The organism is Wolbachia endosymbiont (group B) of Hofmannophila pseudospretella, from assembly GCF_964028515.1.
GTDB lineage: Bacteria > Pseudomonadota > Alphaproteobacteria > Rickettsiales > Anaplasmataceae > Wolbachia.
Window position 1 is genome coordinate 1499461 of record NZ_OZ034788.1, and the last position, 57671, is coordinate 1557131.

Annotated in this window: 49 protein-coding genes and 11 pseudogenes (2 of these 60 only partly in view); 36 read left to right on the plus strand and 24 right to left on the minus strand. The window is 33.8% G+C overall.

Going from position 1 to position 57671, the window contains the following annotated elements:
* Both ABWU24_RS07250 and ABWU24_RS07255 read left to right on the plus strand, forming a co-directional pair.
* Positions 1-897 carry the 3' portion of an alanine:cation symporter family protein gene (locus tag ABWU24_RS07250; RefSeq protein WP_063630464.1) on the plus strand. The gene continues 441 nt to the left of window position 1, outside the view, so only the last 897 of its 1338 coding nucleotides appear in the window; its start codon lies off the left edge, out of view; it ends in the stop codon at positions 895-897.
* Between the two features lie 402 nt (positions 898-1299).
* A complete protein-coding gene (locus tag ABWU24_RS07255) occupies positions 1300-3519 on the plus strand; it encodes a hypothetical protein (protein WP_353274721.1) in 2220 nt (739 codons plus the stop codon).
* On the opposite strand, the gene ABWU24_RS07260 is transcribed toward ABWU24_RS07255, so the two are convergent.
* The 4 genes from ABWU24_RS07260 to ABWU24_RS07275 form a co-directional block, all read right to left on the minus strand.
* Positions 3511-4101, minus strand: a complete 591-nt coding sequence (locus ABWU24_RS07260) for a Maf family nucleotide pyrophosphatase (RefSeq protein WP_015587704.1) — start codon at positions 4099-4101, stop codon at positions 3511-3513. The genes ABWU24_RS07255 and ABWU24_RS07260 overlap by 9 nt on opposite strands.
* Positions 4098-4334: a translation initiation factor IF-1 gene (gene infA, locus ABWU24_RS07265; RefSeq protein ID WP_007302820.1), complete on the minus strand. Its 237-nt coding sequence runs from the start codon at positions 4332-4334 to the stop codon at positions 4098-4100. Before infA ends, ABWU24_RS07260 begins: the two co-directional genes overlap by 4 nt.
* Positions 4335-4405: 71 nt before the next feature.
* Positions 4406-6577, minus strand: a complete 2172-nt coding sequence (locus ABWU24_RS07270; protein ID WP_353274723.1) for a hypothetical protein — start codon at positions 6575-6577, stop codon at positions 4406-4408.
* A gap of 158 nt (positions 6578-6735) precedes the next feature.
* The gene (locus tag ABWU24_RS07275; protein WP_015587702.1) at positions 6736-8013 is read right to left on the minus strand and encodes an adenylosuccinate synthase; all 1278 of its coding nucleotides are present in this window, start codon (positions 8011-8013) and stop codon (positions 6736-6738) included.
* 182 nt (positions 8014-8195) lie between these two features.
* Here ABWU24_RS07275 and ABWU24_RS07280 point away from each other — a divergent pair, with 182 nt between their 5' ends.
* Both ABWU24_RS07280 and ABWU24_RS07285 read left to right on the plus strand, forming a co-directional pair.
* Positions 8196-9737 (plus strand): hypothetical protein, encoded by a 1542-nt coding sequence (locus ABWU24_RS07280; protein ID WP_015587701.1) that lies wholly within the window; start codon positions 8196-8198, stop codon positions 9735-9737.
* Positions 9738-9863: 126 nt separating this feature from the next.
* Positions 9864-10314, plus strand: a pseudogene (locus ABWU24_RS07285) (DDE-type integrase/transposase/recombinase).
* A gap of 74 nt (positions 10315-10388) precedes the next feature.
* On the opposite strand, the gene ubiH reads toward ABWU24_RS07285, so the two are convergent.
* Positions 10389-11546, minus strand: a complete 1158-nt coding sequence (gene ubiH, locus ABWU24_RS07290) for a 2-octaprenyl-6-methoxyphenyl hydroxylase (RefSeq protein WP_015587700.1) — start codon at positions 11544-11546, stop codon at positions 10389-10391.
* Between the two features lie 105 nt (positions 11547-11651).
* Between ubiH and ABWU24_RS07295 the strand changes: the two genes are divergently transcribed.
* Positions 11652-12761, plus strand: coding sequence for a multidrug effflux MFS transporter (locus ABWU24_RS07295; RefSeq protein WP_353274725.1), 1110 nt, complete (start codon positions 11652-11654; stop codon positions 12759-12761).
* A 491-nt stretch (positions 12762-13252) separates the two neighbouring features.
* On the opposite strand, the pseudogene ABWU24_RS07300 reads toward ABWU24_RS07295, so the two are convergent.
* A pseudogene (locus tag ABWU24_RS07300) lies at positions 13253-14081 on the minus strand (Mur ligase domain-containing protein); the annotation flags it as partial.
* A gap of 26 nt (positions 14082-14107) precedes the next feature.
* Between ABWU24_RS07300 and ABWU24_RS07305 the strand changes: the two are divergent.
* Positions 14108-14776, plus strand: a complete 669-nt coding sequence (locus ABWU24_RS07305; RefSeq protein WP_015587697.1) for a septal ring lytic transglycosylase RlpA family protein — start codon at positions 14108-14110, stop codon at positions 14774-14776.
* Between the two features lie 274 nt (positions 14777-15050).
* Positions 15051-15304, plus strand: a pseudogene (locus tag ABWU24_RS07310) (IS256 family transposase); the annotation flags it as partial.
* Positions 15305-15316: 12 nt separating this feature from the next.
* Here ABWU24_RS07310 and ABWU24_RS07315 read toward each other — a convergent pair.
* Positions 15317-16322, minus strand: a protein-coding gene (locus tag ABWU24_RS07315) for an IS630 family transposase (protein ID WP_353274215.1) whose coding sequence is annotated in 2 segments (ribosomal slippage) — positions 15317-15811 and positions 15813-16322 — 1005 coding nt in all. Because the reading frame shifts where the segments join, the coding sequence is not laid out codon by codon here.
* Positions 16323-16401: 79 nt separating this feature from the next.
* Here ABWU24_RS07315 and ABWU24_RS07320 point away from each other — a divergent pair.
* Positions 16402-16902, plus strand: a pseudogene (locus ABWU24_RS07320) (transposase); the annotation flags it as partial.
* 163 nt (positions 16903-17065) lie between these two features.
* Here ABWU24_RS07320 and ABWU24_RS07325 read toward each other — a convergent pair.
* Both ABWU24_RS07325 and ABWU24_RS07330 read right to left on the minus strand, forming a co-directional pair.
* Positions 17066-17500 carry an NUDIX hydrolase gene (locus tag ABWU24_RS07325; protein ID WP_135352946.1) on the minus strand — a complete coding sequence of 145 codons (435 nt, stop codon included), beginning with the start codon at positions 17498-17500 and terminating at the stop codon, positions 17066-17068.
* Between the two features lie 310 nt (positions 17501-17810).
* Entirely contained in the window at positions 17811-17969 is a 159-nt protein-coding gene (locus ABWU24_RS07330; RefSeq protein WP_341816019.1) for a hypothetical protein, read from the minus strand.
* A 722-nt stretch (positions 17970-18691) separates the two neighbouring features.
* Between ABWU24_RS07330 and ABWU24_RS07335 the strand changes: the two genes are divergently transcribed.
* The 3 genes from ABWU24_RS07335 (at position 18692) to ABWU24_RS07345 (ending at position 23728) form a co-directional block, all read left to right on the plus strand.
* Positions 18692-19276: a hypothetical protein gene (locus ABWU24_RS07335; protein ID WP_136132834.1), complete on the plus strand. Its 585-nt coding sequence runs from the start codon at positions 18692-18694 to the stop codon at positions 19274-19276.
* A gap of 903 nt (positions 19277-20179) precedes the next feature.
* Positions 20180-21508, plus strand: coding sequence for a hypothetical protein (locus tag ABWU24_RS07340; RefSeq protein WP_353274727.1), 1329 nt, complete (start codon positions 20180-20182; stop codon positions 21506-21508).
* Between the two features lie 9 nt (positions 21509-21517).
* Positions 21518-23728: a hypothetical protein gene (locus tag ABWU24_RS07345; RefSeq protein WP_353274729.1), complete on the plus strand. Its 2211-nt coding sequence runs from the start codon at positions 21518-21520 to the stop codon at positions 23726-23728.
* A gap of 128 nt (positions 23729-23856) precedes the next feature.
* Here ABWU24_RS07345 and ABWU24_RS07350 read toward each other — a convergent pair.
* Positions 23857-23964 (minus strand): annotated as a pseudogene (locus tag ABWU24_RS07350) (IS630 family transposase); the annotation flags it as partial.
* A 300-nt stretch (positions 23965-24264) separates the two neighbouring features.
* Between ABWU24_RS07350 and ABWU24_RS07355 the strand changes: the two are divergent.
* The 3 genes from ABWU24_RS07355 to ABWU24_RS07365 all read left to right on the plus strand — a co-directional run bounded on the left by ABWU24_RS07355 (position 24265) and on the right by ABWU24_RS07365 (position 28554).
* On the plus strand, positions 24265-25098 hold the full coding sequence (locus tag ABWU24_RS07355) for a transposase family protein (RefSeq protein WP_353274730.1): 834 nt from the start codon (positions 24265-24267) through the stop codon (positions 25096-25098).
* A gap of 455 nt (positions 25099-25553) precedes the next feature.
* A complete protein-coding gene (locus ABWU24_RS07360) occupies positions 25554-27731 on the plus strand; it encodes an ankyrin repeat domain-containing protein (protein ID WP_353274732.1) in 2178 nt (725 codons plus the stop codon).
* 30 nt (positions 27732-27761) lie between these two features.
* A protein-coding gene (locus tag ABWU24_RS07365; protein ID WP_353274792.1) for an IS5 family transposase occupies positions 27762-28554 on the plus strand; the annotation gives its coding sequence in 2 pieces (ribosomal slippage) (positions 27762-28025 and positions 28027-28554; 792 coding nt in all).
* On the opposite strand, the pseudogene ABWU24_RS07370 reads toward ABWU24_RS07365, so the two are convergent.
* A pseudogene (locus ABWU24_RS07370) lies at positions 28499-28714 on the minus strand (Holliday junction resolvase); the annotation flags it as partial. The gene ABWU24_RS07365 and the pseudogene ABWU24_RS07370 sit on opposite strands and share 56 nt — an antisense overlap.
* 11 nt (positions 28715-28725) lie before the next feature.
* A protein-coding gene (locus ABWU24_RS07375; protein WP_353274215.1) for an IS630 family transposase occupies positions 28726-29731 on the minus strand; the annotation gives its coding sequence in 2 pieces (ribosomal slippage) (positions 28726-29220 and positions 29222-29731; 1005 coding nt in all).
* Between ABWU24_RS07375 and ABWU24_RS07380 the strand changes: the two genes are divergently transcribed.
* Positions 29725-29880, plus strand: coding sequence for a hypothetical protein (locus ABWU24_RS07380; protein ID WP_353274734.1), 156 nt, complete (start codon positions 29725-29727; stop codon positions 29878-29880). The two genes, ABWU24_RS07375 and ABWU24_RS07380, sit on opposite strands and share 7 nt — an antisense overlap.
* Here the strand turns inward: ABWU24_RS07380 and ABWU24_RS07385 are convergent.
* Positions 29815-29997, minus strand: a pseudogene (locus tag ABWU24_RS07385) (Holliday junction resolvase); the annotation flags it as partial. The gene ABWU24_RS07380 and the pseudogene ABWU24_RS07385 sit on opposite strands and share 66 nt — an antisense overlap.
* 591 nt (positions 29998-30588) lie before the next feature.
* Here ABWU24_RS07385 and ABWU24_RS07390 point away from each other — a divergent pair.
* The 18 genes and pseudogenes from ABWU24_RS07390 (at position 30589) to ABWU24_RS07475 (ending at position 45931) form a co-directional block, all read left to right on the plus strand.
* Positions 30589-31083: a sigma-70 family RNA polymerase sigma factor gene (locus ABWU24_RS07390; RefSeq protein WP_190321275.1), complete on the plus strand. Its 495-nt coding sequence runs from the start codon at positions 30589-30591 to the stop codon at positions 31081-31083.
* Between the two features lie 94 nt (positions 31084-31177).
* On the plus strand, positions 31178-31999 hold the full coding sequence (locus ABWU24_RS07395) for an ATP-binding protein (protein ID WP_010082113.1): 822 nt from the start codon (positions 31178-31180) through the stop codon (positions 31997-31999).
* Positions 32000-32010: 11 nt separating this feature from the next.
* Positions 32011-32798: pseudogene (locus tag ABWU24_RS07400) on the plus strand (AAA family ATPase).
* 37 nt (positions 32799-32835) lie between these two features.
* Positions 32836-33336 carry a hypothetical protein gene (locus ABWU24_RS07405; protein ID WP_353274309.1) on the plus strand — a complete coding sequence of 167 codons (501 nt, stop codon included), beginning with the start codon at positions 32836-32838 and terminating at the stop codon, positions 33334-33336.
* Positions 33321-34571, plus strand: coding sequence for an AAA family ATPase (locus tag ABWU24_RS07410; RefSeq protein WP_353274736.1), 1251 nt, complete (start codon positions 33321-33323; stop codon positions 34569-34571). Before ABWU24_RS07405 ends, ABWU24_RS07410 begins: the two co-directional genes overlap by 16 nt.
* 17 nt (positions 34572-34588) lie before the next feature.
* On the plus strand, positions 34589-36637 hold the full coding sequence (locus ABWU24_RS07415) for an AAA family ATPase (protein ID WP_353274315.1): 2049 nt from the start codon (positions 34589-34591) through the stop codon (positions 36635-36637).
* Positions 36638-36727: 90 nt separating this feature from the next.
* Positions 36728-37411 carry a hypothetical protein gene (locus ABWU24_RS07420; RefSeq protein WP_208571553.1) on the plus strand — a complete coding sequence of 228 codons (684 nt, stop codon included), beginning with the start codon at positions 36728-36730 and terminating at the stop codon, positions 37409-37411.
* A 16-nt stretch (positions 37412-37427) separates the two neighbouring features.
* Positions 37428-39356, plus strand: coding sequence for a DUF4815 domain-containing protein (locus ABWU24_RS07425; RefSeq protein ID WP_353274738.1), 1929 nt, complete (start codon positions 37428-37430; stop codon positions 39354-39356).
* Positions 39357-39376: 20 nt separating this feature from the next.
* A complete protein-coding gene (locus ABWU24_RS07430) occupies positions 39377-40573 on the plus strand; it encodes a hypothetical protein (protein ID WP_353274740.1) in 1197 nt (398 codons plus the stop codon).
* Positions 40574-40578: 5 nt separating this feature from the next.
* Complete coding sequence (locus tag ABWU24_RS07435; RefSeq protein ID WP_353274742.1) at positions 40579-40764, plus strand: hypothetical protein; 186 nt, start codon at positions 40579-40581, stop codon at positions 40762-40764.
* Positions 40761-42191 carry a hypothetical protein gene (locus tag ABWU24_RS07440; protein WP_353274743.1) on the plus strand — a complete coding sequence of 477 codons (1431 nt, stop codon included), beginning with the start codon at positions 40761-40763 and terminating at the stop codon, positions 42189-42191. Before ABWU24_RS07435 ends, ABWU24_RS07440 begins: the two co-directional genes overlap by 4 nt.
* Positions 42192-42201: 10 nt before the next feature.
* Entirely contained in the window at positions 42202-42759 is a 558-nt protein-coding gene (locus ABWU24_RS07445; RefSeq protein WP_353274745.1) for a hypothetical protein, read from the plus strand.
* Positions 42756-43943 carry a phage tail sheath subtilisin-like domain-containing protein gene (locus ABWU24_RS07450; RefSeq protein WP_353274747.1) on the plus strand — a complete coding sequence of 396 codons (1188 nt, stop codon included), beginning with the start codon at positions 42756-42758 and terminating at the stop codon, positions 43941-43943. Before ABWU24_RS07445 ends, ABWU24_RS07450 begins: the two co-directional genes overlap by 4 nt.
* Positions 43944-43954: 11 nt before the next feature.
* Complete coding sequence (locus ABWU24_RS07455) at positions 43955-44461, plus strand: phage major tail tube protein (RefSeq protein WP_353274748.1); 507 nt, start codon at positions 43955-43957, stop codon at positions 44459-44461.
* A 34-nt stretch (positions 44462-44495) separates the two neighbouring features.
* Positions 44496-44723 (plus strand): hypothetical protein, encoded by a 228-nt coding sequence (locus ABWU24_RS07460; protein ID WP_353274750.1) that lies wholly within the window; start codon positions 44496-44498, stop codon positions 44721-44723.
* Positions 44707-44988 carry a type II toxin-antitoxin system RelE family toxin gene (locus ABWU24_RS07465; protein WP_010082215.1) on the plus strand — a complete coding sequence of 94 codons (282 nt, stop codon included), beginning with the start codon at positions 44707-44709 and terminating at the stop codon, positions 44986-44988. The genes ABWU24_RS07460 and ABWU24_RS07465 overlap by 17 nt, the downstream gene beginning before the upstream one ends.
* 90 nt (positions 44989-45078) lie before the next feature.
* Positions 45079-45336 (plus strand): phage tail assembly protein, encoded by a 258-nt coding sequence (locus tag ABWU24_RS07470; RefSeq protein WP_353274752.1) that lies wholly within the window; start codon positions 45079-45081, stop codon positions 45334-45336.
* Between the two features lie 109 nt (positions 45337-45445).
* Positions 45446-45931, plus strand: a complete 486-nt coding sequence (locus tag ABWU24_RS07475; protein WP_353274754.1) for a hypothetical protein — start codon at positions 45446-45448, stop codon at positions 45929-45931.
* On the opposite strand, the gene ABWU24_RS07480 is transcribed toward ABWU24_RS07475, so the two are convergent.
* Positions 45839-46844 (minus strand): IS630 family transposase gene (locus ABWU24_RS07480; RefSeq protein ID WP_353274215.1). Its coding sequence is split into 2 segments (ribosomal slippage): positions 45839-46333 and positions 46335-46844, totalling 1005 coding nucleotides; the frame shifts between segments, so codons are not numbered across the junction. The genes ABWU24_RS07475 and ABWU24_RS07480 overlap by 93 nt on opposite strands.
* Positions 46845-46988: 144 nt before the next feature.
* On the opposite strand from ABWU24_RS07480, the gene ABWU24_RS07485 reads away from it, so the two are divergent.
* On the plus strand, positions 46989-47198 hold the full coding sequence (locus ABWU24_RS07485; RefSeq protein WP_139686867.1) for a hypothetical protein: 210 nt from the start codon (positions 46989-46991) through the stop codon (positions 47196-47198).
* Here ABWU24_RS07485 and ABWU24_RS07490 read toward each other — a convergent pair whose 3' ends face one another.
* On the minus strand, positions 47199-47720 hold the full coding sequence (locus ABWU24_RS07490) for a phospholipase D family protein (RefSeq protein ID WP_353274794.1): 522 nt from the start codon (positions 47718-47720) through the stop codon (positions 47199-47201).
* Here ABWU24_RS07490 and ABWU24_RS07495 point away from each other — a divergent pair.
* Positions 47719-48642 carry a patatin-like phospholipase family protein gene (locus tag ABWU24_RS07495; protein ID WP_353274756.1) on the plus strand — a complete coding sequence of 308 codons (924 nt, stop codon included), beginning with the start codon at positions 47719-47721 and terminating at the stop codon, positions 48640-48642. The two genes, ABWU24_RS07490 and ABWU24_RS07495, sit on opposite strands and share 2 nt — an antisense overlap.
* Before the next feature lie 95 nt (positions 48643-48737).
* On the opposite strand, the gene ABWU24_RS07500 is transcribed toward ABWU24_RS07495, so the two are convergent.
* The 7 genes and pseudogenes from ABWU24_RS07500 to ABWU24_RS07530 all read right to left on the minus strand — a co-directional run.
* Positions 48738-49649 (minus strand): helix-turn-helix domain-containing protein, encoded by a 912-nt coding sequence (locus tag ABWU24_RS07500; protein WP_353274758.1) that lies wholly within the window; start codon positions 49647-49649, stop codon positions 48738-48740.
* Between the two features lie 25 nt (positions 49650-49674).
* A complete protein-coding gene (locus ABWU24_RS07505; RefSeq protein WP_353274760.1) occupies positions 49675-50571 on the minus strand; it encodes a helix-turn-helix domain-containing protein in 897 nt (298 codons plus the stop codon).
* 77 nt (positions 50572-50648) lie between these two features.
* Positions 50649-51836, minus strand: a complete 1188-nt coding sequence (locus ABWU24_RS07510) for a hypothetical protein (RefSeq protein ID WP_353274762.1) — start codon at positions 51834-51836, stop codon at positions 50649-50651.
* 103 nt (positions 51837-51939) lie between these two features.
* Entirely contained in the window at positions 51940-52596 is a 657-nt protein-coding gene (locus ABWU24_RS07515) for a RadC family protein (RefSeq protein WP_353274764.1), read from the minus strand.
* Positions 52597-52761: 165 nt separating this feature from the next.
* Positions 52762-53103, minus strand: a pseudogene (locus ABWU24_RS07520) (transcriptional regulator); the annotation flags it as partial.
* A gap of 19 nt (positions 53104-53122) precedes the next feature.
* Positions 53123-53975, minus strand: a pseudogene (locus ABWU24_RS07525) (IS630 family transposase).
* Positions 53976-54036: 61 nt separating this feature from the next.
* Positions 54037-54607, minus strand: a pseudogene (locus ABWU24_RS07530) (helix-turn-helix domain-containing protein); the annotation flags it as partial.
* A gap of 113 nt (positions 54608-54720) precedes the next feature.
* On the opposite strand from ABWU24_RS07530, the gene ABWU24_RS07535 reads away from it, so the two are divergent.
* Positions 54721-55563 (plus strand): Rpn family recombination-promoting nuclease/putative transposase, encoded by an 843-nt coding sequence (locus ABWU24_RS07535; RefSeq protein WP_353274221.1) that lies wholly within the window; start codon positions 54721-54723, stop codon positions 55561-55563.
* 181 nt (positions 55564-55744) lie between these two features.
* Here ABWU24_RS07535 and ABWU24_RS07540 read toward each other — a convergent pair whose 3' ends face one another.
* Positions 55745-55900, minus strand: a complete 156-nt coding sequence (locus ABWU24_RS07540; RefSeq protein WP_167495309.1) for a hypothetical protein — start codon at positions 55898-55900, stop codon at positions 55745-55747.
* 22 nt (positions 55901-55922) lie between these two features.
* Positions 55923-57671, minus strand: the final stretch of a protein-coding gene (locus ABWU24_RS07545) for a latrotoxin-related protein (protein ID WP_353274223.1). The gene runs 5097 nt beyond the window's last position; only the last 1749 of its 6846 coding nucleotides appear in the window; its start codon lies off the right edge, out of view; the stop codon is at positions 55923-55925.

Sequence of the window (57671 nt, forward strand, 5' to 3'; positions counted from 1 at the left end):
ACAGTTGGTAACCTTGTTCAGGTAAACTCTCTATCAATACCACTCAGCATGGTAGATATACCTGTAGTCATCGGCGGCATTGTAATGGCCATAATATTTTTTGTTGTTGCAGCTCTTAGCTTAAAAAAAATTAAAATTTTTATATCGGCTATGATACCGATAATGACGGTAAGTTACCTTACACTTTGTGGTATCATATTATTTAAGTTTAGCGAAAATATTCTTCCTTCTCTAAAACTAATAACAAGCAGTTTTTTTACAACTAGTAGCTTTACATCTGGTTTATCTTTAGGTTTTATTTTAGAAATGTTGACTATTATTCAAGTAGGAACTTTGCGAGGTATTTTTGCAACAGATATAGGGCTTGGTCTTGAAGGGATTGTGCACTCTTCAATTGTTCCTAAGAAAAACAACAATAAATTTATCATTGAACAGAGCCTCATTACAATAATATCTCCTTTTATAGTTGCACTTATAGTGTTCATTACAACAATGGTACTGCTTGTCACGGATTCTTGGATTACTGATTTAGAGAGCACTAACATGTGCATTTTTGCTTTTAGAAAAGCTATGAATTGGCCCTATACTGACTATTTAATTATGGCTATAATGTTTTGTTTTGCCTTTACTACTATCTTTACTTGGTTTTTTTGTTCAAAACAAACAATACGCTATGTATCTATGGATAATAAATACACTAAAATCTGGACTGTAGTTTTTACCTTAATCATTCCACTTGGTGCAATCGGTGGAGTTAAGTTACTCTGGGATATCGCTGATATTTCAATTGCTGCTTTGCTGCTCATAAACATACTTGCTATACTCAAGCTCACTTCTCAAGACCCAGAAGTATTTACTATGAGTAGCAAATACTTGAAGTTGCAAAAACAGAGCTAAAGCAATATTTTAAGTTGTCATCCCAGTCTGTAATCCAGCCTTTCATGAACTTCATCAAAAATGTTATGTTTTAACATAATACTTTTATGCTCACTAACTGAGTGCCACTGGATCCCAGTGTCAGCTACTCAAATGACATACTTTTTGGTGAAAATTACTCTTATATTACAACGTTTGTAGTTATGAATTTGACTATAGGATCAAGTCTAGAAAAATCTAGATTCCAGACTGGAAAAATCTAGATTCCAGACTGGGATGACAACTTAAATTGCTTGATGTGAACATAAAATAGCTCATGTCATCACGTTATCAATACAACTTCTTTAATAAAAACTAAATCAATTCCCGTAATAATTGTACTAGCTAAGGCTAAAAGGCAGAGGGTTATTAGTGAGGGAAAATATGAATACTCAAAGCACACAACAATATCATGAATTCATTCGAGGATTTTTTACTTTATTCGATGAAATAAAAAAGGAAGACGACCCAATTTATAATTCCAGAGTCGGTTTTAATGCAGTAAAGTTTCTAATAAAGCACCCCATCTGGAATTTGGAGACAGATGAAGACAAAAATAAAGCTTATGAAGTTATTCTTCCAGAGCAGAACAAGATAAAGAAAGCTGAACAAAAGCTTGAAAGTGAAGTTAAAGCAAGGTTAAAAGAGTATGTTGATGATATCGTAGGAGTTTCAATATATGGCGATCACGCAAGTATTACACTGGTAGATGACAAAAAAGAGTTTAAAATCAGCGAGTTTTTAAATAGTGACTTTTGTCAGAAGAAAGGAATTTCGGGATTTTCAACGCTGCATAGTGATGGAAAGAGCGGAATGCACGGTTTTGTTGCCGAAGAAGGAGAAAAAAGAATAAGGCATTATGTTGTAACCGATGGTTCATATGAAATGACTTTGAATTGGTATGACAAAAATGGAAAAAAATGTACTATCAAAATCAAGATTGATAAAGATGGTGTAGATCTCACTGAACGTAATGGTGTTACTGAGGAACAATTAAAAGCAAATACAGATGTAAAAATAGGTGGCTTATTCCTATATCAAATACAATTCAAGGAGAAAGGACAAGAACAAGAGAATCAACAATCATCTGAAACTTTCATAGAAAGTGATATTAGTAAAGGTATTGGCGTTCAAGCTACTCAAGATCAAGAAGTTGAGTTTAAGCATGCAACGACTAGCACTACAAATTCTAATAACGCATCTGCTAAAAAGATTCCACCATCACTGCCACCTAGAGCTAGTTCATTACCTAATAATCAGAAAAAAGATGAGTATCAGCCAATACGGATTAATAGTAGAAATAACTACAATTCTCCATATTCTGATGCTTCTTCAAGCAGTACTATTTTCACCAAGTCTGTAATCTACAATCAAGATAATACACAAGAGGATGAACGGTATGACAATCCTACATTTGCTACATTTGGACATGCTGTACCTGGAAGCCGAAAATCAGATGAAAGTGAGCAAATATCTAATAATCGACAAAAAGGTACAATTTTTGATCCTACAGCTACTGAAAGCGCTGCAACAGCACAAGACGTTGCATTCAAAAAAGTTAAAGAATCACGCAATACTGGAAATAAGCAACCACTAAATGATGTAGCTTCGATTCTTGCATGGAAAGCAAAAAATGAGTTATTACGTAGTGAAAGTGAGTATGATGAAGAATTTTCTGACTTCGAAGATGGTTGGATCGATAACGAAGATGAGTATATAACGCTTTCAAATCCTCAATCAGATTATAAACAAGAAAAAGATTATCTTAGCACTAAGGAAAACGAAGAAAGAGGAAACGATAAACAAAAAGAAACCGAACAAGAAAATGAATCTCTAGAATACAACTCAACAGACATAAAAACAAACGATTCGGGCTATTCATCTCCAACTCACTCTAATCATGAAAAATCTCGAGTAAATTCTGGACAGTTAAAAGCGAGCCTAATGAATGTTGAACAAAGAGATGATACCCTACTTACGGAATTTACCAGTAAGTTGGGTAAAGAAACTCAGAAATTCCTGCTAAAACCAGTAAATCAAAAGAAAATGAGTGGGCAAACAAAAGAACATTTATTAGCAGCTGGATTGCTAAAAGACAATGCAGCGGAGAAAGAAATAAACGACTCAGGTTACTCATCTCCAACTTACACTAGCCACGATAATTTTCAGATAAATCCTGAACAATTAGAGAGGAAATTAGAAACCATTGAACCAAAAGATACATTGGAAAAATTGAATAAAGGATTGAGAGAACCTTCACACCAGGCTACTAAAGATTTATTCTCAGAAAGTATGTTGAAAGAAATAAAAGAAGGTAAAAAATATGACCCTGTACGTAAGTTATTAGAAAGAAAAGTGGCAGAACAAGAAAATGATAATACTAATCTGACTATAGACAAAAATAGTGAACTATATAAATTGCTAGAAAAAGATGCAGTACAACTGAAAGCTGGAATAGTAGAAGAGGAAAGAAAAGATACTTTAACAGAACGCAATGATAATCCTGATCGCAATAGAATTGCATTAGCAAACAAGAATAAAAAATTACTTTGGATTAAACGTATTGCTGAGCAACAGGAAAAAGATGATGGTATTTCAATATAGGCAAAAATAATTACTTAGCAAGCAATGGGTTTCATGTAATGGTAACCCTATTACAGAAGAGTATGAGCCACGTAAAAATAATACAAACATTCCTGCAAGACCTTGTATGTTGCACCCCCCTGCCCTGTTTTTCCACTCTTCTGATGCTAAATAATATTTAATTTCTTGTTCGCTGAGACGCTTAAATTTCACTATTGTAACTACAGTCCTAATATGCTGTTTAGATTGATCAGGAGTTAATAAACACACACTGGTGTATACTCTATGCCTTCTTCCTGATAACAAGCGAACGCATTTTTCTGCTTGCTCAACGTTTTCAGCTTTGAGCAGTATCCTTCTACCACAAGCAACAACTGTATCAACACCAAGCACAAAGTAATTTGGATTTGCACTTTGTATTTTCTCGGCTTTACTTTTTGCCATACGGATTGAGTAATCTTTTGGCAGCTCTTTCTTCAAAGGTGATTCATCTGTATCTGCTGGCAAAACCAAACCTGGCTTAATATTTATTTGTTTTAGTAAGGCTACTCGCCTTTCTGATGATGAAGCAAGAATAAGATTATCTAGAGATTGTTCTATCACTTGAGCCTTTTTATTATCCTACCCTTTCTTGCATTCCTATCATAAATACTCATCTCAACTAACACTCTATCGCCTATAATGATACGTATTTTACTTCTTCTCACTCTTCCTGATACATGACAGATAATCTCATGTTCATTGTCCAGCTTCACTCTAAATTCTGCTGCAGGTAGTAAAGCAGTTACTGCCCCTTCCACTTCAAAAATTGTTTTTGATTTGTCTTCTTTTATCATTGTCGTATTATAATTTAATAATCTTTTTCAGTCTACTATAGATTTTAAATTATTATCAATACAAGAGATTTTTATACTCTACTTGAGTATTGCTCTTGCAACTTAACTCCAATCATCTCCTTAACAATGCAAGAGGAAAGCGAGCTACCTACGCTTCTACTCTCTGCTACCTTCTCAATAGAACTTATGTTAGAAGATGAATCATTATCACAATTTTCCTCATCGCTATCAAGTCCACTATCAAAACTTGAAGATCTGGATAACTCTGTCTTCTTTTGTGAGGCACTATCAGGCTCACTAAAAACGTTTCCTGCTAGAGTATAAAATTGATGATTGAAGCTTCTTTGTTCAATAGAACTCATGTTAGAAGATAAACCATTATCACTACCATATCCGCCATCAGAGCTTGAAGATCTGAGTAACGTCATCTTTTCTTCCAGTGGAACACAAGACTCATTATTAGTCTCATTAAAAATATTTCTTGTTGGAGTATAAAATTGATTATTTAGGCTTCTTTGTTCATCAGCATGAATTTTTTCTTCCAGTCCATCAGCTATTTCTACAACTTTATCATCCCATTCATTCTCACACTCTAGCTTGCTTCTTAACTCTTCAACTTCCCATGCTAGTTTGCATATCCCTTGTTCATAAGATTCCAGTTGTGCTTTATGCTCATCTTTCAACTCTTGCACTTGAAGTTTTAAATTGCTTATATAATGCTCCTTTTCCTTCATTATGTGTGCTGCTTCTTTTAATTTGTCTTCTAACTCCTTCTTTTCTGTATTAACATCTTTTAGCTTACCCTCTAGCTTTCCTTTTGCTTCACATACATTTTTAAGTTCTTGTGCTTTCTCTTGTAACTCTGCTAACACACTTGCTAACTTTTCATCTTTTTGTGCCAGTTCAGTTTGCAATTCTGTGTTTTTTCGCTCTTCTTTTCCAAAACTGTTTTGTAAATCAGTTATTTGTTGTGAAGCAACTTCTGGTTTTTCAGTGTGCTGTAAATTGACTTCCAATGCATTGCTATTAATAGAAGGAGAAGAAGGAAGGCTATTATCAGCATCAACTTTATGATCTAACTTCCCCTCTGGTTCCTTACCTTGATAAGCCACCATAGATTCATTGTAAAAATTAATAGGAGTAGCCCTATCCTCTTCTAGTGATTCCATTACAGCATCATATAAGGAGAGACCTTGAATATATAATTCATCGTTTTGCTTTATTAATTCTAGAATCTCCTTCGATGACACAAAATCTTCACCATCAAATTTTAGTACTTCAGTTATGCCATCACTACTCACATTCATAATCATGGTACACATTCCGGATCCATGCTTTACAGGCCAAGTGCTTGTCATTTCATAACATGCACCTTCTTTAAATTCATAATATCTTTTCTTATCTTTTTGATGAGCGTGTATTTCATGTTTTTTATTGCAATAGATATTCAGTTCTTTAATATCTTTCTCTTGCTGTAAAACTTCACTAATCTTTGTTGGCTCACTCTTATCGTAATTAATAAGGTTAATATTCAAAACTCTATGATCGTTACCAGTTTCTGTGTAATAAGCTTGAAGCTCTACGTCTTTCTTCTCAAAATATTTACTTGCAGCTTTTTTTCCCTGCTCTGCCAATTCTATGCATTTATTTATATCTTTCTCAAAGCTCTTATTAGCAGACTCTGTTACTGCTTTATCTATGTACGTTTGTTTGAAATCTCTATCGTTTATTAGGTTATAAAAACTCCACTCATCCCCAAAAGCCCTCTGCACATAAGTGAAATTCTTTTTTTCCTTTAGTTTTCTTAAGAACCATACCTTTTCTTTAAGATTTTTCAGTTGAAAGCTTATCCTTGCCTTTACACTAGAGTTTTCTGCGGGAATACTAATTTCTTCTAATTCTTTAAATAATTTATTATCTTTTATAATTGAGTAGCAAAACTTCACAATAGCAGAATTTGCAAACGAAGGATCTTTTTTTATACCTTCATCAAGAATTTCTTTAAAATGTGCAAATTGAGGTAGAACATAAAAATTTATTATTTCTTTTTCTGATCTCGTTTTATTAGCATGAGAGATATTATCTAATTGTGAATATAACTCTTTGAATGTATGGTAGATAAGTGTAGAGTAATAAACTTCCCTATTCAGTGAAGTTGGTCCTATACAAAAATGCTTTTCAAATTGATCACCTATTTTTCCTGCATCTACTGCTTTATCTCCCTTAGTCAAACCTGCAATCATAATACGCCTCCTTTAACTATGTTTATATTATAACAATCAACATGTATTTAAGAAAAATCACACTGCTCACTGTGCGTTTACACTGCTACTTTGCATAATAGATTGCTTGAAGTCACACAAGTATCGTTTTTTATTAGATAAAAGTTAACAAGGCGTTTTCATAGATTTTTAAGCTTAATAACATCCTCTCTATTGGGACTAGTTGAAATTAGATGAATTGATACGCCTATTAATTCTTCTATTTTTCTCACATATTTCATCAAATTTGCAGGTAATTCCTTAACTGACCTTTTGCCTTGAGTTTTCTCTTTCCAACCAGGAAATTCTTCATATATTGGCTCTAATTCTTTTTGTATTGAATGTGATGCGGGTAAATAATCATACATTTTTCCGCCATACTTATAACCAGTGCCTATTTTAATAGTATCAAAAGAATCAAGAATATCTAATTTGGTTAATACAATGCTTGAAACTCCAGAGAGTTGTACGGCCTGGCGCACTAAAACTGCGTCAAACCATCCGCAGCGCCTTCTTCTATTGCTTACTGTTCCAAGTTCCTTACCTATAGAAAATAAGCTGTCTCCAATCTCGTTATTTTGTTCAGTAGGAAATGGACCATTACCCACTCTTGTGGTATACGCTTTTGCTACACCAGTAATGTGCGCATTGTAGGATAATCCTGAGCCTGTTATCGCTTGAGATGCTACGGTATTACTTGAAGTAACAAAAGGGTAAGTTCCGTGGTCGATATCTAAAAATGCGCCTTGAGCGCCTTCAAATATTATTTTCTTACCTTCTTTCATAAAATCATTTAGTATCTTCCACACAGGTTTTTTGTATAAAAGAATTTTTTCTGAAATCTCTTGAATTTCCTTTAATATTTCTTCTTTTTTAACTACCTGGTAGTTAAGTCCTTTTCTGATAGCATTATGGTAATTCAGGAGAGCATCCACTCTTTGATTGAGCTCATCTGCGTTTTCTAAGTCACAAAGGCGTATAGCTCTCCTGCCAACTTTATCTTCATAACATGGCCCTATCCCTTTGTTTGTTGTACCAATTTTGTGATTTCCGTTTAAATCTTCAAATAGCTTTTCCTTGTCCTTATGTACGCTAAGTATTAATGGACAGCTCTCGGATACCATCAAGTTGTTATAGTTTATGTCCATTCCTTTAACTTTCAATGACTCTATTTCTGAGACTAGAGCATGCGAATCAAGAGCAACACCGTTTCCTATAATAGATATTTTGCCTGTTCTCAAAACAGCAGAGGGCAGTAAATTTAATTTATAAACCTCATCATTTATTACTATAGTGTGCCCTGCATTATTTCCTCCCTGAAATCTCACAACTACATCTGCATTCTCAGAAAGATAATCTACTATTTTACCCTTGCCTTCGTCACCCCATTGCAGACCAACAATTACAATATTATTCATCACTATTTTCTAGATTAATACGTAAATATTAATGCAGCATGCTACAAATGAAAAGAGAAATCTACGCCTTCCCTATATTCTTAAAATAAAGAGAACTATATTATCGATTTTCTTAATATATTATCAGATTATTCATCATTATATAATATAATTTACAATATTTTTACAGTGAGGTGTTAATTATGAAAGAGGCAAAGGGAAATAATAAGAGTCCAGCAGTTAGATTAAAGACCACAGCTAAAGAGTTCGATTTTAATAAATTAAGAGCAGATCAAGCTAATAAATTAGCAAATTCTGGTGAAACAATGTTCTTAGATTTTCAAAGGATGAATTTTATTATTAACGAAAAAGAAATAGATAAAAATTTTATTATTGCACTTAAGGAAGGAGCTAAAGATTATAAAAATGAGATTTTTAACCGTGATAATTTTGATAATCTCTCTGAAGAAGGTAAAGCTTTTATGGAACCAGTACTTAGGGAGCTTGATCAAGATAGACTATCTGAAGTTTGGGAAAATCATTGTAATAGCCCTACAGTTGCTGATGAGAAAAAAATTGATGAATATAGAAAGGAATTTGAGAGATTTTATAACGCAGGGAGAAGCTCTTATCATCTATTCTCCAAAAAAGATTACCGTGCATTAGCAAAGGAAATTTTCAAAGAAATGTTTAGATACGCTGAAGCAAAGGTTCCAAGTGATGCTATTTTAGAAGAGTTAGTCACCAATTGTAATCAAGCAGGGTATGGGGCTGGTATATTTAATGAATCTCATGCCGCACTCAGTAGTTGTAATTTAACTCCACACAGTCCTAAAAAAGCGCTAAACATTTACTGCACCGACCACAACCGCATAAAAGTGACGTCTGATATGGCAATGCCTATAACCACGATTGACAATCCGGAAGAGAAAATGTGTGACCTATCCAGCTCATTAGAATTCACACTTGAATCTCAAGATAGCAAAAATGGTATAATATATAAAGAAGGTAAGTTATCACTTACTATTCCTGAAGGGCTAAAAAACTATAAAGATAATGGCAAGAGCTTGTTTGACATTATTAAAGAATATTTTCAGAAATTCTGTGCAGAACTAGGATTTAAATATGAGACAAAAATACAAATAGAGCATGACTTAGGTACTCAAATCAAAGTAAATAACTATTTAGATGGTACGATATCAACCATAGGATCAGATGCAAATGAAGAATTTATTAATCTTTTAAGCAAAAACCTCAGAGAGAAGTTATTGGAATCAGGAGTTGCTCTAGGAGGTGAAGATGTTGATGATATTATTGAAGTCAGAGTATCTGCAGTTATGGATCTACTGCGTGATTATACTAAATTGGAAGATAATAAAGAAAACAGAGAGTTATTAATAAGTGAAGTAGCAGATAATTTAGGGCTTTCCACTCAAGATAAAACAGCATCAGAAGTATTGATGGAATTAAACTCTTTACCTTCTTCGATAAAAGGTCAGGTTAATCATAATCAAGTGCAGTTTGTTGTAAATATTTTTACCAATTTAATTGTTGAAGGAAAAAGCGAAGTATACAAAGAAAAAAATGCAATTAATGCAATTGATGCAATTCATCAGAAGATAGATAAGGCGATTGTTGAGCAAGAAAAAAGAGCAACCAACAAACAAGATATAGAAAATGATAAATGGACAGACAAAATAAAAAAACAGAGATTATCTATGGAATCACATGGGCATTTGCATTAAAGATACTGTGTACAGAGGCGTATTATGCTCAATTTTGCCTTTCATTTAAAGCACTCAAATTGGTTCTGTCGCATTTGTAGGGAAGTAGAAAGAAGAATGATATAATTGTCTAAAAATAAAGCAAAGATGTTTCGTATCAATCAAAAATTATTGCCATATTTCAAAGGATTTAGCTTTTCAGCGATGTTATCTGTATACATGAAATGTCGATTCTCTTTGAGCTATCGAGATTTGGAAGAAATTATGAGTATAAGGGGAGCAAAAATTGACCATGCTACGTTACAAAGTGGTTTATCACCACTGATAGATTAGGCAGTAAGGAAAAGAAAGAAGCAGGTTGGTAGTAATTGGAGAGACCTACATTAAATTAAACGGTAAATGGGTTTATTTATATAGAGCACTATTGGTAATACTGTAGACTTCCTCTTGTGTGTTAGTAGAGACAAGTCTGCAGCACTCCGCAAAGATTACTATTACAGGTATAGAAAATATTCGCATGATTCAGAAAAAACAAATTATCGGAGCTAATGACAATGTTTCTACTTTTGAGAATTTTGCTATGTTAATGGCTCTATAACTCCTATAATCTCAGCTTTAATGATCTTCTTTTCTATGGTTTATAGATGCGACAAAATCAAGAAATCTAATGATTTATATAAACCCCATAGCATGTCGAACGAAGCTTTTTTTAAGAAAATCTGAATTTTCAACTACCATTAAACCAAGATTGCTCAGAACTTTAACGCAAAGTATTCTGTTGGAAAATATTCTATTTAGTCCATCAGTTGCAAGTGCCATAGTAAAATTATCAAAGTATCTATCACGTGAAATTTTCTTCAATAGATAATTACTGCCAACATCAATGCCAGAGGATTTTGCAGCAGTTATTTGTCTAATAACACTCTCTACATCTCTCATTCCAAGGTTAAGTCCTTGACCTGCAATCGGGTGGATTGAATGTGCTGCATCGCCAATCAGCAAAATTCTGCTTTTATGAAGCTTCCTCGCGAAAGAAAAACTCAAAGGATAAAGTCTTCTTTCACCCTCTAATTCAATTTCTCCCAAATAAGAACCAAATCTTTTTTTGAGTTCTATGACAAATTCCTCTTCGGATAAGCTCATCAGCATTTTTGAAATTTCGCATTTTTCTGTCCAAACTATTGAAGAAGTATAGCCACCTTTCATTGGCAAAATTGCAAATGGACCACTAGGAAAAAACCTCTCTACAGCTAAGTTTTGGTGATGTAATTCATGTTTTACATTAAATACCATGCTATTTTGTTTATAATCAAATTTTATCATTGGTATAGAAAACAACTCTGGCAACTTAGAGTTTTTACCTTCAGCACAGATAAATAGTGATGATATCAATTTTTGATCATTATCAAGAGTAACTTCCATGTATCCTTTGTCACAAGAGATTGTTTTATAGGAACGTGGAGAATATATATTGAGTTTATGCAAAAAATTGTTATTGATTGCATTCCATATAATAGCGCTCTTGATTACATAGCCCATTGGCTCTTCACCAACCATTTTATGGTCATAATGTACAGTAAATGGACTATCTCCATCTAATATGCATATATCAAGTATTGGTTCAGCTTCGCCTTCTAAGAGCCGCCAAATCCCTGATTTTTCTAGTATTTTTTTTGATCCTTGAGAAATAGCGAATGCTCGATTATCATCAACTGCACGTGGTAAATTATTTTTCTCAATTACGGCTACAGATACAGAGTCATTACTCAGGCCAATAGCAGTAATAAGACCAATTAGTCCACTACCTGAAATGATTACATCGTAATTCATTTTATTAACCTAAAATTACATTCTACCCATTTTAATAATAGTGAAAAATGTTCTTCCTTCAACGCTTTAAATGTGATATTTTTATTCATTAATTAAAGATTTTAAGTGTTACTACCATTTTTATTAATTCTATCTCTAATTTCTAAGTTCATTGAAATTGATATTTCTGTACCTAGTTTTCCTGATATAGTACGCTATTTTAACGTACCGGAAGGCACAATTCAATTAACTATTGCTTATAATTTTTTAGGCGTTTGCATAGGAGGGTTATTTTTTGGTCCATTGTCTGAATGCTATGGCAGAAGAAGGATGATGATCATAGGCAACACTTTGCTACTCATCGGTGCTGTTGGCTGTGTTTTTGCGCTGTCAGTTTCTTGGCTTTTAATCTCTCGCTTTATTCAAGGCATTGGTGTTAGCACATCTGTAGTTGTATTTGCAATTATTGCAGACAGCTATAAAGGCAACGAAGCAGTAAAATTTATTGGAATCATGAATTCTATTATCACAGTTCTCATAGCAATTGCACCAGTATTAGGCAGTTTCATCAACAAAATTGTTGGGTGGCGTGGCAACTATGCAAGTGTTGCAATACTTTGTTTCATCTCTTGGGTTTTGCTGCTTTTTCTGTTACCAGAAACAAAAAAGGACCGTGATATTTTTAGTCTAAAAAAAATGATGAAAGACTATAAAAAATTATTATCAAGTTCAAAATTTATGATGTTGTCTTTGGCACAGAGCCTTTTTTCTGCGGCTTATATGTCATTCATTACTTGTGGCCCTTTTTTGTATATGGAAACTTTTGGTTTATCCAGCACTATTTATGCGCTACATCAAAGTGCAATGGTTGGGTCTTTCTCACTAATTAGCCTGTTTTCCAGTAAGATCTTAAAGAAACTTGGAGCAATTTGGTGTGTAATTTCCGGTACAGGCGTAATTGCTATTGGATCCCTATCACTTTTAATATTCAGTATAATCATGCCCAGTGCTTACTACTTAGTAACGCTGTCTATGGTTATTTTTTGTATTGGCTGTGGAATTTGTCAAGCAGTCATTTTCAATGCATCATTAAATATTTTCCCTGAAATGAAAGGTACAACTTCTTCTGCAATTTCATTTATTAGAGCTTCTATCATGGCTATTTTTATCGGCTTAACAAGCTACGTTTACGATGGTCAAGCAACCAGTGTAGCTATTCTTGTTTTTTTGCAGTAGTTCTAATTTACTGTCTATTTATTGTTTTCAAGGTCTGGAGAAGATCTATAATCACCATATAGATCCTTCTCATTTCTAGTTATTGCGGTAATATGTATTGTAACTTTGCCGGCTGCTCTAGATGTATCTCTTCCAAATCACCTAATCTATATTAGTTAAAGAGTATTATCTTGCTCATGCGTCTAAAGTTTGAGAGCCAATTTTCAGCAATCCAATCAAATTCCAATTTTTTTCAAACAACTGTTTCTTGCTATTTTTGTACCTTAAAAAATTTAGCTTACTTTTACGCTAGCTTGTTCAAATAGCATTAGTACGACTTACTTTTTTTGAATGTAGAGATTTTTTAGGGATTGTCCTCTTAAATTCTATAGTATCTTGTTTAACATTGAAACGAGAATCCAGTTTCAAGCATTGAGGTGATGAAGAAAGGGCTGCTTTTATTCCACCCCTCTCAACTACTCGAGTAGTGGACAATGGAATACGATTACTTTCGTTTATACTAATCAGCACGTCAAATTCTATGCTATTATTGTGTTGTTTGATGTTGCTAGCTCTAATTTTACCATTTCCAAACCCAAACGTTATAGAATTACTCTCATCATGATTGATGTCTGCAGAATCAGGCAAAATAGCAAAATTCGCGTTGTTTACAAATCGAGAAAACGCATTTTTGATGTCGTTAAATGTACCGTAATGGTCTATATGGTCGTCATTAATACTTGTTACAACAGCAATATCTGCAGGAATTTTTAACATAGTTCCATCAGACTCATCAGCCTCAATTAAGAAAATGTCACTTTTGCCAAGTTTTGCATTACTCTGATAGGAATTTAATATTCCTCCAACAATTACAGTGGCGTCAGCACCAGAATGATCAAAAATGGAAGCAATCATAGCTGTCGTCGTCGTCTTGCCACTTGAACCTGAAACTGCTATCACATATTTACTTTTCATAATTTTAGCCAGCATGTCTGACCTATGTAAAACGGTTTTATTGTTATTTCCTGCTGCAACTAGCTCCACATTATCAGGTTTTATTGCGGAAGAATGTACAACTATTTGAGCTTGTCTAATACTACTTGCATCGTGACCAATATAGACCTCTATACCTAATTTTTGTAACCTATCTATATTGTCGTTTGATCGCGTATCACTGCCTTGAACTTTATAACTGGAATTATGAAGAATTTCAGCAATTGCGCTCATTCCAATTCCACCTATACCGATTATATGTATTACTTCTTTTTTAGTGCTGTGCATATTTGGCAGTAGACGTTTACTTATTACTAAATTTATTATAGTATAATTTAAAATCCTCATGGTATCGAACCATTTCACTAAGTACAATGATAAAAAAACTAGCCTTTCTATGTCTAATATTCGTTTTGATGAGTAGTTGTAGTTTTAGAAATAGGTGTAATCACACTGCAGGTCATTATAAAATTGGCAATAGCTATACAATAAATGGTATCACCTACCACCCAAAATACTGTAGCTGTTACGAAGAAGTAGGAATCGCATCGTGGTATGGAATAGAAGATCATGGCACAATTACAGCCAACGGTGAAGTGTTTAATCGTCACTTGATTTCTGCAGCACATAAGACCTTGCCCCTACCCTGCTTTGTTCGTGTTACTAATTTAGAAAATGGAAGGAAGCTTGTTATAAGAGTTAATGATAGAGGGCCATTTGTTAAAGGTAGAATAATAGACTTGTCAGAAAAAGCAGCACAAGTTTTAGGACTTCATAAGTCTGGGCTTGCGAAGGTAAAAGTCGAGTACTTAAGAAAGAGGTCAGAACAATTGATACAAAATACTCCTCATTACAAAAGGCAATATGAAAAAGAAATGCAGAAACGTCACCCAAAACAAAACAATGCAGAAAGTAAGGGATATGTAGCATTTTTTGTAAACGCTCAGGTAGCTAAATCAGCTGCATCAAAGCTTCGTAATCAAGGAATAGAAAATGTTAGATTGCTTTTCAAGAATGATCAATATTGCGTAAAAGTAAGTTAAAACCTGCATTACAGATTGTGTAGCATGCCAGAAACTATTTGACAAATGAGAATGTTCCAAAAGCATGTGCATCAAGTTGAGAAACTATCGTGAAATATAGCAATATTTAAGATTGGTATTTTATTTGTTACATTTCAGGTAGTGACAGCTACCTCAGCTATAGCTGTAAAAAATAATCTACCACTTAAGAAATTTCATTAAAAAAGGGAGTGTTAAATAAACTGTGTCAAACCAAGAAATAAAAATATAATTGATATAAAAATGGAGGTTTGACATGAATCAAGTAAACAGAACTACCGGTTTGGTAGACTATAAAGAACTGGAAGCAAATATTCTATCATCGATAAGAGAAGGAAGGCCGCTGACGGGAAGAGATGGAGCATTAACACCGTTTATAAAAAGTTGCTGGAAGCAAGCCTGGAAGGTGAGATAGAAAACCACTTGTTGGTTGAAAGTGGAGAAAATAACCGAAGAAATGGTAGAAATGCAAAAACTTTACGTACAAGTGCAGGCTCATTTGAGTTGTTATACCAAAATCCATTACTGACCGAACAAATAAGAAACATTACAAACTCGTTTAATAGTAGTACTGGAAATATTGACAATAAAATTACACAAAACATCTTCAAGTAAACCTATGGTATCGTAGATACTATTGCGTAAAGTATTGTATTTGATATATTGCCACAACCTTTCAACAGGATTCAGTTCCGGTGAATAAGGAGGCAAGTATATGATGGTAATGTTTTCCTGAATTTTCAAACTTTTTGATCTATGCCAACTTGCACAATCCATTACAAGAAAGGCTTCTTTCGTGCCTAAATCTTTCGACATCTGCTCCAGAAATATATTCATACAATCAGTGTTTACATATGGAGCAAGTAGGCTAATTTTCTTACCACTTCTTGGATTTACCGCACTGTAGATATAGAAATTTTGTCTACCAATTTTCATTTTAACCTGTGTTCTGACCCCTTTTTTAAACCATCCGTGTCCGATTTTTGAATGAGTTCCAAATCGTGATTCATCAAAAAAATACCTCCTTTTCAGGGTGGGAATTGACTATTTTATTGAAGTATTTTTTAAACTCTTCTTGCTTGTTTTTATCTTGTTTATGGTGAATTGGCCTCGGTGTTATGTAAGAAAACTTCATCCTTTGTATCTCACGGTGCACTGTTGATTTGCTAATGTTTAGGCCAAATTCCTCTGAGATTTTTATTTGCACTTCCTTAATAGTAATATTTGGATTTCTTTCTACCCATATTTCAATTTGCTCACGTTGATTTTTGTTTAATTTGCTTTTTCTTCGCCGCTGAGACGGGGAAAATAATCTTTCTACTCTACCAAATTTTAGATGCTTTATCCATTCAGTCAAAGCAGTCCTTGAAATTTTACATATTCTTGCCACAGCGCTTATACTACTTTCTTTTCCTGCTATCACCGCTTGTAACTTTTTTGAAACATATGCGTTATTTCTGACCTTTTTTAACATTTCTTTCGCCAAATTTACAACTTTTTCGTCTAATAGTTTTGACCTTAATGCCATTTATACCTCTCTATTTTATCTACTTTAGTATCACTTCTTTCCCATTATTGTCTATCTGTTCTTTATATAGTGGGAATTGGTATTAACACCTAGAGACAGGGAATGAAGCTTTGAACCCCAAATAGTTAGAAAAAGACAAACAAGCCTACATCCAGAACTTGAAGCAAAGGTTCTTAAGCACATTTGCCAGTGGCATGGGATACAGAGATATAGCGTCACATATTGAGGAAATTTACGATCACAAAATATCAGCGGTAGAGATATCAAGTATTACTGACAAACTGCTACCAGTAATCAACGAATGGCGTAGTCGTCCGCTGCAGTCTGTATATCCGATAGTTTTCATGGTTTTTTAAAGTCAAGGAGGACGGGCATTGTGTAAGTAAATGTATGTATAATATATTAGGTATAGATCAAAATGGCAGAAAAGAAGTATTAGGTTTTTATTTAGCTGAAAGTGAAGTTCTGATTGGGAGTACTAAATGATCTCAAAGAGAGAGGAGTGGAAGATATTCTAATTGCATGTGTAGATGGGCTAAAAAGCTTTCCTGCAGCAATAAACAGTGTGTTCCCTAATGCATGTATCTTATAACATAATTTAGTATATTAATCAAGAGATTAATAGTAACTTGCATTCATGAAACCCGATCGGCTTCTATGTTAATTTGTAATAATTTAGATTTGATCTGATAGATTAGTTGTCACAACCTATATGAATCACACACATAAATTTATAAAAATCATTACCAACCTATTTCACTGAGAATAATTCCACTTTCAAAGCACTCTATTCCTTGTTTCATATATTGAACAATGTTACCTGGAAGATTGCTGATATTAAAAAAACGTAGCTCTCTACACTTATTTGGCTCCATATTCTTTATCTCATTGTGCCATTTACAACACTTAAAGAAAAAATCAATGTAGTCTGGTTTGTGAGGATAGTGAATGATAGACGTAAAATTTAAATCACTTTTTTTTATGTCAATTTCCAACTCTTCTTTAGCCTCTCTTATCATGGCAGATGTAACAGATTCCTCCGGCTCAAGATGTCCAGCTATTAATCCCCAACAATTTCCACTCAATTCAGTATTGTGCCTTAGTGAAAGCAGCACTGAATTTTCTTTTATTAACAGAAGATTTACAGAAACATGAACCTTGTGGCGGTTATTATTCATGAGTGATTCCTTATGATATTTAACAATTGCAACCTTACCCAGGTGGTATGAACAAGTGCTGCTTGGTTAACCATCTTTCTACTCTAGTTAGTGTACTAAATTGTCATTGTCAATAACTAATTCTTTTATCTTTTTCCAAATCTTCATAAGCTCTGTGGACAAAATTTTAGAGAAGCCATATAAGAGCCTCAACAAAATCTAGAAAACCCATAAAAACCTCAGATGTTTTGTCAAATCTGGGAAAAATACGCCTAAAATTTTTAATTTTACTGAAAAACACTCAATCAAATGACGTTCTTTATAAATGTGCTCATCGTAATACCTTTGCACTTTTCGATTTCGTTTTGGGGGCTGTACATCCCTTGCTTTCGAGACTTGCAACAAAAACATTGCTATCGTAGCTTTTATCAGCAACTAAAGTAGTATTATAGACATTTTCAGTTAATGTTGCTGCTGTGTGTAATCTCATTCCTTTGATCAACAGTTAGAGCAAACTTAAGAGGATTTCCAAGTGCATCAATAAGTGCATGTATCTTAGTTATGAAACCACCTTTGTTTCGCCCTAAAGCTTCTTTCTCCTGGGAGTGTTTTGTATAGCCAGCTGAACATTGGTGGATCAATTATAACAGTTTCTAAATCTGACCCTCGTTTTGCGTACTCCAATAAATTCTTCCAAATATCCCTTTCGCACCACCTCTTAAATCGTTTGTGTATACTTCTGTAATTGCCATAGCTTTTTAGCAAAAGCCTCCACTGTTTGTGCCATATGCCACACTGCTTCTATTTAAACGTTTTTCGTCTTTGCTATGTATTCCTTTCACGCTTTTTATGAATTCTAAAATTTGTTTCCAATTTCTTTCTTTTATATAATGTTCCATTCGTAGTTTTTCCATTCTTATGCTCATTAGATTGAACTACCTCTTTTTTTTCTTTTCTCTCTTATTTTTTGTCCACAGAGCCTAGTGATGCTAGAATTTTTTTTGCGTAAGTTTCAGTTTCAAAACACACTACAAAATTTTTGGTTTAAATTTTTTTCAAACTATAAGTCCAACGTATATCAGTAAATAGAATAGACAATAATTAAAGTACCTATATGATGAGAAAAAAACTTTTCTTGTTTCATTCTAGCTAATGTTAAAGGTGTATATTGATTTTTCATGTAAAATTTTAACCTTCACTCTTTTTTTTCATTTGCCACTTCTTGCAAAGGAAAAACCAGATATGTTTTACGATCAAAACAGTGGTTTGCAGCTACCACTACCTAGTAATATGATTATAGGTGATAATAATAGTGCCCTGATAACTCATTACAAAAGTGATTCTCTCATAAAAGACTCAAGAAAAGTTGTCTCATTCGAAATTGATAAGTCTGATATCTACCACTATTACATAAGAGGAGATGTGCTAATTAGCAAGGGTGATGTTTCAGAAGAAACATGTTATAGTAGTTACCCAACATGTATGAATTACGAACGTCATGTTAACAGTACAGGAAAAGTGTTACCAGATAAAATATTGATAAATGGATATCACTTTATATATCTTCATGCAAGTGAAGGTGCAGCAGGTACTGCTTATGATACATATATATACAGAGGTATGATTGATGACAAGTGTGTTTTTTTTGACATTTACTCACGTCAGGTAAATCCTTATAACTACTTAGATACTACTGGTGATGTATCTTCAGTACAAAATGCATACCACTCTTTTAATAATGATATTGAAACTGTAAATAATATTATAAGAAATACAAAGTTTAATATTAATAAATAAGTTTATTAATAGGTAAAAAATAGATCATTCGCTGTCATTTTTATGAAAGGTCACATTACCTGTGGGTTAAAGTAAAGGATAGAGCCAACCCATAAAGCCAAACTCTGAGTATTATCATACAATCATTCGTTGAATAAAAAAATACTCTACCCTCTTATGCACCATAACAAGTTAGCCTCTAATATATTTAGGATATATTATTTCACCTTTAAAACTTGTCAATTACTATTGTAGAAAATTTTTCTAACCCAAAGTAGTTTACGGCAAAAGCTTCTCAATAGAATGAATGTATAACCTTTTACTTATTTTTTAATTTTGTTTTTGTCATAAGCGTGTCTTAATTCTTATCGTAAAATAAATTACTACTAATTTAGTAGTATATATCGCTAATAAATTAAGTAACATAGCCATTTCCAATGGTCAAAACCAAGTGCGGTGAGAACTCTTTTTCTTGGGATGCGTTGGTCTACCACGTGTACCATACGAACTTTTTTATATGGTGATTTTATTATACTCTAAAACCATCTATATTAGCCTACTTCAACTAAATTCACATATGAACTAATCTGCCTAACTTTGTTGCAAAGATTTCAAGCTTCTGTTTTCACAATCCTATTTTTACGCGGCTTGTTCTCACAAATATACGATCTTTTTTGCAATTTTAGAAAGAGTAAATAATTCAAATTTTTGTGGCACTGAAATAGATGTTTCTTTAGTTACAACAAGGTCTATTTTTTTGTAAATAAAAATGTTTTATAATTAATTATTAGAATGAAAATATCATACTTGGCTCTCAAGAAACTTCTTGTTGTACAGCGGTAAGGTTTGGAGAAAAAAAATTTGCTTGGCAACGATAATTTACTAAACTAAAGTTTATATAAAATACAAAATGAGGTTGCGAGTATGGAATCTAGCTTAGATCACAATTACAATAAAATACTTGATATATTAAAATGTGCTATTGATGATAATCAAGTTAAAGCAAGAAAACATCTTAGAGTGGAAAGATGGCTAAGGGTTTATATTCAATTAATTGAGGATTTTAATGAGGAAGAACTAAAATTTTTCTCTGATATATTTTCAGATAATTCTTGTTGGAATGGAATAAAATTAAACAATAAAGTTGTTGGTGAAAGATTAATTGCAGAAAGAAGTAACAATGGACAAGAAAATCCGCTTGATCTTTCTGATAGATATTATTTAGCGTGTAAATATTGCCTGGAAGATAAGATCCCTGGATTGTTTGAGCAAGTATTTGAGCGGTTTAAAAGAAGTGCCTTTAGGGAAGTTAGGTCTGATGATGTGTTGAAGGAAAAATTACTTAACCATATAAAAGAAACTAGTCCAATAAAAGCTTTTTGGTCTTTTCTTATTGATAAACAGACTGGAAAACTAAACGAATATCAATCAGTTGAAGGTTTGCAAAAATCTACACAGATAAATTCCAGTAAAAATTGGGAGGAAGGTATAGAGTTCTTCTATAATAAATTGCAAAATGATCCGGGTATTTCTAGTCAAGACAAAGATAATATGTTAATTGAAGCAGCTTTATCTGGAGTAAGGGGTTACAAAGAAGTAGACACTATAGAGTTTTGTTTAAGCAAAACGGATAGTAAGCAAAAGGAAAAGTTACTAGAAAGAGATTATAAGGAAAATACTTATTATGCAGTATTAAGCGCACTAAGAGATCAGTATTGCTTTGATTCTTTTATGGAGTTAAGTCTATTATGTAATCAATTTACACGTGAAAATTATGCGACCTTTTTATCTTCATTATCAGATAAAGTACTGAAGAATCCAGATTTGTCTGAGGAAATAAAAAAATGCATGATGAATGTTTGGGAGCGTATAATAAAATTTGGAACTCAAGGCCATAGGCGACAATCTACCTTCTCTATTTTTGAGGATTATTCAGTTACATGTGCAATAGCAAATTTAATTGTGGATCCAAGTAGACAGAAAGAAGGAGCGTTAGAGAAGATATTAAAGCACGTAAATAACAAAGAAATGAGTGATGAAGAGATAAAAAAGGTTAAAAGTCTTGTGTTAAGAAAAATTCAGTTATTTCATGGAGGCAAAAAATTGCAGTTGGGAGAACAAGTATTTTCTAAATTAGCCGAAGAAGCTTCTAAAGAGCTATCTCTTGGAGTTGGTGATATTTTACCGCAATCAGAGATAAGCTTAGCTACTGATGCTCTGCAAAATATAAAGTTTTCAAGTCATAGTAAGTAGGAGAGTCATATGCCAAGCAATACAAAACCTCTTGAGTTAATACAACTTCTATTGATGGAAAATACATCAAAAGATAAGTTTTTTGACTTTCAAGAAAGGTTTCAATCATTTATTAATCAATCTCCTTCTTTCTTGCATTCAGTTGGAAAAGAAGGTTTTTTTCCTAGTTTCTTTTTTGGTATGTTTGCTACTATGTTGGACACAGAGCTTGCTACTAAAGCTGATGTCAAAAAACTTTATTTTCGTTTTGATGATGATAGAACCTTAAAAATAGTTGTACTGACTAGTAAAAAAGAATTAAAGTGTATAACAATTTCTGATAGAGCTAACGACAATAAGCACCTAAGATTTAGTAAAGAAGAATTAGAAAAAATAAAGCAAGCAATAGGAGAGCCACTATTTGATGACTATAAAAAAGAAGAGCATGAAATAACAATTACGGGGAAAGAAGTAAGGTATGGGAAGATTGATCCGGCTTTTAGTGAAAAGACTGACCACTCAGAAAAGAATTTTACAAAAATAGAAAAGACCCAAGACCAACAAAACTTAGAGAACTTAATTTCAAAATTGAATAATCAAGATTCTGAAGAAGTAAAAAAGAACGCTGGAGAAGTATTTGATTATATTACAGACGTTTATAAGAAATATGAGAAAGAAAAAGTTCCATTTAGTAGTAAAGAATCAAGTTATCATGGATTTTTATCTGGGTTTTTAATGAATTTTAAGTATCGATTTCACCTTAAGCTCTATCTTGAGTTATTTGCTGGAAAAGGTTATGCAGATGTTGTCTTACTTGTACGTGGCGCTGATAAATCATCAAATTCTGTTCCTATTATCATTGAGCTTAAAGCAGGTACAGGCAAAAAAAGCAGGATTGAGGTAGCGTTAAAGCAAGCACAAGATTACGTTAAGGGTTACTTTTCTAATGCCATACGAATGATTACTACAGCCAACAAAGCTATTTGTGTGGGGTTAAATTTTGAAATGATTGATCATGGAAATGTTGCGATTGATGTAGAATCATTTCTGGATAGAAAGGGTAATTCTGTAGTAGAAAAACTACTTGATAATCCAAAGAAAGGAGAGAGAGCCATTGCTGAATTAACAAGGAAACAGCTAGAATACCTATATTATGGTACTGTTTGGAGTAATGGTGGTAGCAGTAATCTTCATTATATGAGTAGGGTTATTTTAGGACAGTTGATGCTTATTCCTGATATTAATGAAAAGGGTGAAGAGTTGGGTAAGTATATTTATATTTATAAAGAAGATGAAAAAATGGCTAAAGGTACTCGATCACGTACAAATTTATCAGCTAATGAAAGTATTAAGGATTGCGTAATAACCACAGTGCTCACTATTGGTGGAAAGGTGTTCATATTGCATGTTAATGAAGTAGAGAATACTGGAGTTCAAATTCCAGAAAATAAACGGCTTAATATAGAAAGGCTAAATGGGATTAAAGAGGTGCACAGGGTAAATTGTAACTTATATGGTACACCAAGTAATCAGAATTCATTTGATCAATATTGTAATAAGGAAAAAGGGACTGTAGTAAAAATATATCCTTCACTGGGGAAATATCAAGAAAACAGAGGAGTTCTTCAAGGCAATCTGCTACAAGTTAGTCAAAATAATAAATTTAAAGCAGCTCTAAAGCAAGCTATAGAATCTGGTCAATATGATGACTATAAAAGAGTGTTTACAGAAGTTTCACATATGTTATACTCTTTTAAATCATTAATAAACAATGAAGCTGATTTTCAGGCAGTATTACATGGTTTATTTAGCAGCTATAGTGATGGTAATATAAGGGTTATCACTGAATTTCAGATAGGTGGTGGAGAAAAATTGGATATTATGATGGTTGTGCAGGTTATAGGTAAAGAACACCCTCCAATTGGAATAGAATTAAAATTTGCTAAGCCAGGAAAGTTAAATAGCAAGATAAAAGAAGCTGATGATCAGTTAGAAAGATATCAAAAAGGTGAAGCCTACAAAGTTGTTACTGATGCTAATGAGGTTGAATTAATGTATGCTGTTTTTAATCAAGGTGCTACAAATAAAGATGATCTAATAAGGATTGGCGATAAATTTGTAGATCTAAAAGCAAAACATAGCTCTGATACAATGATGTCGTCAAGGGGGTCGGCACTAACTGGTAATGTTCAGCAATCAGTTGCTCAGAAAGCAGGTCCTTCTCGGGCGGTTAATCGATAGTAGATCATAGTACCTTTAGTTCATTACTGCTTGAGCTTGTAAAATTTAGCTTATCTTTTTACGTTAGCTTACCTAGGTGATATTTTTTTGGGATGTAGTATAGCTCTTCTCATAATAGTCAGAACAAATCATAAAAAAGTAGAATCAACAGCTTGACGGAAAGACTGAAAAATAGGGATATTTTTTCTAGCTCTGTTCTTTATAGCAAACCAATGATGCTCAATTTCGTTAAAGTCTTACTTTTACCCACAATTTTGAGAGGTCATTATGTGAAGCATAACTATGCTCTCCTTAAGGTTTTCATAGCCCCGCCATAGAGTCATAGACCCTGGTACTTTTTCTATTCATAAATCCACCCAATTTTCCTAACCAAATAATAGCTTGTTTTATGTTTGGAGGTTCTTCTGGCAATGTAGCTACTTTATGCTCACGTATGAAAAGGGCCTTCCACTCTTCATTAGACCTGATGCAAAACAAGAGAAAAGAGGATGAAAGTATGGTATAAAGAAGAATAGTACAAACAAAAATGAGGCAAAATGGGGTTAAACTACCATAACCTAAAGAAACATCGAAGAAACTTCCGCTATATAACCGGGTTAAAAGTAGAGGAATTTGAAAAAATTGTAGAAAAAGTGCGTCCAGAATGGGAGAAAATTGAAAAACAAAAAAAATATCATGGAAGAAAGTCGCAGCTACCAACCTTGGAAGATAAAATATTCTGCGTAATTTTGTATTACCGTGCCTACATGACACAGAGATTTTTGGGCTGTTTATTCAAATTACACAATGCAAATATTTGCCGACTTTTAAAGAAAATGGAGCCGCTGTTGGCAAGAAAAATCGCTATAAAAAAAGACAGAACCTTAACGCCAGAAAGGATTTTGAAAATTTTGGCAGATGTAATGGAGCAACCGATACAGAGACCGAAAAACAATAAAAAAAGAAAGAAAAGTTACTCTGGAAAAAAGAAAACAACCACAATAAAAATCGAAATTGTAATTGAGGAAAATGGTAGAATTATGTCTATTTCAAGATCATACAGAGGTCGAATGCATGACTTTAGGATACGAAAGCAAGAGAAATTTCTGCCAGTAGATAGTATAAAATACGCTGATTCTGGCTATCAAGGTTGGCAAAAGTTGCAGAAAAATGTTGTGATTCCGTACAAAAAATACCGTAAAAAGCCGCTAACTGCGGAGCAGAAGGAGCACAATCGAAGATTAGCATCGTTCAGGATGCGGGTAGAAAATAAGATTAGAGAGATCAAAGTTTTTAAGATTATGTCACATGTTTACCGCAATTTTCAGAAGAAACATAACTTGAGATTCAATATTATTGCAGGAATTGTGAATTTGAGGCATGGTTTTTAATCTTGTTTCTTAATGTTTTTACCTAATCTCATATTCTAAATTTTTATCCCTTGATTCGCATCAGGTCTACTGATGTTCTTGCTAAAATATTTTTTGAAAAAGTTAGTTGACCTATAAATAATTCTCTACTAATACTGGCATGTGTTTGTTTATTCTGCTGAAGTGGCTCCGCAGGTTACTGTATAAGCTTCAGCAGTTTCCGTACTCCTTTAAAGTATAATTCATCATGCTCTTATAGTAGTGATATCAAGTATAGGTCTTAACCATGTTAATTTATAGTAAAATTAGCTCAAATTTGGAGTCATAAGCAACTTTTAACCTCTCTATGTACTACATTGTTACTCACCATAAAAACTTAACAAAAATATGAGTAGTAAAAAGATTATGTTGAAATTAGCTTGACACATACTACACATTCTATATAATATATTCTATATCTAGAGCTAGCAGGTAATATGGGTACAGGGTCAGTAAAATATATTGCAGAACCTATCAGTGAACAAAGCAAACACACTGATGAGCAAAAACTGAAGTGTGACCTAAGTGCTGGACAAGAGTGTTCAGAAATAGGTAGCCCAAAAACAGAAGCAACTGAATTACCAGTAGATAGTTATTATGAATTCATTAAGCGAGATTTATTTTGGGCTGATAGAAGTTTGATAGATGATAAAAAATACTTAGAGAATTTAATAGATGAGTGGCTTATTCATGCACCTAACTTAGGACTGGAAGAGAGTCAAAAAAAGTTAAATCAAAAATTACTCAATAGTATTATAAAAGATTTTAATATGGGAAATCATGACTCATTTTCAAATCTTAAGCAGTTTTTAGAAAGTAACGAGAAAAATAAAGACCTGAAGTACGTTCTTAATCTAAAAAGAGGGCATCTAGGAACAACAATATTGAACGTATTTCTCGAATACGACGAAATTATTCCTTCTCTTCTCAAAGCTGGTGCTGATCTAAATATGCAGGATAATAAAGGTAAAACACTTTTGCATGATACTGCTATTTATTCTAGTGGATATGAAGATCTTGGGTATCTCTTAGATGCAAAAGCTGATCCAAATATACAAGATGAAAAAGGTAACACACCTTTACACTATTATGCTGCTAGGTGTAGTGATCAAAGCAGAAAAACTATGGATTTGCTCATAAGCAAAGGAGCTGATTTAAGCATAAAAAATAACGATGGAAAAACTCCACTGCAAGTTGCAATTGATAATGACAACATTATAGGATGTTTATTAACTAATAGTCAAAAAAAATTAAGAGAGCAACTAGGTAAAATGCTTCTCGCTACAAGTTCTGATGAAGATTGGGATAATGCTTATGATCCAGAGGTTGAAAATCTAAGAAAGTTTTTAAATCAATATGAAAATGACAACGACTTAAAGATAGTTTTAAATGTTAAGGATGATAGTTCAGTACTTCTTGATTCGCCATCTCGTCAATTTCCTAATGTAAAAGCCTTGCTCTTAAAAGCAGGAGCAGCTGATTTTATAGGTAAAAAACAAGACAATTATGAAAAATGCGATAGTTTTTTATCAGAGATTTATCAAATAAATTACCTTGCTAAACGCAATGAGTTTTTAAGTAAGGTAGTAAAAGCTAAAAGCATGATTGAATTACAAGAAGTTGTAAATGAGATTATAGCTTCTGAAATGAGATTAAATTTTGCTAAAGACAAAGATTATTACTTTGCAGATCACGTACTAGAAAAAATTGCTCAGCTAGAAGGAAGCTATGGAATTGCCAGTGATATAGTATGTACATTAATATCAAGAGGAGCAAAGTTAAAAAGGTCAGAAAGTTTAAAAGTCATTGATACAATAGAATTAAAGTTCAAAGCTCATAAGGCTAATATGATCAGTGCTCATTTAGAGTATGTTAGTAATACTGAGGAATTTTTTAGAATTGCAAAGACTGCTACCAGCGGTCAACTATATGATGGAAAAATCGATAATAATGTATCTTACTTAGAATACTCAGAGGATAGTATAATAGATGTTGCAAGAATCACAGATAGAACAAGAAATCTGGAACTAATTCAGGAATCATATAGAAGGGATATAATAAAAATTGGCAAAAGTGAGGTGAAAATTATAACCGAAAACGGCATAAGGTATTACACAGATCTTACAGAAGGCAGCGATATAGTATTAACTTTCTATACTAGTTTGGGAAATATAGACCTTAGACTGTATCCTGACATACAGGATAAAAGCAAGATTATAGTAGAAGTGAGTAATAGAGAAGAAATATTAGAAAAATTCAAAGGTCGCGAAGAAGAGTTAGGCAATGATTGCGCGCTCGGTGACTACTCGGTCTACAATGCTATTGAACAGGGATATTTTGAAAGGTCTGGAAAATTAATGCATCCTGAAGTAATAAGCGAGTCTAACAACAAATGGACAGAACGTGAAGAGTTAAGAAAGGATTCTATGGAGGAAGTTGCTAGAAGGCATAAGTCATTACAAGATTTACGCAATATTGAGTCTAATATTGTGAAAAAGGAGAAGAATTTTGACGTAAAAACTTACCTGATAGATATCTTTAAAATTTTATCTAGGTTCTATGAAGAAAAAGGGGATATTTCTAAGAGCCTGTACATGATCTCAAAAAAGAAATAAAATAAGAGGATAATATAGATAGTGAAGGATATGAGAAGCTCATACCCAAGCGACATAAGTCGGAAAAAATTTGAGATTATTGTAAAAGATCTAGAGTCTTGCAGGAAAAAAACAAAACCAAGAAAACTTGATTTGTATGAGGTATTTTGTGGAATATTGTACGTCTTAAAAAGCGGTTGCCAGTGGAGAATGTTACCAACAGAATTTCCAAAATGGCGCAATTGTTACGATTATTTCAAAAAATGGAGTGAAAAGCCAGATACAGCTAAAGAAAGCATTCTAGAGCGTGTGTTAAAAAAAAATAGTTCGCGTGGTCCGACAAAACAATGGTCGGAAAGAAAAAACCAGCTTTTGCATAATTGATGCACAGAGTGTAAAGAATGCAGATACTGCCAAAGAGAAGGGCTATGATGCTGGTAAAAAAATCTCAGGAATAAAGCGTCATATTGCAGTAGATACACAAGGTTTGCCGCACGCAATTTATGTGACAACGGCAGAAATAACCGATCGTAGTAGTGCTGTGAGAATGGTTAAAAGAGCACAAGAAAATCTCTCTGAAGTTAAAAATATACTGGTTGATGCTGGGTATACAGGAGAAAATTTTGCAGCTCAGATAAAAGCAACTATTGGTGCAACTGTTGAGGTAATAAAACGCAGTGAATTACATACCTTTGTTGTATTGCCAAAGAGATGGGTTGTTGAGAGATCTTTTGCTTGGTTGCAAAAATGTAGGCGATTGTGGAAAAATTGCGAGCGGAAACTCAACACTAGCCTGCAAATGGTCGTTCTTGCTTTCGCTGCTTTGCTTCTGAAAAGATTATGAACAGGCTCTTACTTGCATTACCTTTGCCTGTTATAAAGCGTTTTATAGTTTTAACATTAACACCTTGGTAGGGAATATTGTTCTCTTCACACCAAGCAGACAGCACTGCAAGAAAACCACCATAGCAATGAGCTGCATCAGTTCCTAGATGTCTTCTTATACCAAAATCCATTACTGACCGAACAAATAAGAAACATTACAAACTCGTTTAATAGTAGTACTGGAAATATTGACAATAAAATTACACAAAACATCTTCAAGTAAACCTATGGTATCGTAGATACTATTGCGTAAAGTATTGTATTTGATATATTGCCACAACCTTTCAACAGGATTCAGTTCCGGTGAATAAGGAGGCAAGTATATGATGGTAATGTTTTCCTGAATTTTCAAACTTTTTGATCTATGCCAACTTGCACAATCCATTACAAGAAAGGCTTCTTTCGTGCCTAAATCTTTCGACATCTGCTCCAGAAATATATTCATACAATCAGTGTTTACATATGGAGCAAGTAGGCTAATTTTCTTACCACTTCTTGGATTTACCGCACTGTAGATATAGAAATTTTGTCTACCAATTTTCATTTTAACCTGTGTTCTGACCCCTTTTTTAAACCATCCGTGTCCGATTTTTGAATGAGTTCCAAATCGTGATTCATCAAAAAAATACCTCCTTTTCAGGGTGGGAATTGACTATTTTATTGAAGTATTTTTTAAACTCTTCTTGCTTGTTTTTATCTTGTTTATGGTGAATTGGCCTCGGTGTTATGTAAGAAAACTTCATCCTTTGTATCTCACGGTGCACTGTTGATTTGCTAATGTTTAGGCCAAATTCCTCTGAGATTTTTATTTGCACTTCCTTAATAGTAATATTTGGATTTCTTTCTACCCATATTTCAATTTGCTCACGTTGATTTTTGTTTAATTTGCTTTTTCTTCGCCGCTGAGACGGGGAAAATAATCTTTCTACTCTACCAAATTTTAGATGCTTTATCCATTCAGTCAAAGCAGTCCTTGAAATTTTACATATTCTTGCCACAGCGCTTATACTACTTTCTTTTCCTGCTATCACCGCTTGTAACTTTTTTGAAACATATGCGTTATTTCTGACCTTTTTTAACATTTCTTTCGCCAAATTTACAACTTTTTCGTCTAATAGTTTTGACCTTAATGCCATTTATACCTCTCTATTTTATCTACTTTAGTATCACTTCTTTCCCATTATTGTCTATCTGTTCTTTATATAGTGGGAATTGGTATTACTTCCTCAAAATACACTGCAGTGAACTCATGTTTCAAAGAATTAAGCCAATTGTGAAAACTTAAAAAACACATTCCACCTCCACTGAAACGGCTACCATGAAAGCTTTTGCTTCCACTTTCAATTACTCCATCTGTTAGAATTGCCCAGCCCGTTTGTTTGCCGAGATCTAGTGTTAAGATTGACGTACAAAAACTCCTTTGTGTAATTAAAGTTCAATGCCCTGTATAATATATATGTACGATGACTCGCAAATTCGTCCGCAATTTTGAAAAAAAATTAAAAAAAATTTCATATCCTGCCATTTGAGTTTTTTTCATCTTTACTTATCTTAATAACTATTTTACATAACTTATATTACGCCAATATTTATATTATTATATTATCATATATTATATTTTACCTGTATTTAAATATATATATAATATATATAAGACTTCAGTAATCCGTAAACCCTCTTTACTGGCCGATTTTAGCCACTTAACTTTAGAAACGGCTTTTAGGAATAGAACATAAAAAAGACAATATTATCAATAACTTAACGATTACTGCTTTCTGAAATACTAATTAGTAACTCAGAAATTAGGTACGAAATTGGTAGTTTTTTACCTATGAAAAAGTAGCTTCAGTAGTGTATCAAAACGTTTAAATCTTATTTTAATTTTTAAAGATTTTATTCTTTTAGATAAAAAAATTATTACTACTTTTTTATAATAAATTAGTCATACAAAGTCTTGGTAAAAATCTCTATTCATGAAACTTTTGGAGTTTTTATGAAGAATTCTTATCAAGGAATCGATTCTACAATTGTTAAACATGTGAGATTTCAAGCTTCGCGCCTTAAATCCAAAAGCTGTTTTATTAACGAAAGTCTCGAAGATATAGAACAAGAGCTTTTTTGTCAGGTTTGGCAATATCTTAACCGGCACGATGAGAAAAGAAGTAGTTTTAGTACTTTCGTTGCTAGATTAGCTAATTATTGTGCTCGCAATATGTTACGCAATCAGTTATGTCTAAAACGTAATATAACTTTTGATGATATAAACGACGATATTCCAGATCATAGGAACTCGGAAATCGAAGCGATAATTCGCACTGATATAAATAATATAATTTCAACTTTGTCTGAAAAAGATAGTAATTTATGTCAATTACTTAAGGTATTTACTATTACTGAAGTTTCTGTAATAACCAAAATACCAAAGACAACTATCTATCGCACACTAGAACGAATACGCAATAAATTCTCAGTTTTAGAGAAGTTATAAGCTCTCGATTATATTTGCTCAAAAATTTTTTTTTGCAAATTGCGGACGAATTGCCTAGGTCATCGTACATATATATTTAGGTACTGGGAGAAAAATGAAAATAATGAACAGCAATGAACGGCTAAAAGTTCAAACAGGTATAAAAATGGTCATCTTTGGTCCTTATGGTATAGGTAAAACTAGTCTCTTAAAGACCATAAATGAACCAACACTTTGTCTTGATTTTGAGGCAGGTTTACTTGCTGTTCAAGATTGGCAAGGGGATTCTGTAAGTATTCGTACTTGGAATGAGGCAAGAGATATTGCATGTCTCATAGGTGGTCCTAATCCTGCGTTAAAATCTGACTCAGCGTATAGCCAAAGACACTATGAGCATGTATCCAGTAAATACAAAGAGCTTTCTTCAGAGTTTCTCAAGTATCGATGTGTTTTTATCGATAGTATTACAGTAGCCTCTCGTTTATGTCTATTATGGGCAAAAATGCAACCTGAAGCTTTTTCTGAAAGATCAGGAAAACAAGATATGAGAGCTGCTTACGGGTTACTTGCTCAAGAGATGATGGCTTGGCTCAATCAGTTTCAACATATTCCAAATAAAGACATCATTACAGTTGGAACTCTTGGACAATACCTCGATGATTTCAATCGCTCGACTTGGCTACCTCAATGTGAAGGAGCTAAAACTGCAAGTGAAATTCCTGGGATAGTTGACGAAGTAATTAGTATGGTTGGAATCAAGAAAGATGATGGTACAGAGGTTCGTTCATTTGTCTGTCAGACGATTAATTCTTGGGGATATCCTGCTAAAGATCGAAGTGGTTGCCTTAATATGGTTGAAGAACCGCATCTAGGAAAACTTCTTACAAAAATTAAAACTAAAGCTTTTGCAATTCAACCTGTCACGCCCAACATATAGGAGGTTATTATATGCTACAAAACTTTTTAACTATTGGTCAAAAAATTCCTTTTTTCAGTGTGAAAGAATACTTGGACGATCGATCGCCAACACCAGAGGATATAATCTCACCAAGAATTTTAACAAAAAGAGGCTTATTGGTACTGGGTGGCCCACCTAAAATCGGCAAAAGCGACTTTTTGATTTCATGGCTCGTTCATATGGCTGCAGGTGTTTCTTTTCTTGGTATGGCTTCAAATAGACCTTTAAAAATTTTCTACATGCAAACTGAAATTGAATATGAATATATGAAAGAACGTTTGCAACAACTTGATAATGAACTTTTGAATGTAGCTGCTAACAACTTAATCATTACGCCAAAAGTGCACTTATCATTTAATCATGATGAAATAAGTGAAATTAAGGAGATTGTAAATGAACGCTTTAAACCTGATGTTTTGGCCATAGATCCATTACGTAACATCTTTAGCAGTGAATATGGGAATGAAAATGATAATAGTGCTTGCTGTTCTTTCTGCAAAAGACTCTTGAGAAGCTACGCAGTGCTGTCAATCCAGATGCTTGTATTGTACTCACTCATCATACAAAAAAATTATCGAAAAAGATGCTCGAAGAAGATCCATTTCAAGGCCTAAGTGGTGCTGGATCTTTACGTGGATTTTACAGTACTGGTATGGTGATGTTTGCTCATGATGAAGAAAGTAGTGTACGCCAGATAGTATTTGAGCTTCGTAATGGTGAACGCGTGCAAAATAAACTTGTCGATAAGATAAATGGTCATTGGCAGCTAATGGAATAGCTAACTTTCACTTTAAAGTCAACTTATAGGAGAGCGTATGCTACAAGATTTTTTAACTGATTTTAATAATGCAAAACTGCAGAGCAGTTTAATACCGAAAGGTACAATAGTCAAGGTAAAAATGGCAATAAAGCCTGGAGGTTATGAAAATTGGTTCACTAAAAACTACACTACTGGCAGCATCTATTTAAACACTGAATTTACTGTCACTGAAGGTCCATATGCAAAACGCAAGATTTTTCAGATTATAGGTATCAAAAATGGCAAAGCAGAAGGTGAAGAAGACATCTGGGGAGAATCTGGACGTTCTATGCTGCGTAGTATTTTGGAATCATCCAGAAATATTCATGCAAATGACACTTCAGAGAAAGCAGTTACCGCTAGAAGAATAAACTCTATAGCTGATTTCAACGATTTAGAGTTTACAGCAAAAGTAGGCGTTGAAACTAATAATACATACGGAGATAGAAATAGGATTACTACAGTTATTACTCCAGAATTACAAAAAAGTTTTCAAGATGATTGGTTGCCATTTTGAAGTATGACGAAGGAAAGTTGTGGGCTGCTGTTATTACTAGAGCTATTCAGGATGCAGCAGGAAAAAACCCTAAACTTAAAAAAGAGGCTTGTCAATGGATTCGCTCACGATCTTTTGAAACTGTTTGTGAGCTGGCTAATCTTGACTTTAAACGTCTAAAAAATATGTTGAACAAATTTGGAATAAACAAGGAGAATTTTATGGATTTTTCATCTAAAAATGCTTTAAAAATAAAATCATTATTAATTAATAATATCAAAGATTGTTTATCTTATTTGTTACCTGAAGGCAAATCTTACCAAAATAAATTCTATATTGGCAGTAGAAATGGAAATAAGATAATAGTTGAAATGGAAGGAGAAAATGCAGGAAATTGGTACAACCTGATCGAAGAAAAGAAAGGAAATATAATAGACCTTTGGACTTTAGTTAAAGGTAATATAGATTCTGCTGAAACATGGTTGAACGGTAAAGATGAAAGAAGTTCCATATTACAAGAAAAACAAAACGAAGAAAAAGCATTTTCTGTAAACCATTACTTAAACGATAAATCACCAATGCCAAAAGATATAATAGGCCCAAGAATTTTGACACCAGGTGGTCTTTTGGTCATAGGTGGTACTCCAAAGATTGGCAAAAGTCATTTTCTTCTTTCTCTATTAGTACATCTGGCAGCAGGAAGATCATTTCTTGGCATGAAGCCTACAAGACCGCTAAAAATATTCTATCTACAAAACGAAATGGAATATGATTACATTAGAGAACGTATACAACAACTCAACAAACTTCCTCATTTAGCAACAGAAAACTTAATTGTGACGAACAAGATGAATTTGACCTTAAATGAAGAAGGTATAGAAAAAATAAAAAATATGGTAGAGGAAAAGTTTGATTTAGTTGTGATTGATTCTCCTTATAATTCCGTTAACTATGGTCTGCAGCATGCAATAGAAAAACTACGTTCCAAGATTAATCCTATGGCTGGAATAATCATCACAAATCACACCAAAAAAGTACCTACCTCTATATTGGAAAAGAATCCATTTCAAGCTCTCGTTGGTGCTAACGCTTTAAGAAGTTTTTATACATCTGGAATAGTAATATTTCAACCCAATAAACGTACAAATATCTTACAAGTAGTATATGAACTTAGAAACGGTAGATCTATACCAACAAAATTCATCAATAAGATTAATGGATGTTGGAAAACTGCTAACGTTATAGCTAGAACATAAAAATTCTTCAGGTAGGTATGGATATTTATTGTTCACAAAGAAATGGACATTATAAATTATTAGGGAAGAAAGAACAATTAAGAACTCAACTCCTATCAAATATAAGGTCATGTCTTTCTTATTTACTGCCAAGAGGAACTTTTCGTGGTGATAAGTTCTATGTAGGTGATCTACAAGGCAATAAAGGACAAAGTATGATAGTGGAGTTAACTGGCAGTAAAGCCGGATTATGGCATGATTTTTCTACCGAAGAAGGAGGAGATATTTTTGATCTTTGGGCTGCTGTTACTGGAAAAAATCAATTTACTGATACGATAGAAGATATTGCTAAGTGGATTGGTTATTCGGAAAAAAATAACACTCTGGGGCAACCAACGGCATCATGGAACTATTACGATGAAAGTGATCAAGTGATTGTTACAGTTTATCGTTATAACACTGATTCAGGAAAAAGATATCTTCCTTTTGATGTAAAAAGGTCTAGTTTTACTCTACCAGAGACCAGGCCTTTATATAATATTCCAGGTATCGTGAAATCTGATAAGGTGATTTTAGTTGAAGGTGAAAAGTGTGCAGATGCTCTGATAGAGCAAGGTATGACTGCCACAACTGCAATGTTAGGAGCAAATGCACCAATAGAAAAAACAGACTGGTCACCACTTAAGGGCAAGCATGTTATTATTTGGCCAGACAATGATGAACCAGGTAAACAATATGCTGAGAAAGTTGTGAAAAAGCTTACTTTTCTTGGTGTTTTATCACTTACTCTTCTTGAAATACCGGAGAATAAACCAAAGGGATGGGATTCAGCTGATGGTATAGAAGAAAAGATGAATATTCCTGAATTCATTGAAAATAACTCGAAAAAAATCATCGTTAAGCAATTGCTTAATATTCAAGAATGGAGCGTAGAACGTTTTATAGGTCCAGTACCGGAGCAAAAGTTTCTTGTTGAAGGGTTATTTCCTTTAGGAGTGACATCTATTCTAGCTGCAATGGGAGATACTGGTAAAGGTATGCTTCTGCTTGATTTAGCACTGAAAGTTGCGAGTAGAAAAGATCAGCCATGTGGTTTTGGTCCTTTAGTTACTGAACATGGATCTGTTGTAATATTCTCTGCAGAAGATGATATGAGTGAAATACATCGTCGTTTAGAGCGTCTTGACTCACAATGCGAGAGATTAAAATATAAGGATAGGCTCTTTATTGTACCATTACCAAATGTTAGTGGATCACTTACAATCATAAAGAGTGTTTCAGGTAAAGTTATAGAGACTTCTCCTGAATTTGAATTGATAACAAAACAACTTAATAAAATAAAAAACTTAAAATTAATCGTATTTGATCCACTTGCATCATTTGTGCACGCTGATTTAAATACTGACCCAGCCGTAGGCGATTATTTGATGTCTTTATTATCTGATTTAGCAGGTAGCACTGGAGCATCAATAATTACTGCTCATCATATGAGAAAGCCAAAAAGTGAAAAACCTATATCGACTGTTGAGCAAGCACGTGATGCCATTAGAGGTACATCTGCTCTTGTTAATGGTGTTAGGTGTTCATACGCTTTTTGGTCTGTGGAAGATACAGCTAAACCGACAATTTTTAAATCAATAGGAGAATCTGTAAGACAGAACGCATTATTTTATGGAGCAATTGTTAAAGCAAACGGTTTGGCTGATCGCACTTTACGCACTTATTTAAGAAATGAAGAAACAGGATTGTTAGAGGACATAACTGAAAGATTAAGAATAAAAAATATGAACGAAAAAGATTCAAAGCAGCATCTTATAACTGCAATTACACGAGCAGCAATTTCTGGACATCCATTTACCCATACAGGAAGTACAGGAGTGTATAAACAGCGGCATAGACTACCTGAGGAGTTTCACAGTATAGGAAGAGATAGAATGGAGCGTATAGTTCAAGAGCTGTTACAAGCACGGAAGTTGGTTAAGGGAATGGCTACTGGTTCAAAAGAAGATAAATGGCTTGACATTCCTAGCGGACCATTTGCTCGCGGTGTTGGAAAGTTTAGCTGTGGAGCTGAGCTATTCTCCTAAAAAATTTTTCTGATATAAAAAAATATTTTGATTTTTGCGGACGAATTTTGAAGTCATCGTACATATATAATATATGAGGCTTAATTAAAAATGTCAATTCTCACACAGTCAGGAAGAGCAGCAATAGCAGCCAGCATAAAAAAGCAATCTATCCATCTTGCTTGGGGAACAGGTGATTCAAGTTGGAAAAGTAGCCATAAAGTAGAAAAAACTTTCGTTAAGGGTGAAATAAAATTTGATCATCAACCTATTAAAGATGTGAAGGTTGTTACAGGGCAAACAACTTATCAGCCAAGTATTGACTATACAGTTAATGGCAGTACTGATGTAATAAAACGTACGGAAAATAGCTCTATTCCAGTAAGTGATAAAGTTACTGTAGAGTATAGTGAAAGCACACCACCAGAGCTGATAACTTCTGAAAAACTGCTCAATGAACTTGGCAGACGTACTGCAGACGAAGTGCTATTCTGCACAGGTGATGAAAACGGTGAACTTATAACTCCATCTGGAAGGTTTAGGCCCTCAAATGTACCAACTAATAATCTCTATCTCAAATTTACTTTCGATTTCACGGATGCAGCAAATCAAGTAATCAGAGAGCTAGGGGTTATGGTTGGTACTAAAATAAAAGAAGAATTACCTGAAGGACAGAGATATTTTGAACCTCAAGATATAGAAGAACATGGGATTTTATTGATTTTGGAACATACCGTACCACTTATCAGAACTGCTGCAACTCGGGAAACTTTTTCATTTGTTGTAACTTTTTGAATTTTTCTAGCATTAAATGACTTTAAACGCCTATTATAACCGCTTTAATCCTGACAAAGAATACGAAAAAAGCTTGTTTCTAGCAGGAAGAGGTCTACAGTCTGCAGAACTAAACGAGACTCAGGAGTATGCTCTCTCTAAGATTAAAGGCATAGGCGATGCAATATTTCGTGATGGTGATGTTATAACAGGAAGCAATTGTATTATAGATAGAGAAACTGGTAAAGTTACACTTGAGGGAGGAAAAATCTATCTGCGCGGTGCAGTTAGAAAAGTTGAAAAAGAAGAATTTGTTATTCCACTGAGTACCACAGTTCGCATAGGTGTTTATTATGTAGAATCTACGATTACAGAACTTGAGGATGAAAACCTTCGTGATCCTGCTATTGGTACAAGAAATTATCAGGAAGTAGGAGCTGCAAGGCTTAAAGTTTCCACCATTTGGGGTTATCAAGCAGAAGGTCTTTCTCCACGTTTTTCTGAAGGAGAGTTTTATCCAATCTATAACATTGAAAATGGAGTATTAATAGAACATTCACCACCTCCACAAGCAAACATAGTAACTACTGCTCTTGCTCGTTATGACAAAGAAGCAAATGGTTCCTACGTCGTAAATGGTCTTGAAGTAATGTTCCTGCAAAAGGAAGAGGGAGAAGGAGGAAAAAAAATATTTGTAATTAATGAGGGAAAAGCTCATGTTGATGGCTATGAGATTGAGTTACCTCACAGTATTCGCATTTCTTTTGATGAAGATCCAGATATAAAATCAGTTGAATCAGAACCACATACTTTTCAGCCAAATAGCCAAAGAGTAATGGAACTGAAGGTTAATGATTTTCCAATAAGTGAAATTAAAAAAGTAGATATAACTGTTCAGAAAACCATTACTGTTACTCATGGTTCATACTCTGGAGCTATTGATCCGATACCTGACTCTGCAGTACTTGAGATTATTCAAGTTAAACAAGGCAATGTTATTTATGAAAATAGTATAGATTACAAATTAAACGCAGGAAACGTTGATTGGTCATTACCAGGTAAAGAACCAGCTCCTGGAAGTAGTTATCAAATAACTTACCGCTGTCGTACTCATGTAAGCCCTGAAGATATAAGTGAACAGGGATGCAAAGTAAAAGGAGCAGTTGATAATAGCTTGGTTTTGATAGATTATACCTGGAAAATGCCCCGCTTTGATTTAATTACTATCGATAGCAAAGGGGTGGTAAGGAGAATAAAAGGAATTTCTCACCCTTGGCGACCATCGATGCCTAAAGCTCCTTCTGAACAGCTTTTGCTCTGCTACATTCATCAGACGTGGAAAAAAGGCGAAGGGGTAAAAATAGTGAATAATGCTATTCATGCTGTACCGATGAATGAGCTTGAAGCAATGAAAAAAGGAATAAATGATCTTTATGCGCTGGTTGCAGAGGAACGTCTACGCAATGATGCAAATTCAAGAGAACCTACCACCAAAAAAGGAGTATTTGTTGATTCATTCTTTGATGATGATATGCGCGATCAAGGAATTTTGCAGTCTGCAGCAATAGTAAATAAGGAACTAATTTTACCAATAGATGTAACGATTGCTGATATTGATGGAGGAGAAAAAACTTATTTGTTGCCATATGAACTTGAACCGGTACTGGAGCAGCTTTTACAGACCAAAGGAGAAAAGATCAATCCATATCAAGCTTTTGATCCAGTTCCGGCACAAATTACTCTAAATAAAAATATAGACCACTGGACGGAGGTTACCACGAATTGGAAAAGTCCAGTAACTAGAGTATTTAATGTTAAAGAAACAACAGAGCTGCTGTCAAGTACCTCATACGAAACTGAATTTATGCGAGAAGCAACTCAAAATTTTGAGATTGAAGGTTTTGCAACTGGTGAAAAGCTTAAGGAATTAAAGTTTGATGGAATTTTTATTCAACCTCAAGCATAGAAAATATTTGAAAGAAAAACATGATCGCAACATTTATTGCTGATAACAGAGGAAAAATAAAAGGAAGATTTACTGTACCAAGAAACATTCCTGCTGGGACTAAGTTAGTGCAGTTCTTCGGTGATAAAGGCAGTTATGGAGAAGCAACTTATACTGGTAAAAAAACAATTACCATAGAAGAAAGAAGAAGAGTTATTGCAGCAAGAAGAATTGATCCTTTAGCCCAGACATTTACACTAAATGAAAGCAGACACATAGGAGGCCTAAACTTATGGTTCACAAATAGCGGCAAAAAACGTGTTGTTGTGCAGATTAGAGAAACAGCAGTGGGAATGCCCTCGCAGACTGTCATTGCTGAAAGTTATATTGAGCCGAAAGATATAAAAGTAGATGGCACAGCAACACGTATAGAGTGGTCGCCAGTGTTTTGCCATGCAGGAGAGGAGTATGCAATAGTACTGCTTACTGATGATTCGGGTACTGCAGTCAAAATAGCAGAACTTGGCAAATATGATGCAGTAAATAGCAGGTGGGTAACAAGTCAGCCTTATCAAGTAGGAGTATTACTTTCATCAAGCAATGCAAGTACCTGGACTCCACATCAAAACTTTGACCTTACGTTTCGATTACTAGCTGCAAAGTTCACTGAAAATTCTCACATTATTGATCTGGGCAAAGTTACTGCAAATAACGTATCAGATTTAATTGTTTTGACGAACGTCGAAAAAGTAGCATTTGATACCAATGTAGAATTTATCTTAACAGATGAAGAGGGAAAAGAGAACTTTTTGTCTGATAATTTGCCACTTGCACTGCGTGAAAGATTATCTGGAGAGCTAACAGTAAAGGCAAGCCTAAAAGGAGGGCGAGAGAAAAGTCCAGTGCTATATCCTGGGTTACAGCTAGTTATGGGTAATATAGGGGAAAAAGGAGATTATGTAACTAGGAGCATTACAGCAGGAGCTAACACTAAGATAACAATTACCTATGATGCACTAATACCTGGCACTGCAGATGTTAAAGCATATGTGCAAAAAAGCAACAATGATTGGCAATTAGTAAATTTAACATCAGGAAAACCAATTGGAGAAAATTGGGTGGAGAGAACTCATGTGCTATCAAATTTTAACGCCAATGAGACAAGGATAAAATTGGTTTTAAGTGGAACGGTTGTTTATCGGCCAAAGGTAAAAAACTTGCGGATTGTTATAACATAAAAAAAATGCCAAATGATAAAACAAGCAGAGAGTATCCATTACCTCATCCAGAAAATATTGCAGTGGAAGATGTAGTACGTATTCGCAGAGCTATAGAAAAAATAGATGAAGATATTACCGAAAGAGAAGATGAACTAAAAAATAATTTTAAACGACTGAGCTTTGAAACTTTTTTGAATTTTTGGGAATGAAAGAAGCAATAGAAGCGTTACATCAAAGGATAAAGGATTTAGCAGCAAACAGCACACCTGATCAACTGGCATATCTTGCAAAATCACTGGAATTGATAGCAGATAAAAAAGCTATTGCTGACATTGTGCAGATGACTGAGGTAAAAGAGATAATTGATGCACTACAAAAGAGGCTTAAGGATTTAGCAGCAAACAGTACACCAGATCAATTAGCATATCTTGCTAAAGCATTGGAATCAATAGTCGACAAAAGTGCAGTTTCTGAAATTGTACAGATGACTGATGGTAAGCTAAAAGAACTTCTTGATAGTGCAAAAAAACACTTAACTGATCTGGATAATAAAAAAGCTAGTTCTTTAGCAGTGATCTCTGAATCAGAGAAGCAGTTATTAAAGAGAATTGATGAAAAAGGAACAACAAATTTATCGCTACTTGATACGAGAAAGAATGCCAATATTGCAGCAATAAATAGCATTAGTAATAGTCATAAAGATGGTCTTAAAGGTTTAGTAGAAGATTTTCGTGCTGTTAATAATGTACCATCTGGCTCATCAATTATTGGGGAAATAGAAACTCGAATTAAAAACATCTCTAATGAGGTAAAAACTCGGGATGAACAGTTAAAAGTGTCTCTTATAAATGAAATAAGAAAGCGCAACATGGTTGAACCAGGGTCATTACCTTTCTTATTTGGTGTACTTGGAAGAAAAAATAATTATTTTGGCCACGGAACTTTTACGACAGAGCTTGGAAAGTGGAGTAGTGATATAACAAAAACCGACTATATGTTACAACTACTAGCAGGTAGCCATACGTACAATACAGATTACGTTAGTTTTTATCGGCCAAGACAACTAAGTTTTATAGAGGGAAGTAAAGGAACATTTATTTACGGAGAGTTATGCACAAAAAGTTTTTCTGGTAGTTATGATGAGATATACTATTACCCGTATGCTGCACTTGGAGTAGTATTTGTAAAAAATACAACCAATGTGAACATAAATAAGACAATGGAATTTGTCGGATCATCGTATTCGAGTACGGAGTATGGGGGAGCAGGATTATTTGTGGGAACTCCTGATAACACTAATTCTAATAAATCAAGTATTTCAAAAATAGTATGGAAAAATGTTTACCAATACACGAGTTCTGATAGCAAGTTAGCCGGATCTGGTAATGTGGAGATTCCAGCAGGAAAAACAGTTGCAATATTACTTTACACATCATCTTATCTGTATTCCAGAACACAAGTTAGTCAAGGTATGCTTGCATCAAATTATGTACACAACTATGGTCAATTTATTCAGTGGGGGATTTATAACATACGTAGCAATTTTCTCACCACAGGGCTTGAGGTAGATGTGGAAAGGACGCTCAGGGGTTGGCAATGTCCAGGGTTAGAACGAACTGATCAAATATGGCAATGAGGAGGAATTTGTGACTATTTATATACGTTTTGAAAACCACAAGCAGATTGAAACAACAACACTTGAAAACAAGCCAACTGGAAATGATTGGTATGAAGCACCAAAGAATTTTGACTGGCAAAAAAGTTATTGTTTAACAGAAGGAGAGAAAATTGTTGAAAGGAATAAGGAAGATATTGAGCTGGAGTTATTGCAAAATGCGAAATTTTCTGCACTTTCTAATCTTCGTGCTTATTATGATAACTATACTAACCAATACACAGGACATTCTCACCAGAAGTCTAAGTCGTATGCGATACAAGCGAAAGCCGCAAAAAGCATTCTAGCAGCACCAGAATCTATAGATGAAAAGGATAAAGAAATTATAGAACCTTTAGCAAAAGTCCGTGGTATTACAGTTATCGAAATGGCAAGGATAATCGAGGAAAAAGTGAAAAAAGCAGTAAAAGCGATAGTGAAATGCGAGGAGTTGGAAGACATGGCGAAGAGGAAAATTGAAGAAGCTAAAAGTGAAGTAGAGCTACAGGCTTTGCTCAATGATTTTAAACAAAGAATGCAAAAAAAATGACAGAGCAATTTTTACATGGTGTAAATGTTATTGAGGTAACCTCAGGGGCCAAGGTAGTACGCACAGCTAAATCATCAGTGATAGGTGTAATTGGTACTGCACCTGAAGCTGATGAGCAAAAGTTTCCGCTAAATAAACCAGTGTTAATTGCAGGAAGCTTAAAAGAAGCAGCAAGACTTGGAAAGAGTGGCAGTTTACCTTCTGCAACAAACGGAATATTTTCCCAGATTGGTGCAACAGTAGTAGTTATTCGAGTTAAAGAAAGTGAAAACAGCGATTCAAAGCTCAAAGAAAGTGAAACTATCCAAAATATAATTGGCGGTGTTGATAAAGAGACTGGAGAGTATCAAGGGATAGAGGCATTCCTAAGTAGTGAAAGCATAGTTCATATTGCTCCAAGAATATTAATTGCACCTCAGTTTACTCATCAGTTACCTGAAATAGATGGAGTAAATCCAGTAGTGAGTGCTTTAATTTCCATAGCAGAAAAATTAAGAGCAATTATTGTTGCAGATGGACCAAATACTAATGATGAAGAAGCAATAAAATGGAGAAAAAGTGTAGGCAGCTCAAGAGTTTACGTAGTTGACCCTTGGGTTAAGGTATTTATTGAAGGAAAAGAAGGAACCTTGCCAGCAAGCCCATTTGTAGCTGGTTTAATAGCAAAAGTAGATAGCGAACAAGGATTTTGGCACTCACCTTCAAATAAAGAGATAAATGGTATTGTTGGCACAAGCAGGCCTATTGATTTTACGCTCGGTAATACAAATTGTAGAGCAAACCATTTAAATGAAAATGAAGTAACAACGATAATTCATCAAAATGGCTATAGGCTTTGGGGAAATAGAACATGTTCAAACGATTCGAAATGGGCTTTTCTATCAGTAAGGCGCACTGCAGATTTAATTAACGATAGTTTACTTCGAGCTCATCTCTGGGCAGTTGATCGCAATATCACAAAAACTTATATAGATGATGTGATTGAGGGGGTGAATTCTTATTTGGCCAATTTAAAAGCACAAGGAGCAATTATCAGTGGAAAATGTTATGCAACTCCCGAACTCAATACACCGGCAAATATTGCAAGCGGAAAAGTGTCTTTTGATTTTGAGTTTACACCGCCATATCCAGCTGAGCAAATAATATTCAGATCCCATCTTGTAAATAATAGTGTAATAAGTTAGGAGAAAGCGAAGTGTTACCCAAAATACTGAGAAATTTTAACGTATTTGTAGATGGTCGTGGTTATGCAGGAAAAATAGATGAAATTACCCTACCAAAACTTACCATAAAAACAGAAGAGTATCGTGCTGGTGGTATGGATATTCCAGTAAATATTGATATGGGCATGGAAAAGATTGAAGCAGATTTCACTTTTTCTGAATACGATACAGAACTCTTTAGGCTATTTGGTCTAATAAATGGGAATTCAGTAGCTTTGACGCTCAGAGGTGGAATGCAAGGGAGTGGTAGTAATGAAGTTGAAGGAGTTATTATCAACCTTAGGGGCATATTTAAAGAATTTGATTTTGGCAACTGGAAACCTGCTGAAAAAGCCACTCTCAAATGTACTGTAGCTGCCCATTATTATAAACTTACGATAGGTGGTAATGAATTAATAGAGATCGATGCTGAAAATATGATAAGAAAGATAAATGGTGTTGATCAAATGGCCTTGCTGCAAACGATTCTAGGGATCTAATATGGTTGACAAAATTACATAAAAATGTTAAAATATGAGAGGTTGTAGGTATATAGTTAATATGGATTCTAAAGCTCATACAAATTCCATAGAGCAGCTAACTGGTTTACTTGTTAGTGTAGCACAATCTCAAGACAAGTCCGTTTTAAAGTTATTAACTGAATTAATGGAAGAAGAAATTGAAGATATGGAATTATCTAAGATTGCTGACGAACGCTATAAAGAAAAGAGAGTTAAACATCAAGATGCCTTCTGGGATTAAGCCTTACAATATAGACTATTCAGAATCTGTTATAAAGAAAGACATTCCGGCTCTTCCAGCAAAAGTAAAGTTAATGATTAAGAAGGCAATAATGGAACGTCTAACAGTTGATCCAATTGGACTTGGAAAGCCATTAAAGCATAACTTAAGTGGACAACGTAGTCTACGGGTGAGTACCTATCGTATACTTTATTATATAGATGTACCAGAACATACAGTAGTTATTACTTCAATTGAACACAGAAAAGATTCTTATCAAAGCTAATCCTATTTATAGCACCATAGTTATAACAAAGAAATTAGTTATGTAAAAGCCGATATAGACTTTTATTTAATTAGCTTTTTAAGGAGGAATATGCAAGCTATAACACTTAATAATCCAATAACAGTAGATGGAATTTCTGTCTCAGAACTTACCGTTAGACGTCCAAAAGTTAGAGACTATTTAGCAATAGAACGTATTAGCGGTAGTGATCTAAGTAAGGAAGTAACTTTGACTGCCAATCTGACATCAGTTGCAAAAGAAGCGATTGAAGAGTTAGATATTGCTGATTATGTGAAAGTGCAAGAGGTATTAAAGGATTTTTTTTCACCGATTATCCAAAAAACTTGAGATTAGAAGTATTAATGTTCAGCTCTGTTGTAGGAGGCGGGGTTGAACAAATACTTGATATGGAGATTAATGAATTTATCTTATGGCATAAAGCAGCGAGGAAGGTACAATGTCAACGTTATCTATAAAAATTGGAGCAGTCCTAGATGGCAGTTTCAGTACTGTAATAAAAGGAAGTAGCAGTCAACTTACTCATCTTGGTGAGAATATAAGAAAGCTTGACTCATCTTTAAAATCAGTATCAAAGTTTAAGCAGTTAGGTCATGATGTTTTGACTAGCAAGAGGTCATGGAAAGGCTTTGAAGATCAAGTAAAATCTTTAGCTAAACAAATGAAGGCAATAGAGAAACCGAGCAAAACTTTAAAAGCAGAATTTGACAAGGCCAAAACCTCCGCAATAAAAGCAAAAGAAGCATATTTGAAAAAGAGAGATGCTTTGCATTCATTTAATGAAGAAGTAAGAAAAAGTGGAAGAAATATTAAGTACTTATACCAAAATCCATTACTGACCGAACAAATAAGAAACATTACAAACTCGTTTAATAGTAGTACTGGAAATATTGACAATAAAATTACACAAAACATCTTCAAGTAAACCTATGGTATCGTAGATACTATTGCGTAAAGTATTGTATTTGATATATTGCCACAACCTTTCAACAGGATTCAGTTCCGGTGAATAAGGAGGCAAGTATATGATGGTAATGTTTTCCTGAATTTTCAAACTTTTTGATCTATGCCAACTTGCACAATCCATTACAAGAAAGGCTTCTTTCGTGCCTAAATCTTTCGACATCTGCTCCAGAAATATATTCATACAATCAGTGTTTACATATGGAGCAAGTAGGCTAATTTTCTTACCACTTCTTGGATTTACCGCACTGTAGATATAGAAATTTTGTCTACCAATTTTCATTTTAACCTGTGTTCTGACCCCTTTTTTAAACCATCCGTGTCCGATTTTTGAATGAGTTCCAAATCGTGATTCATCAAAAAAATACCTCCTTTTCAGGGTGGGAATTGACTATTTTATTGAAGTATTTTTTAAACTCTTCTTGCTTGTTTTTATCTTGTTTATGGTGAATTGGCCTCGGTGTTATGTAAGAAAACTTCATCCTTTGTATCTCACGGTGCACTGTTGATTTGCTAATGTTTAGGCCAAATTCCTCTGAGATTTTTATTTGCACTTCCTTAATAGTAATATTTGGATTTCTTTCTACCCATATTTCAATTTGCTCACGTTGATTTTTGTTTAATTTGCTTTTTCTTCGCCGCTGAGACGGGGAAAATAATCTTTCTACTCTACCAAATTTTAGATGCTTTATCCATTCAGTCAAAGCAGTCCTTGAAATTTTACATATTCTTGCCACAGCGCTTATACTACTTTCTTTTCCTGCTATCACCGCTTGTAACTTTTTTGAAACATATGCGTTATTTCTGACCTTTTTTAACATTTCTTTCGCCAAATTTACAACTTTTTCGTCTAATAGTTTTGACCTTAATGCCATTTATACCTCTCTATTTTATCTACTTTAGTATCACTTCTTTCCCATTATTGTCTATCTGTTCTTTATATAGTGGGAATTGGTATAAGTTTTCTATAATCTGTATATAAACTTCTAAAACTATCCATAATAGATTAATACCTTCACATGAAAAAGCAAAAAATCCCAATTACGGTAATTATTACCATATTAATCCAAACCGTAGCATTGATATGGTGGTTATCCAAGTTAGACTCAAGGGTACAATTTCACGATAAACTTATTGAATATGGTTTAATGGAAAAAGTGTTAGTACTTGAGGAAAGGGTAAAAAATCTTTCTGAGGAATTGGATGAGCTTAAAGCTGATTTTAAGTAATTATTCTTCTACTTTTGGTGTATAAGAATCAGATTGAGATTTACGATCCTTCCAGTTTTCGATGTATTGTTCAACTAGTGGAGAATCTCCTGTTATGATCAGTAGGTTTTCAGCATTTCTTTGCTGAGCGGCATCTGAAAAGTTAAATGATCCGGTTATGATTTTTTGCTCATCAATAATAATTACCTTGCTATGAGCAATAGCGGGTTTAAAGTCAATCCATATCGGGATTTTGTGCTCAAATAATTCGTTAATTACACTATGTTTTGAACTAGTTTGTGATTCATCTAGGATAACCTTAATATCAACTCCACGTTCCTTAGCTTCAATTAGCGACTTTGCAATAGGTTTAGAAGTAAATGAATATGCTTGAACCAACACAGACCCTTTAGCATGGTCTATGGAATCAATTATTAGGTTGGTGCAATTTTCTCTAGGAGTGAAACATACAGTAGTACTTGGACAAGAAACACAACCTGATAAAAGCAAACAAGTTAAAAAAATCAATAAATATTTAAACATGGCCAAATATATTCTTTCAGTCGACGGTGGAGGCATAAGAGGCATCACACCAGCGATAATATTAGCAGAAATAGAAAAGAGAGCAAGGAAGCCTATTTCTAAAATCTTTGATCTAATGGCTGGTACTTCAACCGGTGGGATTGTTGTGGCTGGGTTATGCAAGAAAGATGAACGGGGAAATCCCCAATATTCAGCCAACGATTTAGTCGAGCTTTACCAAAAGTACGGAGCATATATTTTTAAATCTTCATTTTTGAGAAGATCAATATTTTCTTGGCTAAATTGTGCACAGTATTCATGCAAAAATATTGAATGCGTTCTGAATAGATATTTTGGTGATTCTACTCTTGCAGATGCAACAAATAATTTAATGCTTACAAGCTACGATATTAAGAACAATTATCCCTTCTTCTTTAAAAGCTGGAGAGAAGATAGAAATTTTATCAAATTGAAAGATGCATTACGATCTACAACTGCAGCACCTACTTACTTTGTACCTAAATATCTTAAAATCAACCAAAAGGAAATGGTACTAGTGGACGGAGGGGTTTTTGCTAATAATCCAGCGGCTTGCGCATATGCAAGTGGTAAGAAATTGTTTCCAAATGATGAGATTATACTGTTATCACTAGGTACTGGTAGAACAGATAGAAGCATAGCTAATTCAAGGAGATTTGGAAAAATAGGATGGATCAAGCCACTACTACATGTGATGTTTTCTTCAAGTTTAGATGCAGTAAACTATCAACTTAATCAAGTTATAGCTGATAAATATATACGCATACAATCGCAATTAAAAATAGCATCACCTGACATGGATAATATTACATCAAAAAATATCAAATCTCTTCAGCAAGAGGCAAATGCAATGATAGAGGACAACCAGAAATTAATAGATAAACTTTGCGATTTCATATCTTAATTTATACCAAGCAAAGTTCAACTGAGCCAAAAAAGTTGGTTAGCAAATTCTGCTGGTTAAATCATTAACTAACTTTACTTATATCTTAAACACATTCAATTTTCACACTCACCCAACTCATCAGCAGTTAGGCCACTTGCTCGCACAATAATATCAATAGCAACACCTGCCTTTACTAGATTCTTTGCAACCCTGATTTTCTCTGCTTTTTTAACTTTTTCCTTGCCGCTTTTCATATCTTCAGATAGAGATTTGACTAATGATTCTTGTTCTCCGTACTCATCCATTAAACTCAATAGCTTTTTGCTTTCTCTTGTTTTAGGTAGCAGAACTTTAATATTCACTGATAATTCTCCTGCTATTTCATATAATTTATCTAATGATATGGCAGTATACCCTTTTTCATATTCGTGTATTTCCTTGAGTGTTAAACCAACTTTGTTTGCTAAATCTTTTTGAGTATACCTTTTTATCAATCTCCATTCTCTTATTCTTTGCCCTACTCTGTAGTATATAGAATCAGTGCAGACTTCTTTCTCTGTATTATCATACTCGTAAATAGATAAGCCCGTTGCTTGGGAAATTATGTCAACTGAAACTCCTTCTTTTACTAGATTTCTTGCTATTTCCAACCTTGCTTCTTCTTGATTAATTTTTTCGCTAATATGAACAAACCTGACTAATGAAGGTACTATTTTGCCTAACTTTTGATTCTCATATATTTTCGTTAGATAGAATATTTCTTCGTCTTCATCTTCATACTCTCTTACTGTTATTGGTTTAGGTAATAGATCTACAGCATTAACTGACAATACTCTTGCTATCACATATAGTACTTCAATTGGAATAGGAATATACCCATTTTCATAGCTGCTCACTTCTTGGTATGTTAAATCTATTTTACTTGCTAATTCTATTTGAGTATGCCCTCGCATTAACCTGCTATTTTCCATTTTTCGTCCTATTTTGTAACTTATAGGACTAACATCTCTTACAGAAACAAACATATATACCTTATTTAGAAATAAATTTTCATCCAATTTGATCAGCAGATAAACCAACTATTTGCACAATAATATCAATAGGAATTCCCCCTTTTACTAAATCCCTTCCAACTTTAATCCTTTCTACCTCTCTCACTTTCTCTTCGCAAATTTGTATGCTTTCAAACAAAGATTTTATTAGTGCATTACGTAGTTCTTGGCTCTCAATTTCTTTGTATTCTTTAATCAAATCAGGTAGCTCATTTTTCACTTTACTCCCTTCCTCTATTAGTAGATCCGTAATATTAATCGATAATGCTTCTGCCATTTCATATAATTTATCAAGTGGAACAGCAGTCCTTCCTTGTTCATAGTTGCTTATTTCGTGACGTGTTGTATTCATTTTCTCTGCTAAATCTTTTTGAGTATACTCCCTCACTAGCCTCCATTCTTTTATCTTTTTTCCTATTTGGTAGTAGATAGAACCAACTTTTTCTTCAATACATTCATCAGCAGAGAGACCAATTATTTTTGAAACAATATCAGCAGAAACTCCTGCTTTAACCAAACCTTTTGCAATCTTTATTTTCTCTGCTTTTTTACTATTTTTTTCACTAACTTGGACAAAATCGGTTAGTAAACAAAACATTCTACGTAACTCCTGATCATTAATCTTTTTATATTCTCTTACTAGATTTAATATTTCTTTTCCCTCATCTTCAAGACAGCTTTTTGATATAGGAATTAGATCCGTAATACTGATTGATAGTGCCTCAGTTATAGCATATAACCTTTCAATTGGAATTCTACGGTTCCCTTTTTCATATTGTAGTATTACCCAGTACTTTACACCGATTTTCTCAGCTAAATCTTTCTGAGTATACCCTTGCTCTAACCTCCAATTTTTTATTTTTTGCCCTACTTCATAGTCTAGACTTCTTTCCATGAAAATAACCGTATGTACAATATTTTCTACTATAGCTCAAAGGCTCCAGTAAACTCTGGAACCTCAAAATAAATGAATTAAAGTTCCCTAAAGGTTTCTTTACTACCTCCATATATTCTATTTACCCACGAAGGTGGAGAGAGTACTTCATCATTGCTAATCTCTTTTATAGCATATTTTTCACTCCATATGCCACATCTAGTGAAATTACCTTTCTCTACTGCTTCTTTAACTGTCATTCTACCAAAAAGGCAATTTTTTCCAATTTCTTCTCCTCTTTGTTGTAATTTAGCCCACAGTTCCTTATCTGCTACTTTTACTTGTATTTGATCGTAGTTTTTTACATCCTGGTACAATACAATATTTAGCTTACCAATGCTCGTAGGAAATTCTAATACAATAGAGCTTCCATCTGACATATCAGTATAGTTTCTTATATCTCCTTTCTCGCTCTTAACCTCTACTGCATTATTGCCCATTCTTAAAATTAAACCTCTGTTTGCTTCCAATATTTTGGCTACCTCTACCTTGCTATCATCAGAAAATTCTATATATGATGTTGTATTGTCTATCTCGAAATCTATTAAGGATCCTTCTTGCACAGCATTTTCGCCAGCTTCCTCTAGCTCTTCTAGTTGCTTATCTATCTGTGGCTGAACTTCTGGTTGTAGCTCATTATAGATTTCACCTATCAGTTTATTCTGTAGTAGAGTATCATGAAACTCTGCACCGCTTAGCATTAATTTACGTATTAGCTTTTTTCGATCACCTTTTTCTAATCTGTGAAAATGTGTACCTAATACTACATGTTCTGCAAAACTCCATTCCCCATCATTACATGCATTTAGCCTTGCTCCAGCAGCTAGTGCTTCGTCTACAGCCTTGTGCAGTTCATTTGGACTTTTTGCTCTTACCACAGCACTTTTAAACCAGCTTAACTTTTCACTTTCACCTCTACTTGGCTTTATTTTTTGCAAGGCAGAGGTAAATGGATTTTTATCTTCTTGATCACTTATAGGTTTTGTGCCATATATGTAATCAAGTCCCTTTCCGTAGTTGATTTGAACGTCTCTATTAGGGAAGGGCACTTCTCCAGGTTTTTTAGCCTTATTAATTTTGCTTACAAAAGTGGACTGCTCTTTAGCACGACCAATTCCTATAATAGCATTCAACATCTCACCTTTTGATAATTTATCAAGATCAATATTTAATTCGTAAGTACCTCCCTTTTTATCATTAAAAGGTACAATTGTTTTATTAACCATATTATCCTCACTATTAAAAATACTTTTTAAGTATATAAATCTTAGTTTATACACTCTATTACTCAGTATAAATTATAGTGAGTAGATTTGCAAATACTTTCTGCTATAACAATCCGTTTTCTCTAAAGCTAAAATAGCCCGCACTTGTGATGATAATATGATCAAATAATCTAACACTTACAGTACTACACGCTGCTGCTAAGCTCTTCGTTACTGCTTGATCTTCTTCTGATGGTTCTAAACTCCCTCCAGGATGGTTATGTGACATTATTACTAATGTTGCATTTTTTATTAATGCTTTTCTTATAATTTCCTTTATGTATACTGGTGCTTTTTCCATTTCACCAATATAGGATTCTTCTCCGATTAATTGGCGCCTTTTATTCAAGTACAGTATTTTTACACATTCCCTTTCTGAGTGTCCTATACTTACGTTTAAGTACTCTACTAGCCCTTGTAAGTCCATTATTGGCTCACTCTTGAGCTTTTCTCTCAGTACCCTTTCTAGTGTTTCCTTAACACACATAATCATTGCTACTGCAGAATCAGTTACTCCTTCTATAACTTTCAGGTCATCCATTTCTCTACCTAAAATCCTTCCTACTCCCGTATAAGTGTTCACCAGATTTTTAGCAATTTCTTGAGCTTGCGGCCTTTCATGTACTGCACTTAGAAACGTTTCCATTATTTCACGATCAAGTAGTGCTTTGCCTTTGCTTTCTAATATTCTGAATTCGATTTCTTCTTTACTTTTATTCATATAATTTACCCTTCACTAACAACAAACTTTTTTTAAATATTTACTGCTTTATCAGCATTGGCATGAGGCCATAGCTTTCGAGTGAAGTCAAATCAATTTCTCAATCTTTTTTACTTATTTTTTCATTAAGAAGTGAAGATATTAATATATGATGATTTTTTTATTTTAAACTTGTTGAATTTCGTCTAAAGAGATGCCTACCGCTTGCAAAATAATATCAATAGAAATTCCTCCTTTTACTAAGTCTTTTGCAATTTTGATTCTTTCTACTTCTCTAATTTTCTCTTCACAAATTTGTATGCTTTCAAACATAGATTTTATTAGTTCATTACGTAGTTCTTGATTTTCAATCTTTTTGTATTCTTCAATTAAATTCGGTAATTCATTTCCTACTCTTTCATCTGCATCTTCTGCTGGTTCAAGTAGATCCACGATATTAATCGATAACGCCTTTGCTATCTCATATAATCTTCCCAGTGGAACAGCAATCCTTCCTTGTTCATAGTTATAGCTCTTCTCATAATAGTCAGAATAAAAAAGCAGAATCAACAGCATGACGGAAAGACTTAAAAATAGGGATATTTTTTCTAGCTCTGTTCTTTATAGCAAACCACTGATGCTCAATTTTGTTAAAGTCTGGAGAATATGGAGGAAGATAAAGAATTTCAGCACCAACTCCTTTAGCAAGATTATCTATTTTTTTAGATTTATGAAAAGTAGCGTTATCAAGAATTACAGTTTGGCCAGACCTTAAAATTGGAGTTAAAAACTGCTCAACCAAGCCTCGAAAACATCCTCATTGCAATATCCTTCAAAGGTCAATGGAGCAATGATTCTCTCTTTATTTAGAGCTGCAATCATACTGACCCGCTGAGCTTTTTTACCTGATTTTAGTGAATGAAACCTCTCTCCTTTTCTGCAGTATCCGTATGGGTAGTCTTCTGTATTATCTATTCCAGATTCGTCAATATATACAAGATTTTCATGACGTTTTGTTGCTATAACCTTTGAAAAGTGAGCTCGCTTCTCTTCATTTCTTTCTTTATATCCGTAGGTCTTTTTTTCTTGTAAATCCAATATTTTTAAGTGCACGGTGAATCGTTTGTCTACTGATATTGCCCCAGCATCTCTGACTGAGTTTTGCCACCATGGTTTTTTGCAAATTTGGTAAAAACATTCCAGTCAGTAATTTTATGGTTATATCCTACGCTTCCAGGCTTTTTTGAATGAAAATCTCCCGTTTCCTTACGTCTTTTCTGCCACTCATATAGAGTCGTTTTTCCAATTTTAAATCTCTCGGCAACATTTGCTCTACTTTCTCCTTCATCCAATGCTTCCATTGCTTTTTTCCTTAAGTCGTAACTATACGCTGCTGGCATACAAACCCCACTACCATAAATCCATATCTTAACTTGTTTGGATTATTATGAGAAGAGCTATACTTATTTCGTCACGTGTTGTATCCATTTTCTCAGCCAAATCCTTTTGAGTATACTCTCTTCCATTCTTTTATCTTCTTTCCTATTTGGCAGTAAATAGAACCTCCTTTTTCTTCAACACATTCATCAGCAGAGAGACCAATTGTTTTTGCAACAATATCAACAGAAACTCCTCCTTTAACCAGACCTTTTGCAATTTTTATTCTCTCCGTTTTTTTACTATTTTTCTCACTAACTTGAACAAATTTGGTTAGTAAACAAAACATTCTATGTAATTCCTGATCATTAATCGTTTTATATTTTCTTACTAGATTTAATATTTTCTCTCCCTCATCTTCAAAACAGATTTTCTCATTTGATACAGGAATAAGATCCGTAATATTAATTGATAACACCTTTGCTATAGCGCACAACTTTTCAATCGAAATTTTACGTGTTCCTTTTTCATATTGTAGTACTATTTGATATGTTACACCGATTTTCTCTGCTAAATCCTTTTGAGTATATCCCTTTGCTAACCTACAACTTCTTAATTTTTCTGCTATCTGATACCTTATTGAGATGTTTGCCATAAATATTATACAGGTTAATACTACCAAATAAAGATATACAAAATGTTTGCATTTTAGTTGAATATTTCTTCACAATTATGTATAATTATTAATGCTTTTTATCTTACTTTCTCATGGCTCTTTCGAAGTTTCTCGATCCAAAGAATGATATATCGTTCAAGCGCATCTTTGGCACTGAAAAAAATAAGGACATTCTTATTCACTTCCTTAATGATATCCTTGGCTTCACTGGCAAAAGTACAATACAGGATCCTGATATTGCTTCTAAAAAACAAAGCATTGTTGATGTTCTTTGTAGGGATGAAAATGGGCTACAAGTCATAGTCGAAATGCAGGTCGCTAAAACTAAGGGCTTTGAAAAACGTGCTCAATACTATGCTGCTAAAGCCTATTCAAGACAAGCCGATAAAGGTGATCAATACCATGACCTTAAAGAAATTATCTTTATTGCTATAGCAGATTGTATTTTATTTCCTGATAAGTCTGAGTATAAATCAAAGCATACTATTCGCGATGAAGATACTAATGAACATGATCTAAAAGATTTTTACTTTATATTTATTGAGTTGCCTAAATTTCCAAAAACCAAAGAAGATCAGCTTTCAAGTATAGTTGAAAAATGGGTATACTTTTTCAGATATGCAGACGAAACTAGTGAAGAAGAGCTAGAGAGAATAATAGGAAGTGATCTAATAATTAAAAGAGCATATGAAGAACTAAATAGATTCAACTGGTCAGAAAAAGAATTTATCGCCTATGAACAGGAGATCAAGCGTATTCGTGATGAACAGGCTGTCCTCGCTCAAAAACTCGATGATGCTAAACAAGAAGGTAGACAAGAAGAAAAAATCGAAGTTGCAAAAAACTCACTCAAGGCCGGTGTCTCTATTGATGTTATAGCTCAAATTACCGGTCTCTCTCATTCTGAAATTTCACAACTCAAAGAAAAAACATAATATTCCTACTTATTCACTTTAACACTTATAAAAACCTTTTCTAAGTTAGACATGTCCCCTAATTAAGAATCTAGTGAACTGTCTAAAATGGCTATAAAGATTGCACATAGAATTATATAAATTACTATCATAACGTTACCCTCTTATTCAGCCTTACATATTAAAGATATATACCGTAAGTTTAATATTGATAGTACATTAACCATTTATTTCCCAATTCTAGTCTTGTACTTCTCATTCCTACTTCATCCATGTTAGTATTAGAACCATCAAACTTGCTAAGGGGATCTACCACCTCCACTTTAAATTCTATTATAAGCTTTTCACTATTTGGCATATTATACCTTCCATATTCTCATCTACTTACTCAAAGTATTTCCAAGCTTGGTTACTCCTACATCAGAAAGACAAGTTGATACTTTGTCCTTTGAATGGCTGTGAACTGAAGCATTACTTAAATAACTTTGAGGCTCTAAACTTATCTGCTGTTTTTTTGTACCATCAACTTCTAATCTACCATCTCTGTTGTGTAATATCTGCTCTATTGATTGATTTAGCAGACCCTTATTAAATTGAGCTATAAACTTTTCAAATTTCTTCGGACTTAATTTACCAGCTTCTTTACCAGAACATGCTTTCTCTACATATGAGTTGAAAATCCCCGAAATCTCATCAAATTTACCACTCATGATTTTTCCTGTAACTTCTTTCTGTATTTCAACAAAATCAATATTTAACCGATGCATTGATATGCCACTTTTTAATGCAGCTTGTTCTACTACTTTCTCAAATTCCTCTGTAATATTTAATGCATAGCCCTGCGCTTCCAGTAATGATACGTGCTGATCTGCTGTAGAAATGTATTTTTGACCTGTAACTTTTCTAATAAGCACATCAAGTAACATGATTGTGCCGTTTATATCTACTGGTGAATCAACTTGTGAGATTGGACTTGTAGTACTTGATACTCCGTCAGACAATGTAGGTTTAGAATCTAATAACCGACCTATTGAGGTTTTTACTGAACCGAACAAACTGTTTATCCATGAAGATAGTGCACTTGCTCTGCTTGTAGCTTTCTTATAGCGCACCTCTTCTGCCTTATTCACTTTGATTTTTTTTCTATTTATTGCAGCAATCTCTATGCCACCTACTACCATAACCTCTACATCATCATATCCTACTGTAGGACTTTTTTCATCTATCATAGACTCAATTTTACCTACTATAGCTTTTCCTTCTATTCTAGCTTTTGTTGTCTTTTCAATAGGTGAATAACGATGACGGTTCCCTCTATGATAAGCATGTCTTTTATGATGACGTATATGCTTTGGTGCAACGTATTCATTTCTTCTTTCTGCCTTCTCTAAAAAGGAAATTATGTTTGTGAAACCTTTATCTCTTGCAATATCTAAAGGCTTCTTACTATTATTGTCACGAATATTAACATCAGCATTTTTAAAAATCAGAAGTTGTAACAAACTAAAATCATGATTATTTTGAACTAAATAACCCATTAGAAGGACAACGCGGTGCAAAGACGTCTTGCCCTGGGTATCCTGAGCATTAACATCAATACCACTGTTAAGCAGCAGCTCTACAATCTTTAACTTAGTATCTTTTAGGTTATTAACGCCGTTATCAACAAAACACTGAGAGATAGCAAGGTGCAGAAATGTCTCGCCGAAATCGTTTTTAGCATTGATAAGAGTATATCTATCATCCCTGTTTCTCATACCATCAAGAAGAGCTTCAAGCAAGTTCGACTTATTCTCCTGGATAGCTTTTCTTATAAGTGACTTTGCTTCTTCAGGCCCTGAGGTTTTTATTAGCTGAGAATACTGTTTCTGTTTTTCTTTATTAAAGTCCATTATAACATCTTGTGGATTGCAAGTAGAAGCTATACATTTTGAGTTAGAAACTATTGTATCATTAAAAGCAAACATCATTTCTCTTGCTGGTTGATAAGTATTCCAGTTCTCTACTTTTACAAGAGTGTTATTTTTATGTGATAGCAATAAGGTATCATTCATAACTTTCATATCGAAATCTAATATAGACTTACCTTTCAAATCAACTAAACCAATATCATTCTTATTAATAGGCTG

Coding starts and splice junctions, on each gene's coding strand:
- ABWU24_RS07255 (WP_353274721.1), top strand. CDS start 1,300: ATGAATACTCAAAGCACACAACAATATCATGAATTCATTCGAGGATTT.
- infA (WP_007302820.1), bottom strand. CDS start 4,334: ATGATAAAAGAAGACAAATCAAAAACAATTTTTGAAGTGGAAGGGGCA.
- ABWU24_RS07270 (WP_353274723.1), bottom strand. CDS start 6,577: ATGATTGCAGGTTTGACTAAGGGAGATAAAGCAGTAGATGCAGGAAAA.
- ABWU24_RS07275 (WP_015587702.1), bottom strand. CDS start 8,013: ATGAATAATATTGTAATTGTTGGTCTGCAATGGGGTGACGAAGGCAAG.
- ABWU24_RS07280 (WP_015587701.1), top strand. CDS start 8,196: ATGAAAGAGGCAAAGGGAAATAATAAGAGTCCAGCAGTTAGATTAAAG.
- ubiH (WP_015587700.1), bottom strand. CDS start 11,546: ATGAATTACGATGTAATCATTTCAGGTAGTGGACTAATTGGTCTTATT.
- ABWU24_RS07305 (WP_015587697.1), top strand. CDS start 14,108: ATGATAAAAAAACTAGCCTTTCTATGTCTAATATTCGTTTTGATGAGT.
- ABWU24_RS07325 (WP_135352946.1), bottom strand. CDS start 17,500: ATGAATAATAACCGCCACAAGGTTCATGTTTCTGTAAATCTTCTGTTA.
- ABWU24_RS07330 (WP_341816019.1), bottom strand. CDS start 17,969: ATGAGATTACACACAGCAGCAACATTAACTGAAAATGTCTATAATACT.
- ABWU24_RS07340 (WP_353274727.1), top strand. CDS start 20,180: ATGGAATCTAGCTTAGATCACAATTACAATAAAATACTTGATATATTA.
- ABWU24_RS07345 (WP_353274729.1), top strand. CDS start 21,518: ATGCCAAGCAATACAAAACCTCTTGAGTTAATACAACTTCTATTGATG.
- ABWU24_RS07355 (WP_353274730.1), top strand. CDS start 24,265: ATGGGGTTAAACTACCATAACCTAAAGAAACATCGAAGAAACTTCCGC.
- ABWU24_RS07360 (WP_353274732.1), top strand. CDS start 25,554: ATGGGTACAGGGTCAGTAAAATATATTGCAGAACCTATCAGTGAACAA.
- ABWU24_RS07380 (WP_353274734.1), top strand. CDS start 29,725: ATGCCATTTATACCTCTCTATTTTATCTACTTTAGTATCACTTCTTTC.
- ABWU24_RS07390 (WP_190321275.1), top strand. CDS start 30,589: ATGAAGAATTCTTATCAAGGAATCGATTCTACAATTGTTAAACATGTG.
- ABWU24_RS07395 (WP_010082113.1), top strand. CDS start 31,178: ATGAAAATAATGAACAGCAATGAACGGCTAAAAGTTCAAACAGGTATA.
- ABWU24_RS07405 (WP_353274309.1), top strand. CDS start 32,836: ATGCTACAAGATTTTTTAACTGATTTTAATAATGCAAAACTGCAGAGC.
- ABWU24_RS07415 (WP_353274315.1), top strand. CDS start 34,589: ATGGATATTTATTGTTCACAAAGAAATGGACATTATAAATTATTAGGG.
- ABWU24_RS07420 (WP_208571553.1), top strand. CDS start 36,728: ATGTCAATTCTCACACAGTCAGGAAGAGCAGCAATAGCAGCCAGCATA.
- ABWU24_RS07425 (WP_353274738.1), top strand. CDS start 37,428: ATGACTTTAAACGCCTATTATAACCGCTTTAATCCTGACAAAGAATAC.
- ABWU24_RS07430 (WP_353274740.1), top strand. CDS start 39,377: ATGATCGCAACATTTATTGCTGATAACAGAGGAAAAATAAAAGGAAGA.
- ABWU24_RS07435 (WP_353274742.1), top strand. CDS start 40,579: ATGCCAAATGATAAAACAAGCAGAGAGTATCCATTACCTCATCCAGAA.
- ABWU24_RS07440 (WP_353274743.1), top strand. CDS start 40,761: ATGAAAGAAGCAATAGAAGCGTTACATCAAAGGATAAAGGATTTAGCA.
- ABWU24_RS07450 (WP_353274747.1), top strand. CDS start 42,756: ATGACAGAGCAATTTTTACATGGTGTAAATGTTATTGAGGTAACCTCA.
- ABWU24_RS07460 (WP_353274750.1), top strand. CDS start 44,496: ATGAGAGGTTGTAGGTATATAGTTAATATGGATTCTAAAGCTCATACA.
- ABWU24_RS07465 (WP_010082215.1), top strand. CDS start 44,707: ATGCCTTCTGGGATTAAGCCTTACAATATAGACTATTCAGAATCTGTT.
- ABWU24_RS07470 (WP_353274752.1), top strand. CDS start 45,079: ATGCAAGCTATAACACTTAATAATCCAATAACAGTAGATGGAATTTCT.
- ABWU24_RS07475 (WP_353274754.1), top strand. CDS start 45,446: ATGTCAACGTTATCTATAAAAATTGGAGCAGTCCTAGATGGCAGTTTC.
- ABWU24_RS07485 (WP_139686867.1), top strand. CDS start 46,989: ATGAAAAAGCAAAAAATCCCAATTACGGTAATTATTACCATATTAATC.
- ABWU24_RS07495 (WP_353274756.1), top strand. CDS start 47,719: ATGGCCAAATATATTCTTTCAGTCGACGGTGGAGGCATAAGAGGCATC.
- ABWU24_RS07490 (WP_353274794.1), bottom strand. CDS start 47,720: ATGTTTAAATATTTATTGATTTTTTTAACTTGTTTGCTTTTATCAGGT.
- ABWU24_RS07500 (WP_353274758.1), bottom strand. CDS start 49,649: ATGTTTGTTTCTGTAAGAGATGTTAGTCCTATAAGTTACAAAATAGGA.
- ABWU24_RS07505 (WP_353274760.1), bottom strand. CDS start 50,571: ATGGAAAGAAGTCTAGACTATGAAGTAGGGCAAAAAATAAAAAATTGG.
- ABWU24_RS07510 (WP_353274762.1), bottom strand. CDS start 51,836: ATGGTTAATAAAACAATTGTACCTTTTAATGATAAAAAGGGAGGTACT.
- ABWU24_RS07515 (WP_353274764.1), bottom strand. CDS start 52,596: ATGAATAAAAGTAAAGAAGAAATCGAATTCAGAATATTAGAAAGCAAA.
- ABWU24_RS07535 (WP_353274221.1), top strand. CDS start 54,721: ATGGCTCTTTCGAAGTTTCTCGATCCAAAGAATGATATATCGTTCAAG.
- ABWU24_RS07540 (WP_167495309.1), bottom strand. CDS start 55,900: ATGCCAAATAGTGAAAAGCTTATAATAGAATTTAAAGTGGAGGTGGTA.